Genomic DNA, 55,366 nt, shown 5'->3' on the forward strand with positions numbered 1-55,366 from the left:
TGGCTGGCCATGGCCTGTCGGCCCACGGCCAGCACCTTGAGGGTGTCCTCGTGCATGCGCAGCTGGGCATCGGCCACCTGCATGCCTTTCACCAGCTCCTTGAGCTCATTGGGCAGGCTGTTGAGGTCGTAGCGCTTGCCCTCGAAAGTGAGGACCGGCGGCTGCTGGGGGGTGGAGGTCAAGACGCGGAACGCTCAGGTGTCCTCAGGTTACGGACGGACCCGCACCGCGATCACCGCGACGCGTGGCTTCGGGGCTCCCCAGGGGGCGCTTGAACACGAACATCAGCAGCGGCCCCACCTGGGCCGCCTCGACCATCTCCCAGTGCTCCCGGCCCAGGGCATTGAGGAAGAACTGCAGCTGCTCGGCCGGGTGCCGGGGGGTGCTGTTGAGGGGGCTGTACTGCTGGGGGAACTCCCGCTCCAGGAACTCGGGGCTGAGGGCGCCGCCCAGCCGCTCGCTGTCGCTCTGGGGCGAGGGAGGCTCCGGCGGGTTGCCGCTCTCCACGTCGATGTGGATCACGCGGTATTCCCAGCCGAATGCCGAGCCGATGGGGCTGCCGGTCATGGTTCGAGGTGGATGAACTGGCGGCGGCACAGCTGCCGGTAGCGACCGTCCTGGGCCATCAGCTGATTGTGGCTGCCCTGCTGCACGATCCGGCCCGCCTCCAGCACCACGATGCGATCCGCCCTCTGCACGGTGGAGAGGCGGTGGGCGATCACCAGCACGCTGCGGCCGGCCATGGCGGTCTGCAGGCCGGCCTGCACGGCCTCCTCGGCCTCGGCGTCGAGGGCACTGGTGGCCTCATCGAGCAACAGCACGGCGGGATTGCCCAGCACGGCGCGGGCGATCGCCAGCCGCTGCAGCTGGCCACCGGACACGTTGCGGCCCCGCTCCTCCAGCCGGCTCTCATAGCCGTGGGGCAGCTGGCTGATGAAGCCATCGGCGTTGGCCAGGCGGGCCGCCTGGCGGATCGCCTCGGGCGTGGCCGGCCGCCCGAAAGCGATCGCCTCGGCCACCGTGCCCGAGAACACGCTGCTCTGCTGGGGCACCAGGGCCACGGCCTGGCGCAGCTCCCGGGCGCGCAGGTCGGCCAGGTCGTGGCCATCCAGCAGCACCCGCCCCCGCTGGCAGTTGTTGAAGCGCAGCAACAGCGAGAACAGGGTGCTCTTGCCGGCTCCGGAGGGGCCGACCAGGGCCACCACCTGGCCGGGCTTCACCTCCAGGCTCACCTGGCGCAGCACCGGCTCGCCGTCGCCGTAGGCGAACCACACCTGCTCGAGCTGGAGGGCGCCGCGCACCGGACCCAGGGGTCGTGCCTGGGGACGGTCGGGGGTTTCGACGGGCTCGTTCTCGATCGCCCGCAGCCGCTGCAGGGAGGCCTGGCCCTGCTGGAATTCGTTGAAATTGGTGGTGAGGTGGGCGATTGGATCGATCAGCATCAGCAGGGCGGCCACGTAGCTGCTGAAGCCCTGGCTGTCGAGCTGCCCCGACTGGATCCGCCAGGCGCCGATCCAGAGCACGGTGAGGATGCCGGCGGCCTCCAGAAATCCCACCACCGGATGCTGCAGGGCCAGCAGCCGCAGGGTGCGGTAGCGGGCCCGGCGGTGCAGGTCGATCTCCTGGTCAAAGCGCCGCTGCAGCCAGGGCTCTGCGGCGAAGGCCCGCACCAGCGGCAGCCCGGAGATGGCCTCGCCCAGCAGGCTGGCCAGCTCGCTCACCTGCTCCTGGCTGCGCTCGGCGGCCCCCATCACCCTCGCCCCGAAGCCGCTCACCAGCAGGGCCACCAGGGGGGCCAGCAGCAGGGTGGCCAGGGCCAGGGGCCAGTCGAGCCACACCATGTAACCCAGCACCGCCACCAGCTGCAGGGCACTGGGGGTGGTGTCCTGGATGGTCTTGTAGATCACCTCGCCCACCCGGTCGGCATCCTCGGTGAGGCGGTAGGTGAGGTCGCCGGCGGAGAGTTTTTCGAGGGCGTTGAAGTCGAGCTGCTGCAGCCGCGCGAACAGCTGCTGGCGCAGGGACTGGCTGACCCGCAGGGCCGGGTTGGCCAGCAGCGTGTCCTGGCCGTACTGGGCCGCCTTCTGCACCATGAACACCGCCAGGGCGGCCAGGATCGACTGCAGGGTGAGCCCCACGTCACCGGCGCCGATCGCCGGAATCAGCCGCCCCGCCAGCCAGGCCAGCACAGGCCAGCAGAGCACGAACACCAGGATGCAGGCGCCGCCGGCCAGCAGGCGGCGGCGGTGGGGTCTGAGCAGGGGCCACAGCCGGCGCACCGTGCCGGCCAGGCTGGGGGCAGAGGTCCGCTGCAGCTGGGGCAGGCTGTCCGGAGGCGGTGCGGGCATCAGGGCACGCTATCGCCTGTCCCTATGGCCAGATTCGCCGTGAAGCTCGACCAATTCCTCAAATACCAGGGGCTGGCGGCCACCGGCGGCGAGGCCAAGCTGCGCATCCAGCGCGGCGATGTGCGCGTCAACGGCCTGATCGAAACCCGCCGCGGCCGCCAGCTGGCCCTCGGCGATGCGGTGAGCCTGGACGGCCGTGAGCTGATCGTCACCCCCACGGCCAACAGCCGCTGACAGGCGGCCCATTAGCTTTTCAGCACGTCGCTGGGAGAGGACCTTTGGCCAAGGCTGTCATCGCAGGCAACTGGAAGATGCACATGACATGCGCCCAGGCGCGGGAGTTTGCCGCCGCCTTCCGGCCCCTCATCGCCGACCTGCCGGGCGACCGCCAGGTGGTGATCGCGCCGCCGTTCACGGCGATCCCTACCGTGAGCCGCCACCTGGAGGGCGCCGGCGTGGCGATCGCCGCCCAGAACGTGCACTGGGAGGAGCAGGGGGCCTACACCGGCATGGTGTCGGCGCCGATGCTGGTGGAGCACGCCGTGACCCACGCGATCGTGGGCCACAGCGAGCCGCGCAAGTACTTCAGCGAGTCCGACGAGCAGATCAACCTGCGGGCCCGCACGGCCCAGAAGCACGGGCTGGTGCCGATCCTGTGTGTGGGTGAGAGCCTCGACCAGCGCGAGACGGCGGAAACCGAACGGGTGATCCACCGTCAGATCGAGCAGGGTCTGGAGGCCGTCGATCCCACCCGGCTGATCGTGGCCTATGAGCCGATCTGGGCGATCGGCACCGGCAAGACCTGTCCCGCCGAGGAGGCCAACCGCATCTGTGGCCTGATCCGCGGCTGGGTGGGCAATCCCGAGGTCACGGTGCAGTACGGCGGCTCGGTGAACCCCGCCACCATCGACGATCTGATGGCCCAGAGCGACATCGATGGCGTGCTGGTGGGTGGCGCCTCGCTCGATCCCGAGAGCTTTGCGCGCATCGCCAACTTCCGGGTGTCGGCGGCGGTGTGAGCCATGGCCAGCCAGCCGCCGCGCTGGGGTGAGCGCACGCTGGTGATGGGGGTGCTCAACCTCACCCCGGACTCCTTCAGCGATGGCGGCCGCTACCTGGATCTGGAGCCGGCCCTGGCTCAGGCGGCCCGCATGGAGCGCGAGGGTGCCCACGTGCTCGATCTCGGCGGCCAGAGCACCCGGCCGGGGGCCAGCGAGGTGGGCGCAACCGAGGAAGCCGCCCGGGTGCTGCCTGTGCTGCGCGCCCTGGTGCAGGGTCGGCTGCCGGCGAAGCGGCCGCTGCTCTCGATCGACACCTTCCGCGCCGCGGTGGCGGAAGCCGCCCTGGAGGCCGGGGCCGACTGGATCAACGATGTGAGCGGCGGCCGACGCGATCCCGCCCTGCTGCAGGTGGTGGCCGCGGCGGGCTGCCCGCTGGTGCTGATGCACAGCCGTGGCGACAGCCGCAGCATGGATGGGCTGGCCGTCTACACCGACGTGGTGGCGGAGGTGCGCCAGGAGTTGCTGCGGGCCACCGACGCCGCTCTGGCGGCGGGGGTGCGGGCGGATCAGCTGATCTGGGATCCGGGCCTGGGCTTTGCCAAGACCACCGAGCACAACCTCTCCCTGCTGCGGGGGCTGGCGGCGCTGCGGCAGGAGGGCTTCCCCCTGCTGCTGGGCCCCTCCCGCAAGCGCTTCATCGGCGCGGTGCTGGAGGAGCCCCGGCCCCGGGCCAGGCTCTGGGGCACCGCGGCGGTCTGTGCCCAGGCGATCAGCGCCGGCGCCGATGTGCTGCGGGTCCACGACGTGGGGCCGATCGTGCAGACCGCCCGCATGGTGGATGCGATCGTGCGGTGCTGAGCGCTAGGGGGCGATCAGCAGGCCCCCATCGAGGGGCAGGGACACGCCCTGGATGAAATCAGCCGCGGCGCTGGCCAGGAACAGGGCCACCCGGGCCACTTCCTCGGGTTCTGCAAAGCGGTGCATCGGAATCCTGCTTTCCTTGGCTTGTCTGGCTGCCTGCATCGCAGGGCTGTCCCAGATCTCATGGCCCAGCTCGGTGAGGATCACGGTGGGACAAAGGGCATTCACCTGAACATTGGCCGGCCCCCATTCCACGGCCATGGTTCGGGTCAGCTGGTTGATGGCGGCCTTGGAGGCGGCATAGGCGCCTAATCCAGGGGTGCCAAGAAAGGCGCCCAACGACGAGATGTTCACCACCTTGCCGCGGCCTCTGCTGATCATCTGCGGCACGATCAGTTGCGAGAGGATCAGGGCGGAGCGCAGGTTCACCGCGAAAGTGTCCTGCCAATCGGCTTCGCTGATCTCCAGGATCGGAGCGGCCCTGGCGATGCCGGCATTGTTCACCAGCACATCCCATTGCGGAAAGAGCTCCAGGGCTGTTTCCCCGGCGCGCCTGGCGCCCTCCACCGAGCCGAGATCGGCTTCGATCAGGCAGCAGTGGCGCCCGTAGCTCTCGACAACGGCCTTGACCCTGTTCAGGCCATCGGTGTCCCTGCCGATCAGGCCGATGTCGGCACCGGCCTCGGCGAAGCTGCTGGCGATGGCTGCCCCCAGGCCCTTCGAGCCGCCGGAGACCAAAGCCCGTTGGCCATCCAGTCGAAAAGCGTTCATGGTGGCGAGATCTGATCGCAGGGCATCAGGGAGCCGTGACCCCCTCGATCCGGTCTTCGATCTCCTGGTAGATCTCCTGGAGCTGCTGGATGTTCTCGTCTGAGGTCTCCCAGTAGCCGCGGCCGTTCACTTCCAGCAGGGTGCCGACGATGCGGCGGAAGCTGTGGGGGTTGAGCTCCATCAGCCGCTGGCGCATCTCGGGGTCGTTGATGAAGGTGTCGTTGGCCTCTTCGTACACGAAGTTGTCCACGGCGCCGCTGGTGGCGCTCCAGCCCAGGGTGAAGTTGAGCCGTTTGGCCACCTCCCGCACGCCCTCGTAGCCGGAGTTGAGCATGCCCTCATACCACTTGGGGTTGAGCAGCTTGGTGCGCGAATCGAGCCGGATCGTTTCGCTCAGGGAGCGCACCTGGGCGTTGGCGGTGGTGGTGTCAGCGATGTAGCTGGTGGGGGCCTTGCCGTCGTCGCGCAGGCCGGCGATCAGCTTGGTGGGGTCGGAGTCGAAGTAGTGGCTCACATCGGTGAGCGAGATCTCGGCGGAATCCAGGTTCTGGAAGGTCACGTCGGCGGTTTTCATCGCCGACTCGAACACGCCGCGCTTCTGGTTCATCTCGCCGGGGTTGTCGGCGTTGAAGGCGAAGGTCTTGCGGGAGAGGTACATCTCCTGCAGTTCACCCTCCTCCTCCCAGGTGCTGTTCTCCACAGCCAGGTTCACATTCGAGCTGTAGCTGCCGCTGGCATTGGAGAACACCCGGGTGGCGGCATCGCGCAGGGAGATGCCCTCCTGCTCGGCCTGCTCCTGGGCGTGCTTGCGCACGAAGTTCATCGCCAGCGGTTCATCGGCCTCGGCGGCCATCTTCACGCCCTGATCGATCAGGCCCATCTGGTTGATGAACAGGTCACGGAACACGCCGCTGCAGTTCACCACCACGTCGATGCGGGGCCGGCCCAGCTCTTCCAGCGAGAGCAGCTCCAGCTTGTTGACACGGCCGAGCGAATCGGCCACCGGCCGCACGCCGATGAACCAGAGGATCTGGGCCAGCGACTCGCCGTAGGTCTTGATGTTGTCGGTGCCCCAGAGCACGCAGGCGATCGTTTCCGGCCAGGTGCCCTGCTCGGCCTTCTGGCGTTCGATCAGCCGGTCCACCACCACCTTGGCGGCGGCGATGGCGGCCTTGGTGGGGATCGCCTGGGGATCGAGGGCGTGGATGTTCTTGCCGCTGGGCAGCACGCCGGGGTTGCGGATCGGATCGCCGCCGGGGCCGGGCAGCACATATTCGCCATCGAGGGCCCGCAGCAGGCTCTGCATCTCGAAGTCGGCGCAGATCTGCTCCAGGCAGAACTGCAGGTAGCCGAACAGCCGGTCGAGTTCGGTCTGGTCCACCTGGGCGAAGCCGGCCGAGCAGCAGGCACCCAGCCAGGGGCTGGGCAGCTTGAAGCCGAAGCGCTCCAGCAGGTTGAAGAACCAGGCGAATTTGCGGCGCAGGGTTACGCGGCCGTCGCTGCCGGTGACGGCCTTGACCATCGCGCCCACGGCGGCGCGGCAGGTTTCGGTGATCACCCGGTTGAGTTCCACGTCGGCAAGCACGCCGTCGTCGTTGCCCTTGTAGATCTCGGCGATGCTGCGGCCGCGGCTCTCGGCCAGCAGGGCCGGCAGGGAGCGCAGGCCATCCTCCTCACGCTCCAGGGCGGCGATGTTCACCAGGGTGGCGATGGCCTCCTCGGCGGTGGGGGGCTTGCCGATGGTGTGCAGGCCGCAGGGCAGCAGGCGGCTCTCGATCTCCATCAGCTGGCGGTACACCTGGCCGATCACGGCGTCGCGCGCGGCCAGGTCGAGCTCGGCGGCATCGCCTTCGGGCAGGGCCACGTCCTTGTCGAGGTTGCACTGGCGGGCGGTTTCGACCGCCGCGTTCACGATCTGCACGCCGCGGCTGCTCTCGCGCAGCTGCTGGTAGGAGCCCACCAGCTCACCGAGCTCCTTGAGGCCCCGGTAGAGGCCGGCATTTTCGGCCGGCGGCGTGAGATAGCTGATCGTCTCGGCGTAGCCGCGCCGCTTGGCGATCGTGGCTTCCGACGGGTTGTTGGCGGCGTAGTAGTAGAGGTTGGGCAGGGCGCCGATCAGCGAATCGGGGTAGCAGGTGTCGCTCATGCCCATCTGCTTGCCGGGCATGAACTCCAGCGAGCCGTGGGTGCCGAAGTGCAGCACCGCATCGGCGCCCCACACCTTCTCCAGGTAGGTGTAGTAGGCGGCGAAGCCGTGGTGGGGGCTGGCGCTGCGGGAATAGAGCAGCCGCATCGGATCGCCCTCGTAGCCGAAGGTGGGCTGCACCCCCACGAACACATTGCCGAAGTGGCGGCCGTAGATCAGCAGGTTGGTGCCATCGGAGTTGAGATTGCCGGGGGGCTTGCCCCAGTTCTCTTCCAGCCGCTCGGAGTAGGGGGTGAGCCGCTCGTACTCCGCCACGCTCATGCGGTGGGCGATGGCCAGTTCGGGGGCGCCCTCCAGGGCTTCGGGGTCTTGCAGCACCGACTCCATCAGCTCTTTCGGCGTGCGGGGCAGGCTGCCGAGGTCGTAGCCCTGGGCCGCCATCTCCTCCATCACCCGGTGGATGGAGCCGAACACATCGAGGTAGGCGGCGGTGCCCACATTGCCCTTGTCGGGCGGGAAGCTGAACACCGTGATCGCCAGCTTCTTGGTGGCTCGTGGCTTGATCCGCAGGGAGGCCCAGCGGATCGAGCGCTCGGCGATCGCCTCCACCCGGTCTTGCAGGGTGTGGGCCTTGCCGGTGGCGTCATCGCGGCCGCTGAGCACGATCGGCTCGATGGCGCCATCGAGTTCGGGGATGGCGATCTGCAGGGCCACCTGCACCGGGTGCAGGCCCAGGTCGCTCTCCTCCCATTCCTGGGTGGTCTGGAACACCAGCGGCAGCGCCACCATGTAGGGGCGGTTGAGGCTCTTGAGCACCTCGATCGCCCTGGGGTGGTCCTGGCGGGCCGGACCCCCCACCAGGGCGAAGCCGGTGAGCGACACCACCCCATCCACCAGGGGACTGCCTGGCTTCAGCGGGTCGTAGAAGAAGGCGTTCACCGGCTTGGTGAAGTCGAGGCCGCCGCAGAACACCGGAATCGCGGTGGCGCCGCGGTATTCCAGTTCCTGGATCACGGCCACGTAGTGGGCCTCGTCGCCGGTGACGATGTGGCTGCGCTGCAGCACCAGGCCGATCACCGGGCCGTTGCGGGCCTTCTCGCTCAGATCGGTGCGGCTGGCGCTCCAGTTGAGGTATTCCTTGAGGTCCTCAAACATCGAGGGCGCCAGGGGGTGCCAGATGCCCAGGTCGGGGAACACCACCGGCTCGGCCACCGCCACCGCCGCCCGCTCACTGCCGCTGCCGCGGGGGAACACGTACTTGTCCGCCAGCATCAACAGGAAGTTGCGCAGATTGTCCGGCGTGCCGCCCAGCCAGTACTGGAAGCTGAGCATGAAGGAGCGGGCGTCCTGGGCCTTCTCCACCGGTAGGTACTTGAGAACCGTGGGCAGGGTGTTGAGCAGCTTGAGCATCGCGTCCTGGAAACCGGCGCCGCCGGCCTCCTTCCGCTTCTTCATGAAGCCGGCGATGGCGCTCTTGCTCTGGCCCAGCTGGGCCATCGAGAAGGTGCCCAGCTTGTTGAGCCGCATCACCTCCGGCATGGAGGGAAACACCACGGCCGCCTTGAGCCTGTCGCGGTGGGGGGCCACGGCCTCCACCACCTTCTGGGCCAGGTCCTCGATGAAGATCAGCGAGGCGATGAACACATCCGCCGCCGCCACATCGGCGCAGAAGTCGGCGTAGTTGGTGGGATCGCGCAGCTCCTCGATCAGATAGCCGCTCAGCTCGATCGCCAGGGGACCGTTCTGGTCGTTGAGCGCCGTGGCTGCCTGGGTGAGGGCGTTCTGGTACTGGGGCTCCAGCACCACGTAGACGGCCTTCATCACCGCACCGCAATGGGAGGCGGCAGGGCTGACCCGACGGTTGGCGGAGCGGACCTGCGTGAACATGCGGGCGTGAAGGAGATGGGCTGACTTTACGAACCCCCTCCCTGGGGCGGTGGCTGCCCCATAGGCTCTGCAGCAAGCGTTGATGAGAACGGTTTCGAGACCATGACCAGCACCGCCGCCAGTGCCCCCACCGCTGCGCCCAGCAGCAGCCCCCCGATCGCCGTGGTGGTGGCCGGCGCCCTCGGCCGCATGGGCGCCGAGGTGATCCGGGCGCTGCTGGCGGCGCCCGACTGCCGCCTGGTGGGGGCGATCGACACCACCGCCGGCAAGGAGGGCGCCGATGTGGGCCTGGAGCTGGGCCTGGGCGAGCTGGAGGTGGCCGTGACGGCCGACTTCGAGGGCTGCCTCTGCCAGGCCAGCCAGCTGGTGCGCCAGGACGGCCCCGGCCAGGGGGCGGTGCTGGTGGACTTCACCCATCCGAAGGTGGTGTACGAGCACACCCGCGGCGCCATCGCCTACGGGGTGCACCCGGTGATCGGCACCACGGGGCTGAGCCCCGAGCAGCTGAACGATCTGGCGGTGTTTGCGGGCAAGGCCTCGATCGGCGGCGCCGTGATTCCCAACTTCTCGGTGGGCATGGTGCTGCTGCAGCAGGCCGCCGCCGCCGCCGCCCGCTTCTACGACTACGCCGAGCTCACCGAACTGCACCACAACCGCAAGGCCGATGCCCCCAGCGGCACCTGCATCAAGACGGCCGAACTGATGGAGGAGCTGGGCAAGAGCTTCAATCCGCTGCAGGTGGAGGAGCACGAAAGCCTGGCCGGCTGCCGCGGTGGCCAGCGCGAGAGCGGCCTGCGCCTGCATGCGGTGCGCCTGCCCGGGCTGGTGGCCCACCAGCAGGTGATGTTCGGCGCGGCGGGCGAAACCTACACGCTCCGCCACGACACGATCGAGCGGGCCGCCTACATGCCGGGGGTGCTGCTGGCGGTGCGGCGGGTGCGGTCGCTGCCGGGCCTGGTGTATGGCCTGGAGCGCCTGCTGTGATGGGGGCCGGGTTCAGTCCCAGGAGGGGGGCGCGATGTTGATTCCGCTCAAGCCGGGGGAGCTGACGCGGCTGATTCCGGCGGTGGCCACCGGCCCCCAGTTCAATGCCTGCAGCGGTTCGCCCCGCAAGCTGCTGCAGCGCTTTTTCATCTCGGTGATCGGGGGCGTGATCAGCCTGCTGGTGAGCCAGACCCTGCTGTTCTCCAGCCAGGCCGGCCCGATCATGCTGGTGACGGGCTTCGTGTTCCTGCTCTACATGCTGTGGGGGCCGATCCTGGAGGCCGGCCGCCGCAACGCCATCCTGCGCAAATACCCCGCCGCAGCGATCTTCGAGGGCCAGGTGGGCGACCTCTACACCACCGAGGTGGTGGAGAACCGGCGCGAACAGGCCGACAAGGGCGGGCGGCTGGAGCTGGTGGAGAACCGCCGCACCTGGCTGACGCTGGAGCTCGAAGACGAGGAGGGCTACCTGGGCAAGCTGCGCTTTCCGATGGACAAGAAGCATCAGCTGATCCGGCGCGGCCAGGTGGTGCGGGTGCTGGTGCTGAGCGAGCGGCGTGACTTCTCCCGCATCGGCGCCATCACTGATGCCTGGCTGCCCCAGTTGAAGCTGTGGGTGGGCGAGTATCCCTTCCTGCTCAAGCCGGCCTTTGAGGAGCTGTGCCTGCGGCGCCTGAGGTAGGGGCGAGCCGGCCCGGACGGCCAGCCAGGAGCAACAGCTCGTCACACAGCGCAACAATGTGTTACATTTCATGCAGTGAACGAGGTTCCCGCATGACCCAAGCCAATCCCGCCATCATCCGCGGCGCCACCGTGACCACCGAAGACGGCGGCCGCCTCAACGCCTTTGCCAGTGAGCCCCGCATGGAAGTGGTGAGCCCCGAGAGCGGCTGGGGTTTCCACGAGCGCGCCGAGAAGCTGAACGGCCGCATGGCCATGCTGGGCTTCATTGCCCTGCTCGCCACCGAAATCGCCCTGGGCGGCGAGGCCTTCACCCGCGGCCTGCTGGGCATCGGCTGATCCCATCTGCTGGCGCTGCTCTGAGGGCGCCTTTCTGAGCGCGGCTCTCTGAGCATCCTTTCTCCCTGAGCCGCAGACTGACCTGCGGCTTTTTTGATGCCTGGCTACGCGATGGCGACCACCCCCTATCGGGCCCTGGTGCATGGGGCCGGGCCCACCGGCGCCCTCAGCGCCCTGGCCCTGGCCGAGGCGGGCTGGCAGGTGACCCTGACTGACCCGATGGACGGGCAGCAGCTCTGCAGCCGCCAGCGGGCCTACGCCTTCAGCCACGCCAGCCGGCGCCTGCTGGAGCAGCTCGATCTCTGGGCTGCCCTGCAGGAGGTGATGGTGCCGTTTCGGCGCCTGCTGCTCTGTGATCAGGAGGTGGGGGCGGCGGTGCCCTTCGGGCTGGGCGATCTGGCCCCGGCCCTGCGCCGTGGTGCCGGCGCCGCCGTGGGCTGGGTGGGCTTGCACCGGCCCCTGATGGAGCTGCTGCTGGCGCGGCTGCAGGCCCACCCGGCGGTGTCTCTGAAGCTGGGGGGTGGGGTGGAGCCCGCTGCCTGCCTGGAGGCCGAGGCGGGTCGCGAGGCCCCCGATCTGGTGGTGGCCGCCGATGGCCCCCACTCCCCCCACCGCGAGGCCCTGGGCATCGGCGTGTGGCAGCACACCTACCGCCAGAGCTGCCTCACGGCCCAGGTGGCCCTGCGCGGCAGCGCCGCCGACGAGGCCTGGGAGCTGTTCCGGCCCGAGGGGCCCTTTGCCGTGCTGCCCCTGGCGCCCGGCCAGGCCCAGATGGTGTGGAGCGCCGCCAGTGGCCGCTGCCGCCAGCTGGAGAGTCTGGCGGGCAATGCCTTTCTGGATGTGCTGGCCGCCAGCCTCCCGGAGGGCCTGCAGCCCGATGGGCTCCTGGATCAGCCCCGGGCCTTCCCGGTGGGCCTGCTGCTGGCCCGCCGGCTGAGCTCCGGCTCCACGTTGCTGGTGGGGGAGAGCGCCCACCGCTGCCATCCCGTGGGCGGCCAGGGGCTCAACCTCTGCTGGCGCGATGTGGCCGTGCTGCACCGCCTGGCCCGGCGCACGGCCGCCGGGCGGTTGCGGCCCGAACGGCTGCCGGGGGCCTATGGCCGCCGCCGCTGGCCCGACCTGCTGCTCACCCTGGCGGCCACCGATCTGCTGATGCGCCTGTTCTCCAACCGTGTCAGGCTGCTGCTGCCTTTTCGGCGCCTGGGCCTGGCCGCTCTGGCCTCCGTGGCTCCATTGCGCCGGCTCAGCCTGGGGGCCATGACCCACGGCCCCTGCCAGCCATGGTGATCTCTCTGCTGATGCAGCCCTGACCATGGTCATCAGCTCCAGCCCCCAGTCGCCGCCTCCCCAGGCCCTGCTGCGCTATCTGCGCAACCAGCTGGGGCTGAGCGAGAGCGCCCTGGCCCTGGGCATCAAGCAGGCCCAGCAGGAGCAGGCGCCGCTGCCGGCGGTGCTGTGGCGCTACGGCCTGATCAGCCTGGAGCAGCTCGAGCAGGTGTGGACCTGGCAGGACAGCAACCTCTAGGCCAGGCTCTGGTCTCAGTCGTAAATGATCAAGGAGGTGATCGACTGGGCCTCGGGCAGGCGGCTGCGGCCGGCAAGACCGGCCAGTTCGGCCACGAAGCTGAAGCCGCACAGCTCGCCCCCGGCACTGCTCACCAGTTCGGCGCAGGCGGCGGCGGTGCCGCCGGTGGCAAGCAGATCGTCCACCACCAGCACCCGGGGGCTGCCCTCAAGGGCATCGCTGCAGATTTCGAGCCGGTCGCTGCCGTATTCGAGGGCGTAGTCCACGCCGGTCACGGCGCCGGGCAGCTTGCCGGGCTTGCGCACCGGCACGAAACCCAGCTCCAGGCGGGTGGCCAGGGCCATGCCCACGATGAAGCCCCGCGATTCGATGCCCACGATCAGATCCGGCTGCAGCGCCGTGGCAGCCAGCTCCAGCTGGCGGATCACCTCCTGCCAGCCCTCGGGATCGCGCATCAGCGGCGTGAGATCGCGGAACAGGATGCCGGGCTTGGGGAAGTCGGGCACGTCGCGCACGAACCGGCGCAGATCAACGGCCATCGGCGTGACGAAGGGGGGCGGGAGCTGGCATCATCGCAGCCATGAGCGACCCTGCTGCAGCACCGCCAGCCCCGCCCCGGCCCGCTGAGCAGACCAGACTGCCCCGGCGGGGACTGGAGCGGCTCGACCTGCTGCTGCTGAGCGTGGAGGCCCTCGACCTCAACGGCGGCGAGGCGATGGTGTGGATGAGCGAGGAGATGGGCTTCACCGGCCTGTTCCCCAACCGGGTGGAGCTCTGGAAACGGCGCTGCTACAACCCCCTGCGCCGCACCACCCGCCGCGGCGAGCTCGATCCGGCCGAGACGGACGCCCTGATCCGCATCCTCTGCGCCCTGGCCGACCGCCTCTACCCCCTGCTGCGGGCCTTGCTGTCGGAGTCCGAATCGCCCCAGGTGCGCGAGCAGCGCTGGCAGCTGTTCCAGGGGCGCCTCTCGGCCCTGCTCAACGAACGCATGAATCCTCGCCGGGTGGGGGTGCAGCGGCTGCTCGATCCGCTGCTGGGGGCCCCCCAGCGCCATCAGCTGGTGCAGACCCTCGCCCTCGGCGGCGGCATCGGCGGCTTCGAGCGCCTGCGCGCCAGCCTGATGGACCCCGGCGGCTGACCCCACCCGCCATGACCCCACCCTGAGCCCGCGATGAAACAGACCCTGCGCTTCGAACAACTCAGCTGCCGCTTGCAGGTGGAGGGTCTGCCCGATGTGTCGGTGGGGCAGCGGGGCGAGGCGATCGGGATCATCACCGGCTGGAGCCTGCGCTGGGCCGGCCGGCCGGAGCTGGAGGGGCGCAAGGAGCACCTGCTGGCCCTGATGCAGGTGGTGTTGCCCTATGCCCGCCATTTGATCAGCGGTGTGCGCCGCCGCTTCGGCGGCCCGCCCCTGCCCGTGGAAATCGCCCCCGCTGAGGCTGACACCGCTGGGGCAAGCCACACCCTGCTGCTGCGCAGCAGCCAGCCCGACACCCCCCCTCTCACGATCGGCCTGGATGACGCCGAGCTGGCTGATCTGGTGCGGGTGCTGGACCAGCTGCGCCTCGACCCGCGCCTGCAGATGCCTCTGGATCTGCCCGTGCCCCAGCCCCTGAAGCCGCGGGAGGTGCAGGGGCGGTTGCCCCGCCGTCAGCGTCTGGCCGCACCGCTGGGCGGCGCCGTGGCCCTCGCCATGGCCGCGGGCGTCAGCCTGCTGCTGCCGGAACCCCGCCCCCAGCCCACCGCCTCCCCCCAGGCCCCTGCCGCCGCGGGAGCCCCCGCCGCTGGCTCCACGCCTGAGCCCAGTCCCGGGCCCTGAGCTTGACGCCAGCGCCTGGCTGGTCACACTGAGGCCAGGATTCAGGTTGCCTTGCTCCCCGTGCGTGCATTTGCAGCGTCTGCTGGGCAGCGGCTTTCGCTTCGTGTGGCGGCCTGCTCTCTTTCCCCGTTTCGTTCGCTTGTTCTGTCCGCCTGTTCTGCCCGCTGAATGACGACACTGAGCTGGTCTGAGTTGCGGATCCGGGTGGCGCGCCTGGGGGCGAGCCTGGATGTGGTGGTACGCAGCGACCCAGAAGTGTGTGGCCTCAGCGGTGAGTCGTTTCGCCTCACCCTGCACCACGGCGGCCAGGGCGACTGCACGGTGGGTGGTCTGCACCTGATCGACTGCCCCAACGAGCTGGTGCTGATGGAATTCGAGCGCTGGATGCGTGGCGCCGGCCACCCTCTTGAGGCATGACCTCCTCCCGCCGCCCCCTGCTGCAGCTCCCCCAGAAACCGGGTGGTCAGCGCAAGGTGTTTCGACGCAAGAACCGGCCGACGCGGCTGCGGCAGTTTGGCTCCGGGCTGCTGCTGGGCGCTCTGGGCTGTGGCTTGCTGGCGGGGCTGCTGCAGATCCCGGCGCGGGACGATGCGTTTCTGCTGCTCAGCGAGGCCACCGTCAACCTGATCAAGGGCGTGAGCACCTTCCTGCTGGGGTTTGTGCAGCTGCTCGCCGTGGTGCTGCTGGTGGTGGTGACCCTGGGGGCGCTGGTGCTGGTGGTGGGGGGAGTGGTGAGACTGGTGCGGGCCTGCCTGCCCCGCCGCCCCTCGAGCTGAGGGAGGGCCGGGGCTCAGCCGTGCAGGCGTGAGAACCAGAGGCCGGTGAGCTGCCAGCTCGACCACAGAAAGGCGGCCAGAAACAGCCAGTTGAGCCAGGCGGGACGCTGGGGGGGCTCCTGGGCCATGGGAGTGGCGGGCAAGGGATGCCCTCAGCCTGCCACCTGAACGGGTGTGTCGTTCCTTGTCTGTTTGGCTCTGAAGCTGGCCAGGTGCCTAGTCTCTGTGCCATGGGAAATCCGATCAGCCGGGACTTATTTCTCGAACGGGCCCGTTCGCGCTTTGGCGATCGCTATGACTACGGCGAAATCATCTATAAAAGCTATAAATCACCCATCAAGATTCGCTGCAAGATGCATCCGGTGAAGCAGATCTGCATCACCCCTGAAAAACATCTGCAAACCACCGGCGGCTGCAAGTACTGCCTGCGCGAGATGCGCATACAGATGCTGGAGCGGGAGCTCAACCGCCAGAGCGCCCAGCATCCGGCCCTGAAGCCCGGCGAGGGCCCTCGGCTGGAAGCCCGAACCGTCGGACTGGGCGGCCAGACGCCGTCGCAGACCTCACCCCCCACTTCCTGATGGTTGGCGGCCTGAAACCAGAGGGCTGGCATGTCGCCTCGCCTTGGCTAGGGAGGGATACAGCGTTGCGCCCCCGATGTCGCCCGTAGCCCGGCAGCTCAAGGCCCAGGCCCTGGAGGTGTTCCGCGACCCGGCCCAGGACACCGCCTCCGGGGTGGCGGCCCTGCTGCGCAGCTGGCTGCAGCGGGAGGGGCCGGCCACGGCAGCACGCCGCAGCGCCGAGCCCACGGAATTCAACGGCACCTTGATGCAGTGGTTCCACTGGTACAGCGAGGCGGATGGCGGCCACTGGCGCCGCCTCGCCGCCGAAGCACCGGCCCTGGCTGCCGCCGGCATCACGGCCCTGTGGCTGCCGCCCGCCACCAAGGGGGGCAGTGGGTACGACGTGGGCTACGGCACCTACGACCTGTTTGATCTGGGTGAATTCGACCAGAAGGGCACGGTGCGTACCAAGTACGGCACCAGAGCGGACTACGAGGCGGCCCTGCAGGCCTGCCGTGAGCACGGCATTCAGGTGTATGCCGATGTGGTGTTCAACCACAAGCTGTTTGCCGATGCGGAAGAGGAGTTCCAGGCCACCCCCTTCGATCCGCAGGACCGCACCCGCAAGCTCGGCGATGAACGCACCATCCGCGCCTGGACCCACTTCCGCTTCGATGGCCGCGGCGGGCGGTATTCAGAGATGCAGTGGCACTGGTATCACTTCGACGCTGTGGACTACAACGGCTTCGAGCGCGACTACCAGGCGGTGTGGCAGGTGAAGGGGGCGCTGCGGGAGCACAACGTGGCCCTCGAAAAGGGCAACTACGACTTCCTGATGGGCGCCGACCTGAACCTCAACCACCCCGAGGTGCGCGGCGAACTCAAGCACTGGGGCCGCTGGATGCTGGACAGCTTTGGGGTGGATGGCTTCCGCCTCGATGCGATCAAGCACATCGCCAGTGATTTCTTCGTGGACTGGGTCGACCACCTGGAGCAGCACGTGCAGCGCGATCTGTTCGTGGTGGGCGAGTACTGGACCTACGACCTGGCCAGCCTCCAGTGGTATCTGGCCAACACCGGCGGCGCCATGAGCCTCTTCGATGCGCCGTTGCATCTCAATTTCCACCAGGCCAGCCTCGGTGGCGGCCACTACGACATGCGCCGGCTGCTGGATGGCACCTTGATGAAGGAAGCGCCGCTGCTGGCGGTGACCCTGGTGGACAACCACGACACCCAGCCGCTGCAGGCCCTGGAATCCCCGGTGCAGGACTGGTTCAAGCCGCTGGCCTACGCCTTCATCCTGTTGCGCGATGAGGGCTATCCCTGCATCTTCCATGCCGATTACTACGGGGCCACCTACAGCGACAGCAAGAACGGCCAGAGCTACAGCGTGTCGATGGCCTCCCACCGCGGCCTGATCGATCGTTTCCTGCTGGCCCGCACCCAGTGCGCCTATGGCCCCCAGTACGACTACCTCGACCACTTCAACACGATCGGCTGGACCCGCCTCGGCAGCCCCGGCCATCCCCTGGCGCTGGCGGTGCTGATGAGCGATGGCCCCGCCGGATCGAAGTGGATGGAAGTGGGCAAACCCCACACCCGCTTCCGCGACCTCACCGGCCACCACCCCGCCGTGATCAGCACCAACGCCCACGGCTGGGCCGAGTGGCACTGCCAGGGAGGCTCGGTGTCGGTGTGGGTGGAGGAGAGTTGGTGGGAGCTGCAGCAGTAGTGGTAGAAACCCTCACGAGATGGGAGGTGCTGCATGAGCCGCACTCCTTTGCTCAATCTGGCGCGCTGAGGGCCTTCAACCAGTGGACATTTTGTAGCCAAGCGAACAAGTGGTTTGCGGACCCTTGAACCACACTTAAGCTTGGTGAAGCAATGCTCAAATCCTATGCTGAGCCAGGGATTTATAGAATTTAACGAAGATTCATGCGTGTGGCTTTTCAAGGAGGAGATCCGGCAGCTGTGGTTTACAGAACCATCCCACCACTAGTTTGACATACAACAAAGCAAGTGTATCCAATGGCAGAAACAGGCGAAGCATCGATCAAAGGCTTGGCTGGGGACAAGCCATATCAACAGCGTGCTAGAGCAGCATTGCCTATCCTGGTAAGGCAAGCCAAGGCAAGTCAGTCAATCGAGTATGGAGCGTTATCCAGAGAGCTGGGAATGACCAATCCGCGGAATCTGAATTATGTCCTCGGAGCGATTGGAAACTCAATGCTAGAGCTAAGCCAGGAATGGGGCATAAAGTGCCCTCCAATTCAGGCCCTGGTCGTCAACAAAGGGAGTGGTCTCCCTGGAGAGGGAATCTCGTGGTTTGCGCCAGATGCCTCAGAATTCAAGAAGGCCAGTGGGATTAATAAAGAGCTGATTGTCAATGGAATGCTCGCAGAGGTATTTATGTTTTCCAGGTGGAACGATGTGTTGGTCCGCTATGGATTGGAGCCTGTAACTGCAGCAGAACTTCTGCCTGTCAACCCAAGTCAGATCACTGCAATGCGTGACCAAGGGGAAGGAGAACAACATTTGGCCTTGAAGTTGGCAATCTCACTAAATCCATCCCTTGTTGGAGTGGAGTCATCTTTAGGCTTCGGTCAAACCGAAGTAGATCTCTACTCTGGTGATCGAGTTGATGTTCACTTTGCTTCCTTAAGCAATCGAATTGCTGTCGAGGTCAAGCCTGTAAACGCTCCTCAATATGATGTCGTCAGAGGACTCTTTCAATGTATAAAGTATTTGGCAGTCATTGAGGCCGAAGAGAAGGCAGAGCAGTCGATAAGGGATTGCAGAGTTATCTTGGCATTAGGGGGAGACATGCCAGTTGAGCTTCGGCCACTACAGGCCACCCTCGGCATTCAAGTAGTTGATCGCCTTGGTTTGGGTGAGCCCTAACATTACGATTCATCTGAGCCGCCACCCATGGAGTGCGTGTGAATTCTTCACTTTCTGCAGCCAAGTGATAGCAAGCACTATCCGTGTAAACAGCAGAGCCCAAAGGAAAGAATTGACTTTATGTTGAGATTGCCATAGGATATCGTGTCAAAAAGCCATTCGTGGAGGTCGTCACAATGCTAATTCGCTCTACTCGGCGAACATCGCCGATGCAGCAAGTTTCTGAGAATCTCTCGGCTGATGTCGTGATCGGCGCTGACTGTCAACTGCCTCAAGGCCTCACGCTTGCGCTCCCCACGGATGATCTGCAAGGTCTCAACCTCTACAAACTTAGTTCCCAAGCACTTTCAGACCGTGAGAAGCTAATTGGTAAGTCAATCAAATTAGCTGACTTGAGCCTCAGTAGTATGGACCAAGGGCTTGCTTTATCGCAGCTCAATCTCCCTAGTGGCACCAATACGGTATTCGCAACCACTGGATTCGTTCTCGCTGGGGCTGATGTTTATCATGCGCTAACCAAGGAAGATCCGGATGGGTTCGAAATTGCTATTGCATCAACAAAGGCGCTAGCCACAGCGGCCGATCTTATGGCGCCGTTCGTTCCTATCTTGCGTAACTATCAATCCCATATTAAATTCGTAACGGTACTCCTGAAGGCGGTAGGTACAGGTGCGGAGGTGTTTGAGTTGACCTATAAAAAACAAGAGCTTAACTTCTTGTACGAAAAGTAAAATGAATGGGGCTATCAACTCAGAGAGAGCGCATAACAATCGTAACCACCGTGGTTGCGATTTAGGTGTATTCTGAATCCACGTTTCAGGGAACCTCCCGGTAATGTGAAGTTAGTATGCAGCCCTAGACCACCATCTTCACTATCTCAAATCGAAACAAGCATGTACCTGATTACCAATCGCAAGCTCTCTAAGGCAAAAGGCTTGAAATCTTTTGGAGATGTGCCAAGTAGCAAAGGACCCAATGAGTTACGGCTAGTAAAAGTTGAACACGACGATACTGGATGGGACGCAGCCCCCGTTGATGATCAGCTTTCAACAGAGAGAGTAGAAGAGCTAAAATCCATATATGGTCTTGATATTGACTCCAAGGATCAGTGGCATGGAAGTCTTGAAGTGGCTTGCGAGCTATTTCATCGTGCCAATGAAGAAAAGCGGTCCATACTATTCTTTGTGCATGGCTACAATAATGACGTAGAAGACGTATTAAGTACAGCCCTCCAGATTGAAGAACTTTACAATGTAATTGTTGTGCCTTTTTCGTGGCCGGCCAATGGTGGTGGTGCCATTAGCGGAACAGCTGCATACCTAAGTGACAAGTCTGATGCCAGAGTCTCCGCTGGCGCTCTCAACAGAACAATTGATATTATTCAGAAACTACATCTCATGCTTACTCATTCTATTACAAGAAAATGCCAAGATCAGGCTTATCGTAGACACCCAGAAAATCCCACTGCGGCGGCAGCGCTTTTTTCACAACTCGTTGAAGCCAAGTGCTCTGTGACAATTAACCTACTTTGTCATAGCATGGGAAACTACGTACTGAAACATACGTTCTCAACAAGTGAAAACTCTGGCTCTGAGTTGGTATTTGATAATATCTGCCTGGTCGCAGCTGATGTGAATAATGCGAATCATTCTGACTGGGTAGGAGCGCTTGATGTTAGGAAGAGGATTTACGTCGTAATCAATGAGAACGATTACGCCCTGAAGGCATCCCGTATCAAGCCAGGAAAAGAACAGAAAGCTCGATTAGGTCACTATCTAAAGAAACTAAACAGCCCTAATGTATCCTATGTGAATCTGACCGATGCTGAGCATGTTGGCTCTAAACATTCGTATTTCACAGGCGATCCGCCTCGCAGCAACTCTAACCTTAAAACTATTTTTGAAGGAATGTTTAATGGCATGCCGGTAGAGCGTTCGCTTGTGTACCATTCCGATACGAATACATATAGTTTCTAGACTGGCAAAATAGCTGCAAGACTCAAATCTGTCTTGCATTATTTCCATGGCCGCAATAGGTTCCTCCGGCGTACGCACTAAAGGTTCACGCCGCTGAGGCTTATCGTTATGCAGCGTGGACACCGGCAGGGTTGCAATGGTGCTGCTGAGCTCTTATGCTGGGAAAGAGAACAGCAAGCAACTCTATTCTTTATCCTCCTCATGTATTGTACAAGTTGTGGTCGCAAGTATGCCGATTCCGACCAGTTCTGCGGGGGCTGTGGTCGCAATCGGACCGATGAGAATGTCGGCTTTCAGGGTGTGCCGTCAGTGAAACAAAAATGTGCGGAAGGCGTCCAGACTTCTGGGTACTGTTGGGAGAGGAGTTTTAATTACAAACGCATTATTGAAACCAAAGTTGTGCAAGATGCTTTTGGCTGTGCTCAACGCCGAGGAAGACAGGGCCTTGGGCTAAATGATTATCTGGATCTTCTGAATCCAGTTCTGCCAGGGCCTGGGAAAGCACTATTCAGTTTTTCGAGTAAGGTAGGCCTAGCTATTGTGGAAAAAACTAACTGGGCACATCATCACAAGATCTCCCGAAGTTTTGAAAATCTACCAGGCCAGGTAATTGCTGCATTGGCGTGTGCATTGGCTGGCCGGCAGTGTGATGTGCATGATATCCGGCAGGGCACTGATGAATTGACTATTCTTTCTCTCATCCCCGCAACTCTGTTGCGAGGTCAGTTTGCTCTTGAGGCTACGATATCCCTGCAAAATGAGATGACTGAGGTTGTCTTTGATCTCAAGGCTTTGCTTGGTGGTCTGGCTAGGAATAGATCGCAGTGCGCGGCGGATGAAATATTCGACGATTTGGCCACGTACTTACGGGAACTTGAAGCCCTCAATTCTTAAGGACTGACTCCACACTCTGCTCGATGCCCACTATCCATGGCTTAGAGAAATGTAGCCAGCTGATTTATGGCCAGTCGTCACCTGATAGGCATCAATAGGTGGGTGCCTACTGAGGTTAGTCTTTAGGCCAAGACTTAGGAACACCAGATGTCTGCATCTATGCATCGGCTCACTTCAGAGGAGCAGTTGGACATGGGCCGAGGGGCACCGGCCTATTGGCAACAAACTCCTAGAAGACCGGCCCTGTATTGGCGCCGCTCCTAGTTCCAGATCTACTGATTCCTTCGTCATTCCTGAATCCTGTTCAACGGAGAGGGCGGGATTCGAACCCGCGGAAGGTTTCCCTTCGCCGGTTTTCAAGACCGGAGCCATCAACCACTCGACCACCTCTCCCATCCCCGGCCCGTAGACCGGGAGCCACCATCTTCCCACGGGACCCCTGCCAGGCCCAGCCCGCGGGGGCTGCCTCAGGGCTTGGCCAGGGGCAGCAGGCACTTGTCCGAGTCGCAGCCGGCGGGGCCGGCCTCCTGCAGCTCGCCGCCGTCGTAGCGCTGCAGGGCCTCGAAGAAGTCTGCGGTGCGGCGACGGGCGGCCACCTCGCTGTTCAGACGCTGGTAGGTGGCCAGGTCGATCGGCTCGAACGGCAGCCTTGGGAAGGTGGCATTGGCATCGAAGCGGGCCAGCAGGGCGGCTGAGATGTAGCCCTGGCCGCCCTCGATCGCCCGGTGGATGGCCTCGGCCAGCGGTTCGATCTCGTTTTCGCGGAACTCCACCGTGGCGGAGGTGTTGTGGGCCGTGTAGTGCTGCTGCACCTGCATGTAGAAGTCGAACTGGGCCAGGGCCGAGAAGTTGTTGATCTCCACCGCATCGGCACCGGGGATGTTGGCCCAGCTCACTTCGGTGGGGATCTCCACCAGCCACTCCGTGCAGCGGGTGTCGAAGGGATCATCCAGCAGGCGGCCCTGCTCATCCTTATCGCTCTGGGAGGGCACGATGGCGTAGCCGTAGTCGAGGCAGGCCAGGGCCACCGGATCGTTCTTGCGGAAGGTGATACGGCGCAGGAAGCGCTGGGCCTTGGGCGGATGCCAGCCGGGGGAGGCGCCGGTGAGCAGGCTCTTGGTGCCGGCCGGTTGCACCGTGGTGCAGCGGTTGGGGCGGCGCAGGCCGTGGCGGTCGCAGTATTCCCACACCGCCTCATTCACGATCCGCTTCCAGCGGGCCAGGTAATCGGCCTCCTGGGCGCGGAAGGTGCGGCCCTCCTCGCTGTCGGGGCGGCCCGCTTCCCACCAGCGCAGCCAGGGGGTGCCGAAGGCATGCACGAAGAAGTCGAACAGCCCCGTGAAGCTCACCCCCACGATCGGATCCCAGGCGCGGCTCTGGCGGTAGCGCTCCACCTCGAAACGGTGGTTGAGCAGGCAGGCCACCGAGATGGCGCCGGCGCGGAAGGCGTCTTCCTGGGCCTGGAAATCGGTGGGGTGGATCTGGTTGAGATGGACCTCGGCCAGGTTGCAGTGGAAGTCGGCGCCGAGGATTTCGCCGCAGGGGTTGAGGCCGTAGCGGCCGAGGCGGTGCTCCAGCTCATCGGCTTCGATGCCGGGGTGGTGCTGTAGCAGCCAGGCGCCGGCCTGCTCGCGGCCCTGTTCGCAATAGAGGGCGATGAACTCCTGGCGCAGCTCAGGCGTGGGCAGCAGATCGGCATTGGAGCGGGCGATCGCCTCAGGGGCGAACTGGATCGCCCCCTCGCCGCTCTGGAACTGTTTGGTCACGGCCTCCAGCACCACAGCCCGGCTGGGCTTGGTGTGGAACACGCGGGTGTGGTTGGCCATGCGCAGCGAATCGCGCTCCGGATCGATGCGCCAGTTGCCCTCGCTGTCCTGCTGCCAGAGGTTGTCCTTGGCGGTGGAGGCGGCGATGTCGTCTGCGGCGAACTGGCGCATGCCGGCGCTGCGGCGGATGTTGCCGGCCACGATCGTCACGGCGGCCTCATCGATCAGCAGGCAGCACTCCACCGAGGTGAGCTGGCGGCCGTTGGCGCGGTTGAGGATCTGGGCCACGCGGCCGTAGAGGTCCTTCAGCTTCACCGGGTTGGCCATCCCCCCGAAGCCCTTGAGGGTTTCGCCCACGGGGCGCACATCGGAGAGGTCCACGCTCACCTGGATCTCGCCCGCGGCGCCGTGCTGGCAGAAGCGCTCGTCACTGCTGAGCTCCAGCAGCAGCTGGTAGCTGTCCACCCAGCCGCGGCGGGTGTCGCCCACCTTGATGTGAACCCTGTTCGCCTCAATCGTGTGGCTGGTGTGCTCCTGGCGCTGGCCCGCCGGGGTCGAGCCGATGTCGGTGACGCTGCCCAGCACCAGCCGGTTGCGCAGCACCGGCAGGCGGCTGATCAGGTGCGGCTCGATGATGGCGCCGGTGCCGCAGCCCATCATCGCCAGATCCATCATCAGAGCGAAGGCCTGCCAGTCCACCAGGTTGGTGGAGGTGCAGTTGTAGGAGCCGGAGAAGTTTTCGCTCTGCTCGATCCAGGGCGTGCCGCCGATCCACAGCCAGCGGCCCGAGGGCAGGGCCTTCTGGTGTTGCTGCATGCGCCGCAGCAGCTGCACTTCCGCCTCGGTGAGGTGGCCCAGGCGCCGCAGACCCTCCAGGTTGCGCTCGCCCACCTGCTGCCAGCTCTCGCGGCCCTCGGGCGTGCGGCGCGAATAGGTGCGGTAAAACACCGGGTTCGCCGCCGGCGCCGTGGCCGGGAAATCGCCGCCAGCCAGCGGGCCGGCCGGCGTCGCATCAGCGGCCGCATAACCCAGTTCGGCAGCCTGCCGGGCCGCATCCGACAGGGGTTGGGCGGAGAGGGTCACGGCAGGGCGATCCGGTGGTTGGCGTGCACCATAACGCCACCAGTGGTGGCTGCAAGACGCCGTTGCCACCACAACCAGCGTGGCCCCCGGGAGGGTGACCCCAGGTGCCGCTGCGGGGCAGGACCCAGGCCCTGCCTTGGCTCTGGCAGGCTGGGGCCATGACCAGCAGCCCCGTCGGCGTCGATCTCGAATCCCTGGCCGAGGCCGTGGAGCGGCGTCGCAACTTCGCGATCATTTCCCACCCCGACGCGGGCAAGACCACCCTCACCGAGAAATTGCTGCTCTATGGCGGTGCCATCCAGCAGGCCGGCGCCGTGAAGGCCAAGGGGGAGCAGCGCAAGGTGACCTCCGACTGGATGGAGATCGAAAAGCAGCGCGGCATCTCGATCACCTCCACGGTGCTGCAGTTCGACTACGCCGGCACCACGGTGAACCTGCTGGACACCCCCGGCCACCAGGACTTCTCAGAGGACACCTACCGCACCCTGGCCGCCGCCGACAACGCGGTGATGCTGGAAGACGCCGCCAAGGGGCTCGAGCCGCAGACGCGCAAGCTCTTTGAGGTGTGCCGGCTGCGGCGGGTGCCGATCTTCACCTTCATCAACAAGATGGACCGGCCGGGGCGTGAGCCCCTGGAGCTGATCGATGAGATCGAGAGCGAGCTGGGCCTCAGCTGCTGGCCGGTGAACTGGCCGATCGGCAGTGGCGACCGCTTCCGTGGCGTGATCGACCGCCGCAGCCGCGACGTGATCCTGTTCGAGCGGGCAGAGCGAGGCCGGCAGGCCACCGAGAAGCGGTTGCTGGCGGACAGTCCTGAGCTGGCGGATCTGGTGGAGGCCGACCTGCTGGCCACTGCCCTGGAGGAACTGGAGCTGCTCGATGGCGCCGGCGCCGAGCTGGATCTGGCCCTGGTGCAGGCTGGTGAGCTGAGCCCGGTGTTCTTCGGCTCGGCGATGACCAACTTCGGTGTGCGGCCCTTCCTGGATGCCTTCCTGGAGCTGGCCCAGAAGCCGGTGCCGCGCCAGAGCCGCGGCGTGGCGGTGGATCCGGTGGCGCCCGGGTTCAGCGGCTTCGTGTTCAAGCTGCAGGCCAACATGGACCCCCGCCACCGTGACCGGGTGGCCTTCGTGCGGGTGTGCAGCGGCCGCTTCGAGAAGGACATGACCGTGCAGCACGCCCGCACCGGCAGGGCGATCCGCCTGTCGCGGCCCCAGAAGCTGTTCGGCCAGGACCGCGAAGTGGTGGACGATGCCTTCCCCGGTGATGTGATCGGCCTCAACAACCCCGGCATGTTCGCCATCGGCGACACCCTCTACCTGGGCGCCAAGGTGGAATACGAGGGCATTCCCTGTTTCTCTCCGGAGATCTTTTCCTGGCTGCGCAACCCCAACCCCTCCGCCTTCAAGAGCTTCCGCAAGGGGGTGAATGAACTTCGCGAGGAGGGGGCCGTGCAGATCCTCTACGACACCGACCAGAGCAAACGTGACCCGATCCTGGCGGCGGTGGGTCAGCTGCAGCTGGAGGTGGTGCAGTATCGCCTCGAGCACGAATACGGCGTGCAGACCCGTCTGGAGCCCATGGGCTTCAGCGTGGCCCGCTGGGTGTGCGGCGGCTGGGACGCCCTCGAGGCCGTGGGCCGGATCTTCAACTGCAAGACCGTGCGCGATGCCTGGGATCGGCCGGTGCTGCTGTTCAAGAATGACTGGAATCTGCGCCAGCTCCAGGACGACCACCCCGACCTCGAACTGGCGGTGGTGGCGCCGGTGGTGAGCGGCGTCGAGCCGATCAGCCTCTGAGGCTGGCTGGCACGGTTGGCATGGTTGGCACGGTTGGCACGGTTGGCATGGAGACGCCTGGGGACGTCGGTTCCCACTCGATCTTGATCACATCCACCGGGCCACGCCCGGAGTTGTTGAGCTGCAGGGCGGCCCGCAGGGCCGCCTCGTGGGTGTGAAACAGGTAGGCCTCGCCGGGGTCCGCCACCGGCGCCACCTGCTGGTCCGTGCCCTGCACGGCCAGAAACAGGCCATCTTCCAGACGGCGGATGGCGTAGCGCTCGGGCTGGGTGCACGCCATCGGGTGGGCGGGATCAATTTCAGGAGCCCAGAAATGCAGCACGGTGAACCTCCTGGATCGGTGCAGGCCGATCAATCCTTGGTATCTTTTTTTACCTTAGCGGCCTGTTCCGGTTGCCACAGAACTGGGCCTGTAGGCCAGGGCTTCTTTACAGCTCTTCACACGATCCCAACGTTCAATGAATCTTGATCACCGGCCCGAAGGATCGGCTTAGCGTCGTGCCAGCGCCTGCCTCGGCATGCTGCCTACTCCCAGCCCGATCCTCGCCCTACGCTCCCCCGCCCATGGCACTGGTCAAAGCCCCCGCTCTGGGGATTGAACGCTTCGCAGGTTCCCGCAACAAGGAAAACTGGGCCCACGCCACAGAAGACGACCGCAACACGATTGTGCGTGCCGTGTATCAGCAGGTGCTGGGTAACCAGCACATCATGAAGAGCGAACGGCTCAATGGCCTCGAATCACTGTTCAGAAACGGTGATCTCAGCGTGCGTGAATTGGTGCGCCTGGTGGCCAAGAGCGGCCTCTACAAGGAGAAGTTCTTCGAGAACTGCAATCCCTACCGCTTCATTGAGCTGAACCACAAGCATCTGTTGGGCCGCGCCCCCAACACGGCTCAGGAGATGCTCGATCACTTCACCACCCTTCAGGAACAGGGCTACGACGCTGAAATTGATTCCTACATCGACAGCGACGAGTATCAGGGCCGCTTCGGACAGGATGTGGTGCCCTACATCCACGGCTGGGATTACTCCGTTGGTCAGCAGGGGCGCCAGTTCTCCTGGGTGTTCCAGCTGGCCCGGGGTGCGGCCGCCTCGGTGAAGGGCGACAGCAGCGGCGTGCAGTCGCGCCTCAACCGCGTGGTGCACCGCAACCGCCCCGTGCCGGTGAATCCGCCCAGCTCCGGCCCCTCCTACTTCCGCTCCTCCGTGGGCTCAGGCGCCTACGGCGGCGACGGCGAAGCGCCAATGGCCGTCTACAACACCGAGCGCACCGATCGCATCAGCGGTCTGCCGGTGATGGCCGGGGCCCGCGCCACCGATGGCAGCAGCGGCCGTCTGGTGACCCTGGTGGTGACCGGCGTGGCCAACAACGCCTACTCCCGCACCGCCGAAACGGTGATCCGGGTGCCCTACACCCGCATGAACCAGGCCCTGCAGCGGGTCAACCGGCTCGGTGGCCGGGTGGTGGAGGTCAGCGTGCGCTGAGCCCGGCGGGCTCCTGGGGCAGGATCAGTTCCAGCAGGGCGCCACCACTGCCGTGGTTGCGCGCCTGCACCCTGCCCCCGTGCGTGGCGGCGATCTGCTGCACGATCGCCAGCCCCAGGCCGCTGCCGGTGCGCTCCTGGCGCACCCGGGAGCTGTCACCCCGGTAGAAGCGCTCGAACATGTGGTTGAGATCGTCCTCGCTCAGCCCCGGCCCCCGGTCGCGGATGCTCAGCTGGCACCAGCCGCCCCGACTGCCGATCCCTGCCTCCACCTCAGCTCCGTGGGGGCTGTAGCGCAGGGCATTGTCCAGCAGGTTGAGCACGGCCCGGTGCAGGCGCGCCTGGTCGCCGCGGATCTGCAGGGTTTCCGCTGGCCCCTTCACCTGCAGGCTGAGGCTCACACCCCGCTGCTCGGCCACGGGCCGCAGGTTCTGCCACACCTGCTCCACCAGCCGCTCCAGATCCACCACCTCCAGGCTGAGGCCCTGGCCTGGCATGGCGTTTTCCAGGCGCGACAGCTCCAGCAGGTTCACCACCATGTCCTGCAGGCGCCGCAGTTCCCGCTGCAGCCGCTCCACCAGCCGGGCGTTGCCATCGGTCACCTGGGCGGCGAGGCTGTCCCCCACCAGCAGCAACGCAGTGAGCGGGGTTTTCAGCTCATGGGCCACATCGCTCACCCAGCGCTCCTGTTGATCGAGCTGGGCCTCCAGCGAGCGGCGGCTCTGCAGCTGCAGCGCCATCCAGCCCTCGCGGCCCGGCACCACGGCCAGGTCGTAGTCCACCGGCCCATAGCGCCACTCCAGGCGCTGGGCCCGCTGCTGGCGCCGCGCCAGAGCGATCGAGCTCAGCAGGGCGGGATCGTCGCAGAGCTGGGCCAGGGGTGTGCCCAGCAACCGGACCCCTGCTCCTCTGGCGGCTGCGCTCCCCGGCGCCGTGCTGCCCTCCATCTCCGCCAGCAGGATGCGCTCGGCCCTGGGGCTGATGTGGCAGATGCGGTCGTCGCCATCGAGCAGCACCCAGCCCATGGGCGAGTGGTCCATCCAGCTCAGCAGCTGGCGGCTGCTCGGCTCCGGCAGGGCCGCCGCCCCGCGGCGCCACCAGGGACTGCCGGAACCCCGCCAGCCGCCGCGACTGCTCTCAGCCAAAGCGATACCCGAAACCCCGCACCGTGATCAGGTGGGCGGGTGAGGAGGGCTCGTCCTCCAGCTTTTCGCGCAGCCAGCGAATGTGCACGTCCACGGTCTTGCTGTCGCCGAAGTAATCCACGCCCCACACCTGCTCCAGCAGCTTGTCGCGGCTCCAGACCCGGCGCGGATGCTGCATGAACAGCTCCAGCAGCCGGTATTCCTTGGGCGAGAGGTTCACGGGCAGGCCGTCGCGGGTCACGCGGCACTCCTCCTGGTAGAGCCTGAGGTTGGCATGCTCCAGCACCTTGGCCTGGTTGGCCTGGCTGGTGGTGCGCCGCAGCAGGGCCCGGCAGCGTGCCACCAGCTCGCGCATGCCGAAGGGCTTCACCAGGTAGTCGTCGGCGCCCACTTCCAGGCCCAGCACCCGGTCGGTCTCGCTGTCACGGGCACTCACCACCAGGATCGGCGTGAGGATGTCGGCTGCCCGCAGGGCCCGGCAGACATCGAGGCCGCCCAGGCCCGGCAGCATCAGATCGAGCACCACGAGGCCGTAGGCGTTCTCCTCGCTGCTGCGCTGCAGCAGGTTGAGGGCATCGCGGCCATTGCCGCAGGCCGTCACCGCAAAGCCCTCCAGCTGCAGGGCCTCCTGCAGGGTGTCGCGAATGGTTTCATCGTCTTCGACGACCAGCAGGCGGGCGCTCATGCCGCCATTCTGGCCGTCGCCCTCCAGATCCCAGAAACTGCTGATCGGCCGCAGGACCGATCCGGGGCGACTCATCGGCGCAGGGGTTGGTGGCTGATCACCAGGTGGCGTTCGAGATCGAGATCGAGCCAGCCCTCGGCCCGCAGCTGGCCCAGCAGCCGGGTGATCGTCACCCGGGTGGTGCTCAGGGCGCTGGCCAGGTCCTGGTGGGTGAGCCGCAGCGGCAGCCGCAGGCCGCGGTCACAGGGCTGGCCGTACTCCTCAGCCAGCAGCTCCAGAAAGCCCTTCACCCGGTCTTCGATGCGGCGCAGGCCGAGCAGGGCCAGCATCGCTTCGCTCTGGCGGTAGCGGGACGCCATGCCCTGCAGGATGCCGATCGCCAGATGGGGGGAGGCGTGGATGTCGTCGCAGCTGAGGCAGAGCAGGTCGCTGGCCACCAGGGTGGTGGCCTCGTAGGCGGGCTGGTTGCTGAGGGGATCGCCGAAGGGCTCGTTGGGCCCGGCCAGCCCCAGCAGCAGGGCATCGCCCTGGTAGGAGATGGCGCCGAGCTTCACCATGCCGCGCACCACCACCCAGAGGTTGCGCCGCAGCATGGGAATCGGGCTGCCAGCCGGCAGATGCACCAGGCTGCGTTTCTCATAACTGGCCTCCAGCAGCTCCCTGAAGCTGTCGCGGTGCTCAGCAGCTTGGGAAGGCGTGAACACCATGGGGCTGCAGCCGAAGGGTGCCCAAACCCTATGGACGGCAGACGGCCCTGCGGTCAAGGCGGGATGGTCGTCCGTTTAAGAGTTGGTTAGCACTTCTGGTCTGCGCTAACGGGCAGTTGGCGGGGGCTCAGTCGCAACAGGGGGCGGCGGGCCGCTGGCACTGGCCATTGAGCCGGCCCAGCCACTGCTGCAGGGCCGTGATCGCCTGCGGTTGCAGGCGGTAGTAGATCCAGCGGCCCTGCTCGCGCCCCTCCAGCAGGCCAGCCTCCTTGAGCACCCGCAGGTGAAAGGAGAGCTTCGACTGGGCCAGGCCCAGGTCCACGGTGAGATCACAGACGCAGCGCTCGCCGCCCGCGAGCGCCTCGATCACCTGCAGCCGCAGGGGATCGCCGAGGGCCTTGAGCAGCTGACGGGCCTGGGCGTTGTCGAGGCGCTCGGCAGGGCTGTCAGCGAAGCTCGAACCGGCGTCGACGGGCCGCGCAACAGGGGGGCTGGTCAGGGTCATCGGGTCATTCTCAGGGGTCGAGCTGGGGCCCGTGACAGACGATCAGAATTCCCTGGCCTGCTGCCGCTTCTGAGGGCCGCGAAGCTTCCTCAGCGGTACTCCGGTTTGCGGGTGTCATCGAAGCTGCGCCTCAGGGCTTCGGCAATCGGCAGGCCCACCGGCAGGTCACCGCCGAAAGAGGTGCCGAGAATGTGGCGGTAGAGCTTCGCTTCCACCAGTCGGTAGGTGTCCGGCGGCAGGGGGATGGACCCCGCCTCCTCCACAAAGCGGAGCCCATTGCCCACCGTGAACCCCACGAAGCTGCGGATCGCGTCGTTGGAGCGCATCTGCTGGTCGTTCACGTAGACGAACAGCGGCCTCGACAGCGGCCGGTAGCTGCCGTCCTGAACCGTCTGCAGCGAGGGGGCGACAGCCCTGCCACCGGCCGAGTCAATCGCGAGGGCCTTCAACCGCTCGGCATTGGCCCTGTAGTAGCTGAAGCCGAGGTAGCCCATGGCGTTGGGGTCATCGGCCACGCAGGCCACGATCACGTTGTCGTCCTCGCTGGTCTCCACGTCGGCGCGGCTGTTGGCCTTGTTGCCGTTGATCGCCTCGTTGAAGTAGTCGAAGGTGCCTGAATCCCGGCCTGGGCTGCAGAGGCGCAGGGGGCGTTCGGGCCAGTCGCTGTTCACCTGGTTCCAGGCCTTCACCGTGCCCTGGGCCGGCGCCGACCAGGTGCGGGACAGTTCCTCGGTGCTGATCGCTGGGGCCCAGTCGTTGCCGCCGTTCACCACCACGCTGATGGCATCGAAGGCCAGGGGCAGCTCGATGAAGGTGATCCCCTTGGCGGCACAGGCCTGGAGCTCCTCGCTGCTGATCGGGCGGGAGGCGTTGGCGATCGGGGCCTCCCCCGCGCAGAAGGCCCGCAGCCCGGCGCTGGTGCCTACTTCGCTCAGCTCCACCGTCACGTCACGGCCCCGCGCCGTGGCGCCGTAGCCGGCCACGGCCAGCTTCAGGATCGGAAACACGGTGCTGGAGCCGGTGATGCGAATCGGGCTGGCTTCTGGCGTTGGTGCCCGGCCGCAGCCGGCCAGCAGGGCGGCCAGGGCAGGGAGCAGGGTGGCGGCCAGGGGGAGGGAACCACGGGGGCAGGTGGCCATGGGAGCAGGGGAGAACCCGGACCGCTCCAGCTTGGTGAATCAACCAGACTTGCTGGTTAAGGAATGGTGCTGCTCAACAGAGCTGCGCATGCACCGCTGCGGCCGCCTCCTCGCCGCTGCGCACGGCCCCCTCGAAGAAGCCCGGCCAGCGTTCGGCCACCTCGGTGCCGGCCCAGAACACCCGCCCATGGGGCCGGCGCAGGGCGTCGCCGCAGCGGGTCCAGAGGCCGGGCGGCATCCAGCCGGCGTAGGCGCCGCCCACGTGGGGCTCCGCCGGCCAGTCCTTCTCGCAGTAGGACAAGGGCGCGAGGGCCTGGGGGCCCAGGTAGGCCGCCAGATCCGCCAGCACCGCCCGGCGCCGTTCCGCTTCGGGCAAGGGGGCCCAGCGGTGGTAGCGGTGGCCCGCCACGAAGGCGGCCAGCACCCCGCAGCCGCTCTCAGGGTCGGAACTGTCGGCGCAGAGCTCCACCGTGGGGCGATCACCGATGGCGATCCCCGCCAGCCCCTGCTCCCGCCACCAGGGGCTGGCATAGGCCAGAAGCACCTTGGCGCAGGCCCCCATCGCCATCTCGGCTTGGAGTTGCTGCCGGTCAGCTGGCAGCTCGGGGCTGAACTGCAGCCGGGCCGCCATGGCCGGCGGCATGGCCACGATCACGGCGCGGCAGGGGTAGCGGGCCCGGTCCGTGCGCACCACCACGGGGTGAGGCCCCTCCTGCTCCACGCCGCGCACCGGCTCGCCCAGCTGCAGCGCGCTCTCCCCCAGTTCGGCCGCCAGCAGGGCCGGCAGCTGGCCCGCTCCCCCATGCAGCAGCCACTGCTCGGGGTGCTCGCCCTGGGGGGCGGTGCGCTGACCCCAGAGCACGTGCAGCAGCGACACCTGCTCGGGCTCTGCCGGGCCGAGAAAGCCCACGGCCCGGCAGAAATAGGCGAAGTACCAGGCGGCAAACGGGGTGTGGGTGTGGGCGTCGATCCAGTCCTGGAAGCTGAGGCGATCCAGCGCCGCTGCGGCGGGATGGTGGTGCGGGTGCCCCTCGGGCAGCTGGGCCACCAGGGCCTGGAACTGCTCCAGGGCCGCCATCGCATCGGCCCAGTCGGCCTCGGGCACGGCGGGGGGCTGGCCCTCGGGGAAGCCCTGGAAGAAACCGCTGAAGCGGCAGCGCTGCTCTCCGAACACCAGCACGGTGTCGCCGCTGTGGGGCGACGCGAAGCGGCGGATGCGGTGGCGCTCCAGCAGCTCCAGAACGCGGGTCTGGGTGGGGCCGATCCACTGGCCGCCGAGGTCGATCCAGGGGTCGGATCCATCCGGGCGCGTCTCGGTACCGGCGAGCGGTAGCGGCTGCCTGCGCATGCGGCCGCCGGGCTGGTCGGCGGCCTCGATCAAGCGCACCGAGCAGGCGGCCTGTTGCAGGCAGCGGGCCGCCACCAGGCCCGACAGTCCGGCCCCCACCACCACCACATCCACGGGGTCCGCGAGGATCGGGCTCTGACGCCCTTGGCGTGCTGACACCATCTGCCCAGTCTCCCAGCTCAGCCCATGCGCTGCAGAAAACCCTGGATCACCAGGGAGTTGCTGATGTCGATGAAGAAGCCCGACACCAGGGGCACCACCAGAAAGGCCCGTTCCGCTGACCCGTAGAGCCCAGCCACGGCGGCCATGTTGGCCATGGCGGTGGGGGTGGCGCCAAGGGAGAAGCCTCCGAAGCCGGCGCACACCACCGCCGCCTCGTAGTCACGGCCCATGGCGGGAAACACGAGCAGGGCGGCAAACAGAACCGCCACGGCGAACTGCATCGCCAGGATCACCAGCAGGGGCCCGCCCAGGCCGGCCAGGGTCCAGAGCTGCAGGCTCATCAGCGACATGGCCAGGAAGATCCCCAGCGACACCTCCGACACCAGGGCGAGGGACGGCGACTGGGCGGGCCAGGGGATCGGCAGCAGCCGCGGCACGGTGTTGGTGATCAGGATCGCCGCGAACAGGCAGCACACGAACAGGGGCAACTTGATCTCCAGGGCGGCGAAGCCCTCCTCCAGAAGCTCGCCCAGAGCCAGGCTCACGTTCAGCCAGAACAGCGTGGCCAGCAGGCTGAAGCTGGTCACCGGGGCCGCCTGGCCCGCAGTGGGAGGCCGACCGCTGGAGGATGCTGCCGGGGAGGCCGCTGCGCCAGCCGGGGTGGAGAGCCGGTGGCGCCGGATCAGGAAGCGGGCGATCGGTCCGCCCATCAGGGAGGAGAGCACCAGGCCGAAGGTGGCGCAGGCCGCGCCGATTTCAAGGGCGTTGGCGATACCGTGCTGCTCGGCGAAGCGCGGTGCCCAGGCGATGGCGGTGCCATGGCCCCCCACCAGGGACGTGGAACCCGCCAGCAGACCGATCACCGGATCCAGGCCGAGCAGGGAGGCCACCGTGATGCCGGTGAGGTTCTGCGCCACCAGGAACAGCATGGTGAGCGCCACCAGGATGGCCAGCGGCCGGCCCCCGGCCAGCAGCACGCGCACATCGGCATTGAGGCCGATGCCGGCAAAGAAATAGAGCAGCAGAAAATCGCGGGTGGCCAGGTCGAAGCCCACCTCCAGGCCAGTGAGCCGCTGCAGCAGGGCCAGCAGCAGGCACACCAGCAGGCCGCTGCTCACCGGCTCGGGGATGCTGAACTCGCGCAGCAGGCGCACCCGGCGGGTGAGCAGCTTGCCCGCGGCCAGCACCATGATGGCCACATTGAACGTGGCGAAACCGGCGAGCTGCATGGGCGGGCGCTGGATCAGGGCGGCGGCAGCCTAGGGACCGGGCTCACTCCAGCCGTGCTGGCTCAGCCCTCTGGGCTGCGGTAAGGGAAGAGCCAGGCGCTGCGGTTGGCGATGGCCACAAGGGCCAGCATCACCGGCACCTCCACCAGCACCCCCACCACGGTGGCCAGGGCTGCGCCGGAGCGCACGCCGAACAGGCTGATGGCCACCGCCACCGCCAGCTCGAAGAAGTTGGATGCGCCGATCAGGGCCCCGGGGGCGGCCACGTCGTGCCGCTGCCGGCAGGCCCGCATCCCCAGAGCAGCGAGCAGGAAGATCAGCAGGGTCTGGAGGATCAAAGGGATCGCCACCAGCGCGATCAGGCCGGGGTTGGCTGCGATGGTGCCGGCCTGGAAGCCGAACAACAGTGCCACCGTGCCCAGAAGGCCAACGATCGCCCAGGGCTTGAGCCGTTGCTCCAGGTGCTCGATCGCCCGCTCGCTGTCCATGAAGTGCCGGGTGAGCCAGCCGGCCGCCAGCGGGATCACCACGAACAGCCCCACCGAGAGCTGCAGGGTGTCCCACGGCACCACCACCTGGCTCACGCCCAGAAGCAGGGCGGTGATCGGGGCGAAGGCCACCACCATGATCAGATCGTTCACCGCCACCTGCACCAGGGTGTACGTGGCGTTGCCGCGGCAGAGCTGGCTCCAGACGAACACCATCGCCGTGCAGGGGGCGACCCCCAGCAGGATCATGCCGGCGATCAGTTCATCACCCAGTTCGGGCGGGATCCAGGCGGCATAGAGGCCGCGGATGAACACCCAGGCCAGCAGCGCCATGGTGAAGGGCTTCACGAGCCAGTTGATCCCCACCGTCACCAGCAGCGGCTGCGGGTTGCGGCCCACGCTGCGCACGGCACCGAAGTCCACCGCCAGCATCATCGGGTAGATCATCAGCCAGATCAGGGCCGCGATCACCAGGTTGATCTGGGCCACCGCCAAGCCCCCCAGCAGCGTGAACAGTCCGGGGAACCATTGCCCCAGCACCATGCCGGCGGCGATGGCCAGGGCCACCCAGAGACTCAGCCAACGTTCGAAGCTGCCCATCGCCGTTGCAGCAGGGATGAGCGGCGCCGCCGCCCCAGGAGCGCAGCGCACCCCCCTTAACCTGCCCATAAGATCCATCAACTCCTGTTGATGTGAGGATACGGCAACCCGCTCGTTCACTGTGCGCATCGGCATCAACGGTTTCGGCCGCATCGGCCGGCTGGCGTTTCGCGCCCTGTGGGGCCGGCCCGGCATCGAGCTGGTGCACATCAACGAGCGGGCCGGCGATGCCCACGCCGCCGCGCACCTGCTGGAATTCGATTCGGTGCACGGCCGCTGGACCCACGCCGTCGGTTCCAGCCACGACGGCCTTCAGGTGGAATCGCAGGCGATCGGCTACTCGCAGGCGAGTGATCCGGCCGCCGTGCCCTGGCGGCAGGCCGGGGTGGAGCTGGTGCTGGAGTGCAGCGGCAAGATCAAAACGCCGGAAACGCTGGCGCCCTACATCGCCGCGCTGGGCGTGGAGCGGGTGATCGTGGCCTGCCCGGTGAAGGGGGCCGTGGCCGGGGAGGAGGTGCTGAACATCGTGTACGGCATCAACCACAGCCTCTACGACCCCGCCCGCCACCGGGTGATCACCGCCGCCTCCTGCACCACCAACTGCCTGGCGCCGGTGGTGAAGGTGGTGCACGAGAGCTTCGGCATCCGCCACGGCTCGATCACCACCCTGCACAACGTGACCAACACCCAGGTGGTGATCGACGGCTTCAAGAGCGACCTGCGCCGCTCCCGCTCCTGCCTGCAGAGCCTGATCCCCACCACCACCGGCTCGGCCCGGGCGATCGGCCTGATCTTCCCCGAGCTGCAGGGCAAGCTCAACGGCCACGCCGTGCGCGTGCCCCTGCTCAACGCCTCGCTCACCGATGCGGTGTTCGAGCTGGAGCGCAGCGTCACGCTGGAGGAGGTGAACGGCGCCTTCGAGGCGGCGGCCCAGGGCCCGCTCAAGGGAATCCTCGGCTACGAAACCAGGCCGCTGGTGTCGGTGGATTACCTCAACGACAGCCGCAGTTCGATCGTGGATGCCCTCTCCACCCTGGTGGTGAACGGCAGCCAGCTCAAGGTGTTCGCCTGGTACGACAACGAGTGGGGCTACAGCTGCCGCATGGCCGACCTGGCCTGCCACGTGGCCAGCCTGGAGGACAAGTGATGCGCTCCCTCTCCCCTCTGCAGCAGTACGGGATCATCACCGCCAACAACTGGGCGTTCACGGTGACCGATGGGGCGCTGCGCATGCTCGTGGTGTTCCACTTTCTGCAGCTGGGTTACACCACCCTGGAGATCGCCTTCCTGTTCATCTTCTATGAGTTCTTCGGGATTCTCACCAACCTCTACGGCGGCTGGCTGGGGGCCCGCTTCGGCCTGAAGCTCACCCTCTGGATCGGCACGCTGCTTCAGATCGGCGCCCTGCTGCTGCTGGTGCCGGTGGCTGACACCTGGCCCAAGGGGCTCTCGGTGGTCTGGGTGATGGTGGCCCAGGCGATCAGCGGCATCGCCAAGGATCTGGAGAAGATGAGCGCCAAGAGCGCCATCCGGGTGGTGGTGCCGGAAACCCCGGACGATCACGCCAGGGGCGAGCAGCAGCTGTTCCGCTGGGTGGCCATCCTCACCGGCGCCAAGAATGGCCTCAAGGGCCTGGGCTTCTTCGTGGGAGGCCTGCTGCTCTACGCGGTGGGGTTCAACAAGGCCGTGATCGTGATGGCGGCCTGGCTGGCCCTGGCTTTTCTGGTCACCCTGCTGCTGCCGCGGGACATCGGCAGGATGAAGACCAAGCCCGCCTTCAAGGCCCTGTTCTCCAAGAGCGAGGGCATCAACGTGCTCTCGCTGGCGCGCTTCTTTCTGTTCGGCGCCCGCGACGTGTGGTTCGTGGTGGCCCTGCCGGTGTTTCTGCAGACCACCCTGGGTTGGCGCTTCTGGGAAGTGGGCGGCTTCATGGGCCTGTGGGTGATCGGCTACGGCATCGTGCAGGGGTCGGTGCCGAGCCTGCGCCGCGCCTGGGGGCAGACCAGCCCGCCTGGCCCGAGTGCCGTGCAATTCTGGGCCGGCCTGCTCACCGTCATCCCCGCCCTGATGGCGATCACCCTCTGGCGCGAGGTAGGCAACCCGGCACTCACGGTGGTGGTGGGCCTGGCCGTATTCGGGGTGGTGTTCGCCATGAATTCCTCCATCCACAGCTACATGGTGCTGGCCTACACCGATGCTGAGTCGGTGAGCCTCAACGTGGGCTTCTATTACATGGCCAATGCGGCGGGACGCCTGCTGGGCACCCTGCTCTCAGGCTGGCTGTTCCTGCAGGGGGGCCTGCAGGCCTGCCTCTGGTGTTCCGCGCTGCTGGTGGGCCTTGCCGCTCTGGTGAGCCTGCGCCTGCCCTCGCCGAGGGCGCTGCAGACGGCGGCGTCCTGACGCCCCCGATGCTCAATACATGCTATTGAGAATCTCTTGCAAAGAAGCGCCTCGGCTCGCTAGCGTCATCGCCACAGGCCATTGGGGCCTGGTCGCCATGACTGCGTTGAACGCACCCCTCTTCTCCACCTCCGAATCCCTGTTCGGCAGCCTCTGCCGCGAGGCCCAGACCCTGCGGGGCCGCGCCATCCAGCTGGCCCAGGCCCTGGAGCGCTGCTGTGATCGCTCCCTGAGGGATCGCCTCGGCGCCGAATCGCTCCAGGTGCTGCGCCGGCGCCAGGAACTGTTGGAGGTGGCCAGGGCCTGGCAGCGTCAGGGCCGGGGCCACTCCCTCGCCCTGGAGCTGCTGGTGGAGCTCAGCAGCCGGCCGATCCCGGTGGCCTGAGCAGCGGCTCACTCACCACAGGCTCAGGCGGCAGGGGCCTTGGCGGCGTCCTCAGCCAGCTGAGCATCGAGGATCAGCAGGGGCGCTGGTTCGTTGCGGGCGAAACGCACCCGGCCCAGCAGGTGGGCCGCCTCATCTTCGGCATTGATCTGCTGTTGCACCATCGGATCGAGAACCACCGTGGTGCGCACATCGCCGGCCCGCTCGGCCATGGCGTAGAGCTGCTGCAGCGAGGTGGTCACGTCGCTCTCCATCTCGAAGATCGCCGTGAAGGCCTCTTCAGGGCAGGTCCAGATCTGCCGTGGGGCGGGGATCTCCTGCAGCAGCACGGTCTGGCCCCGGGCAATCAGATAGTTGGCCAGTTCGGTGGCATGGGCCTGCTCGGTGGCGGCCTCGGCGTGCAGGTAGGCGGCAAAGCCGCGCAGCTCCCGCTCGGCGAACCAGAGCGCCAGGGCGAAGTAGGCCGTGCTGGCCCGCCGCTCCATGCTGAGGTGCTCCAGCAGCCCCTCCAGCAGGGTGCTGTCCATGGGCTGGGCCATCGCCCTGCCGGCAGGACCGGTGGCGACAGAACGGGCCGAGAGGTCGGTGGACAGGGTCATGGAGGAGTGGGTCCGCCGTTGGCGTGCTTTCGATTTTCTTAATCTACAGAGCCTGGCTGCTGTCCGGGTGTTCAGGAGTGCGCCGAGGCCGGCGCCCGAAGCACTGCCATGAATCCGCCAGCAAAAAGCCCCCTGACGGGGGCTTGGACGTGAGGTGTGGGATGGGCAGGCCTGGACTGCTCTGACGCGAGCTCAGAACTTGAACGTGGTCTGAATCACGCCGCCCCAGGATTCTTCACCATTATTGGTGGCGACATCACTTCCGTAGAAGAGAGCTGGGGTGATCGAGATGTTGTCAGTCACCTGGAACTTGTAGAAGATTTCATACAGCCACGATTCAGAGTCGTTGTCATCGGTGAAGGGGGGCATGCCCACAGCAAAGCCGGCCGTGTTGCCTTTGATGAAGGCATCATCCCATTTCAGACCGGCCATCCACGACTGTGAATCAGGGAACCCTCCACTACCATCGTTGTACCCGTAACCGAGGCTGATCGAAGGAATCCAGCCCGTTTCCACCGGTGCCCAGTAGGCGTTGATGGCGACACTGTTGGTGTCTTCACCGTTCAGAACTGTTCCGGCGAAGTTGGCATCTCGCAGTCTGGATCCTTCGGAGCCGTAGCGGTAGGCCACGGCTGCACCCCAGTTAGGGCCCTTCACACCAAGCTGGGCCAGTGCATTGATCCCACTGTTCTCGCTGAAGGCACCGATCGTGGAGTCTGAAAAGCCATCTTGGGAGACATAATTAGCCCCAAATGTGAGGTAAGGGCGACCCTTCTCCACTTGTTGTTTCCAGTGGAAGCCAGCGCCAGCGCCGGTAGCCTTGTTGTAGGCTCCGGAAACCCCTCCGAGCTGGAAAAAATCGAGAATGCTTGATTTGTAGTCGCTGGGAATGAACGCGATCATCTCAGTGTTCCGTGCCAGCGGACCCACCGTGAGGGTGAACGAATCGCCAACCGGGAACTTGTAAAATAACCGGTCGATGCGAACGCTGTCATCACCCCCCGTCGCCTTGTCGAGGGTAAAGATCCCGCTGCGGAACGGAAGTGACTCGAAGTTGCCGGCCCGTAGTCGCGTGCGCAACAGGTCCTTGCCGGTGAAGCTGGTGTCGAAACTCAGTCGCGAGTCGTAGTTGAAAGTGGTCTTATTCGGGTCTGTTTCGCCGGCAAGTTCGAAATCAGGGGCGCCGCCCAGAATGAAGCTGGCTTCACCCTTGAGCTTGGTGGTGGTGGAGAACTGGGTGGCCTCCAGCTCACCCACCTTGGCCTCGAGGCCGTCCACGCGGCCCTTGAGCACGGCGAGTTCCTTCTCGAACTCGGCCATCAGGCGCTTGAGCTCGTCGGTCACCTCGGTGACGCGGTCGAGACAGGCGTTCAGAAGCGCAGCGGCTTCAAAACGGGTCATGGCCCGCTGGCCGCGGTAGGTGCCGTCGGGATAGCCGGCCACGCAGCCGTAGCGCTCGATCAGGTTCGAGAGGGCCTGGTAGGCCCAGTCGGTGGGCTGAACGTCGGAAAACTGGGAGATGCTGGTGACCTGCTCCTGGGAGGCGTAGCGGTTCACGCCGTCCATGTTGAGCTCGGAAGCCGTGGCGGCCACGGGGGCCAGCAGGCCCAGGGCCGCAGGGGCCACCAGCAGGTGCTGGAAGAATTTCATCGGGTCCTCACACCGATAGGGAAGTGACGCCAGACAGGCGTCCACGGGACCTTATCGATCGACGCAGGACTGCCCGGTGACCAATTCGGCGATCGAAGGTGATCTCTGCTACATGCGGAGGTGGCTTGATGGCCGCGGCCACGCCCTGCAGGTTGCGCAGGGTCCTGCCAGCCGGAGACGACGGCCTGCCGATCCCCGGGTGCCCATCGCCAAGACAAAAAGCCCCCCGGATCCCGGGGGGCGGACGCACGAGGGCGGTTGCGCAGGTGTGAGATGGGCCGAGCAGTCTGGGCTTAGAACTTGAAGGTGGTCTGAATTACGCCGCCCCAGGCGTCGTCGCCGTCGTTGGAGCGCACGTTGGTGCCATAGAACAGCGAAGGGGTGATTGAGATGTTGTCAGTCACCTGGAACTTGTAGAAGATTTCATACAACCAGGCTTCGTCGCTGTCATCGCCATCTTCGAACGGGGGCATACCCACCGCAAAGCCAGCGGAGTTGCCCTTGATGAAGGCGTCATCCCATTGCAGGCCAGCCATCCACGACTGGGAGTCGGGGAAGCCACCGCCACCAGCGTTGTAACCGTAGCCCAGGCTGATGGACGGAATCCAGCCCGAGTCAATTGGCTGCCAGTAGCCATTGACGGCCAGGCTGTTGGTGTATTCGCCAGATTCCACCGTGCCGCTGAAGTTGGGCACGCGGATCCGGGAGTTTTCCGAACCGTAGCGGTAGGCCACGGCGGCTCCCCAGTTTTTGCCCTTCACGCCCAGTTGGGTCAGAGCGTTGATGCCGCCTTCCTCGTTGAAGGCACCCACGGTGGAATCAGCGAAGCCATCGCTGGACACGTAGTTGGCGGAGAAGGTGGCGTAGGGGCGGCCCTTTTCAACCTTTTGCTTCCAGGTGAAGCCGGCGCCGGCGCCGGTGGCCTTGTTGTAGGTACCTGAGGCACCAGCCAGCTGAAAGTAGTCGAGGATGCTCGACTTGTAGGCACTTGGGATGAAGGCCACCATCTCGGTGTTGCGCACCAGGGCGCCCACCGTGAAGTTGAAGGAATCGCCGACGGGGAAGCGGTAGAAGAGACGGTCGATGATCACCGAGTCGTCGGTGCCCTCAGCCTTGTCGAGCTTGAAGATCTGCGAGCTGCTGCCGAAGGGAAGCGACTCGAAGTTGCCAGCCCGCAGGCGGGTGCGCAGCAGATCCTTGCCGGTGAAGCTGGTGTCGAAGCTCAGCCGCAGGTCGTAGTTGAAGGTGGTGTTGTTGGGGTCTGTTTCGCCGGCAAGTTCGAAATCAGGGGCGCCGCCCAGAATGAAGCTGGCTTCACCCTTGAGCTTGGTGGTGGTGGAGAACTGGGTGGCCTCCAGCTCACCCACCTTGGCCTCGAGGCCGTCCACGCGGCCCTTGAGCACGGCGAGTTCCTTCTCGAACTCGGCCATCAGGCGCTTGAGCTCGTCGGTCACCTCGGTGACGCGGTCGAGACAGGCGTTCAGAAGCGCAGCGGCTTCAAAACGGGTCATGGCCCGCTGGCCGCGGTAGGTGCCGTCGGGATAGCCGGCCACGCAGCCGTAGCGCTCGATCAGGTTCGAGAGGGCCTGGTAGGCCCAGTCGGTGGGCTGAACGTCGGAAAACTGGGAGATGCTGGTGACCTGCTCCTGGGAGGCGTAGCGGTTCACGCCGTCCATGTTGAGCTCGGAAGCCGTGGCGGCCACGGGGGCCAGCAGGCCCAGGGCCGCAGGGGCCACCAGCAGGTGCTGGAAGAATTTCATCGGGTCCTCACACCGATAGGGAAGTGACGCCAGACAGGCGTCAACAGGACCTTATCGATCGACTTCGCCCAGCCCCGGTGTTCCAGACGGCCCGCGCATGTGGTCTGCGCTACAGAGAACTGTTGGCCTGATCCTGAAGCAGGCCCAGCAACAACTGGCGCCGCTCCCCTGGCTCGAGCAAGCTTGGCCCGAGCACACGCCAGCTGCTCCAGCTGCTGGCATGCTGCTCTGCCAGCAGCCCATGCAGCCCCGGCATCTGGCTGGGCAAGTTCTGAGGGAGCTGCTGCTCGATCGCGTCGCGGAGCACGGCCAGGTCGTGGAGGTCGCCGAGCAGCTCCTGGGCCTGCTTGAGTCGCTCCACCCAGCGGCGGGCCGTGTCGCCGGATGCCGGCAGCAGATTTTCGAGCCTGTAGCGGGCACCCTTGATGCCCTTGCGCAGGTCGTGCAGCAGCTCCTGCTCCGCCGCACCGGTGCCATCGGTGAGCCACCAGGCTGGGTGCAGCAGCAGGGTCCCGAGCCAGGGCCACTGCCACTCGGGCAGCCAGTCGCTGAGTGGCTGCTCACCCAGGGGAGTGAAGCGGGGGTCCCGCAGCCAGCCCTGCAAGGCCTGCAGCAGCTTGAGGTAGCGACCGCTGTGGAGCTCCCTGCGGAGCTCGTGCTGAGCATCGCGGCGCTCCCGCTTCAGCTGTTTGAACATCGGTTTGAGCTGCCGCGTCTCCGCCTCGCTCAGATGGGGCAGCAGCCTGGTGTCCAGGCGCTCCCGAAGCACGTCGAGGTCCCGTGCCAGGCCGAGGCGCCGGCCGGAGCGGGTCAGCCGCTGGGCCGACACCCCCGCCGGCAGGACCAGCGCCGGCGCGAACTGGGTCAGGCAGGTGCGCAGACGCCGCATGGCCACACGCATCTGGTGCAGGGGCTCCGGATCCCTGTCGTCCAGCACCTGGGGATGGAGCTTCACCAGGCGCTTGCTGTGGGTGGCCAGCAGCGCATGCACGTGCTGGCCGGTGCTGGATGCGCCGTTGGCCATGGCTGCTGCCTCCCTGTTCAGGCCTCCCTGCCCACTCTGCTGGCAGCGGGGGCGTCAGGGGATGAAGAAGTCGTGCCGGGTTCCATCACCTCCACCAGGTGCCTGCAGATGCGCTGCAGATGCTGGCTCACCCGGCGCAGCCAGCGCATCGCCTCCAGCAGGGCCGTGCCCTCCTCCACGGGCAGCGAACCTGCAGCCACCTGCTCCATCACGGCCTGCCGGAACGGATCCAGCCGGTGGTGCAGGTCCCGGGCGCAGGCTTCCGCCAGCGGCAGGGCCTCCGACCACGCGGCCCGCTGCAGCAGGGGAATGAGCCCCTCCAGGCACTGGAGCAGCCGGTCGCGCTCCGGCCGCAGTGCTGAGGCGGTGGCCACGGCCTGCCGCCGCTGCCGCTCCTCAGTGCAGCGCTCGTGCAGGCGCTGCAGATGGTCGAGGCCATGCAGCAGATGCAGCAGCCGGCTGCGGGCCGGGTCGCGGGTGCTCGGCAGGTCGATCTGATCGACGAACAGCTCGATGCGGTCCAGATCGGCCGGCCTCAGGCCCGTGCCCTGGGCCAGATCCGCCGGGGCGGTGGCGGGATGGTCCAGGGCTTCATGCAGCCGGCTGAGCAGGGCCACCAGGGTCTGGCGCAGGGCCGTGGAGGCCTGATCGACCGCCACCATCGCTTCGTTCGGCGGGGTGTCGGCCAGCTCCTCCACGGGGCGGTCGGGGCTGGGGGGCACCAGCCGGCGGATCAGGGCGGCGAACGGCGTGGCGAAGGGCAGGATCAGCAGCACGCCGCCCACGTTGAAGCCGGTGTGGAAGGCCGTGAGAGCGAATTCGGCACCTGGGGCCAGCCCCGCCTCCGCTCCGAGCCTAAGAGCCCAGAGATACACAGGCAGGAGCGTGAAGGCCAGCACGGCCGTGAACAGGTTGAAGGTCACGTGGGCCAGGGCGGTGCGCCGCGCCCCCAGGCCCGCCCCGATCGCGGCGATCAGGGCGGTGACGGTGGTGCCCAGGTCCATGCCGATCACCAGGGCGCAGGCCTGGGGCAGGACGATCGCCCCCGCTCCGATGGCGGCCAGGGCGGTGGCCACGCCCGCCCCCGACGACTGCGTGATGACGGTGGTGAGCAGCCCGAGCAGCAGCAGTTTCAGGCGGCCGGATGGCAGGCCGGCGTCGAAACGGGCCGGATCCAGCAGCAACCCATGGCCGGCCATGGCCTCTTGGAGCCCGCCGATGCCGATGAACAGCAGCGCGAACCCCGCCAGCGCCAGGCCCGCCTGGGCCTGGCGGCCCCGACCGAGCAGCCGCAGACAGGCGCCCACCAGCACCAGCGGCAGCATGATCCGCTCCAGATCGAGCCTGATGCCCAGCAGGGCCACCAGCCAACCCAGACCGGTGCTGCCCACGTTGGCCCCGAGGATGATCCCCAGGGCGGCCTGGAAGCTCAGCAGCCCCGCACTCACGAATCCCACGGTCATCACCGTGGTGGCGCTGGACGACTGCACGATCGCGGTGGTGAGGGCGCCGCTGATGGCGCCGCTCCAGGCCGAGCGGGTGAAGCGCAGCAGCCCCTGGCGCAGCCGCTGCCCCGCCAGGCTGCGCAGCCCCTCGGTCATCAGGGCCATTCCCAGCAGGAACAGCCCGAGGCCTCCGGCGGCGTGAAGAAGCGTGGTGCCTGGGGGCATGGCGAAGGGAGTGGAGGCCGCTCAGCAGGCGGAAACGGCCGTGGGGAACCAGGGGATGGCGGTCCTGGACGCTAGGGCTTGCGGGCGGTTCAACAATGGACGGACCCTCGGCGGGAACCGACCGTGATGCCCGCCCCGATGCCCTCAGCGCTGGTCCTGGTGGTGAACGCCGGCAGCTCCAGCCTCAAGGCCTCGCTCGTGGATGCCGACGGCCAGCGGCCCTGGCAGCAGCAGCGTTCCCTCAACCCCGGCGAAACCGGTGGCGTGGAGGCGTTGCTGGAGGGGTGGCTGCTGCCGGCGATCACCCCCTGGCTGCCGGGGCTGGAGCGGATCGCCCACCGGGTGGTGCATGGCGGCGAACGGTTCACGGCCCCCACGGCGATCACGCCGGCCGTGATCGAGGCCCTGGAGGCACTGGTGCCCCTGGCCCCCCTGCACAACGCCGTGGCGCTGCGGGCCATCCGCTGGTTCAGCGCCTGGGGCCAGACCGAGGCCCCCGCGCTCGCCCAGTGGGCCTGCTTCGACACTGGCTTTCATGCCTCCCTGCCCGAGCAGGCCCGCACCTACGCCATCCCGGCCGACTGGCGAGCGGCGGGGCTGCGCCGCTTCGGTTTCCATGGCCTCAGCCACCAGCACGTGGCCGAGCAGGTGGCGGCGTGCCATCCCCAGGCACGCCGGCTGATCAGCTGCCACCTGGGCGCCGGCTGTTCCCTCTGCGCCGTGAGCCTCGATCCGGTGACGGGCCCCCGCAGCATGGCCACCACCATGGGGTTCACCCCGCTGGAGGGGCTCGTGATGGCCAGCCGCAGCGGCAGCGTGGATCCGGGTCTGCTGCTGCATCAGCTGCGCCAGGGGCTCAGTGCCGAGGCGATCGATGAGGCCCTGCAGCGCCAAAGCGGCCTGCTGGGACTCTCCGGGCTCAGCGGCGACATGCGTACCCTGCGGCAGGAAGCGGGCCGGGGGCACCCCGGCGCCAAGCTGGCGGTGGCCGTGTTCCGGCAGCGCCTGCTGGAGGGGATCGGCGCCATGGCCGCCTGCCTCCGGGGGGTGGACGTGATCGCCCTTACCGGGGGCATCGGCGAGCACGACCAGGCCCTGATGGCTGAGCTGCGCGACGCCCTGGCCTGGCTGGAGCCCACCACCCTGCTCACGGTGCCTGCAGACGAGGAGGGCCTGATGGCCCGCCTCTGCCGCGAGGCTGGCTAGGGCTTCGGCCTAGCGCTTCACCCCGGGGATGAAGCGGCGTTCGTGCTGCGCTCCGGTGAGCATCCGGTTCCAGTAGAGGGCGGGCAGGATCTTGCGCTTCACGAACCACATGCTCCAGCGCTCCTGGGTGGGATCCAGGGGGAAGGAGGGCACCGGCTGCTGCTCATAGTTGAATTCGGCCATGATCGCCTTGCCGTAGCCGGTGATCAGCGGGCAGCAGCTGTAGCCGTCGTAGGCGGCCTCCAGGGGCTGGCCGTCGAGGAAGGCCAGCAGGTTGGCCACCAGCACCGGGGCCTGGCCGCGCACGGCGGCGGCGGTCTTGGAGTTGGGGATGCCGCTCACATCCCCCAGGGAGAACACGTTGGCGAAGCGCAGGTGCTGCAGGCTGAACTTGTCCACCTCCACGAAACCGCTGGAGGCGGCCAGGGGGCTGCTGGCCACCACCTCCGGGGCCGCCATCGGCGGCGTCACATGCAGCAGGCCGTAGGGAATCACGGCCTCATGGCTCTTGTCGCCGTCCTTCACCTGGAACACCGCCTCGCGGCTCTGCGGGCGCACGGCGGTGAGCACATGGTTGTAGCGGGCGTCGATGCCGTGGCGCTTCACCACCTCCCGCAGCGGCGCGGCGTAGGTGGGCACGCCGAAGATGCCCGGCGTGGCGGTGGCATAGATCACCTGGGCCTGCAGACGCTTCTTCTTGAACACGTCATCGGCCAGATAGGCGATTTTCTGGGGAGCACCGGGGCACTTGATCGGCATCGGCGCGCAGGTGAACACCGCATTGCCGCTGGCGCCGTCGCTGCCACCCTTGAAGGCCTGAATCGCCTCCCAGGTGTAGGCGGTGTAGTGCTTGGAGTAGTTGCTGCAGACGCCGCCCTTGCCAAGGGCCTCGCTGAGCCCCTCGATCTTCTCCCAGCAGAGCCGCAGACCGGCGGCCACGATCAGCACGTCGTAGTGGATCGCCTCGCCGTCGGTGCTGGTCACCACCGCCCGCTCGGGATCAAAAGCGGCGGCTCCGGCGCGGATCCAGTGCACGCCTGAGGGGATCACATCGCCTTCGGCGCGACGGGTTTCCTCCAGAGTGAACACACCACCCCCCACCAGGGTCCAGCCCGGCTGGTAGTAGTGCTCGCTGGAGGGCTCAAGGATGGCCACATCGAGCCCGGGGCGGGCCCGCTTCAGCTGGGCCGCGGCGGTGATCCCGGCGGCACCGCCGCCGACGATCAGAATCTGGTGGTGGGCCATGGGGCAGCGCAGCGCGCTGAGCCGCGCCGTGGAGGTCTGTTCCTATTGAGTCATGCCGAGGGTGCCCCAACCGAAGCGCTCCCCTGACTGATGGGAAACTTCGACGCCCCTGCCAGCATCCCCTGACCGACCCAGAGCAGCTCAGGCGGCCAGCTCCTCCACATCCCGCTTGAGCAGGGCATAGAGGTAGTCGGGAGCTTTGTAGCGGTTGGGCAGGCTTTTCTGCAGCAGGGTCAAGCGCTCCCAGCACACCGTGCGCTGAATTGTGTCGAGGGATTTGCCGTTTTTGATCAAGAGCCTGAGGGCCTTGCAATAGGTGGGATAGCCCGCCTCCAGTTCGCCGATCGTGAGCCTGGCCTCAACGCCCATGCCAACCCCTGTGCGAAGGAAGTCCTTCATTTACAAAGCAAATCTTAAGAAGGCTTGGTGGCTAAATCCAGCCCCAGGGCCAGACCCACAGATTTCTTTGGAATCGAGCGGTGGCCATGGTCCTCATCCCGCTGGCAGGGTGGAACGCGGGCCCCTGGAGGCCCACCCCGCCGCGATCGCGATGCCCACCGAGCTCAGCCTGCGCCAACCCGACGACTGGCATGTGCACCTCCGCGATGGCCCCATGCTTGAGGCGGTGTTGCCGGCCACGGCGCGGCAGTTCGCCCGGGCGATCGTGATGCCCAACCTCACGCCGCCCATCACCAGCGTGGCCGCGGCCCGGGCCTATGGCGAGCGCATCCGCCAGGCCCTGCCGCCGGGGTCGACGTTTGAACCTCTGCTCACGGCCTATCTGACGGACCACACCGATCCCGCTGAGCTGGAGCGCGGCTTCCGCGAGGGCGTGTGGGTGGCCTGCAAGCTCTATCCGGCCCGGGCCACCACCAATGCCGATGCCGGCGTGAGTGACATCGAGGCCCTCACCCCCGTGCTCGACACCCTGGAGCGGATCGGCATGCCCCTGCTCCTGCACGGCGAGGTGACCGACCCCAGCATCGACATCTTCGATCGGGAGGCCGTGTTCATCGAGCGGCACCTGGCGCCGATGCTGCAGCGCCACCCGGGCCTGAAGGCGGTGCTGGAGCACATCACCACCAGCGATGCGGTGGCGTTCGTGCGCTCTGGTTCGGGCCAGCTGGCGGCCACGATCACCCCCCACCATCTGCACATCAACCGCAACGCCATGTTCCAGGGGGGCCTGCGGCCCGACTTCTACTGCCTGCCGGTGGCCAAGCGGGAACTGCATCGCCTGGCCCTGCGGGGGGCGGCCACCTCCGGCGATCCGCGCTTCTTCCTGGGCACCGATTCGGCGCCCCACACGCGCGGCGCCAAGGAATCGGCCTGCGGCTGCGCCGGCATCTTCAACGCCCCGTTTGCGATCGAGAGCTACGCGGCGGTGTTCGAGCAGGAGCGGGCCCTTGATCGGCTGGAGGCCTTCGCCAGTGAGTTCGGCCCCCGCTTCTATGGGCTGCCCCTCAACAGCGGCCGCATCACCCTGGTGCGGGAGCCCAAGCAGGTGCCCAGGCGCCTGCAGCTCCACGACAGGGCCGGCCAGCCGGTGGAGCTGGTGCCTTTCCACAGCGGCGAGACCCTGCCCTGGCAGCTCAGCTGAGAGCCCCTCCAGGTCACTGCCCCTCCAGGTCACTGCGGTTGGGGGCTGGGAGGCTGGCTCGGGGCCGGGGGCTGGGCCCCGGGGGGCTTCGGGGCGATGGCGCTGCACACCCGCGGCAGGGTGAATCCCTGCAGCAGCAGGTTCAGCACCACCACCACAAACACGATGCCCTGGGCATTGCGGGCCAGTGGCAGGGCCAGGGCCGCATCGACGCCGGCCAGCTGGGGAATGGCCGCCACCAGTTGATAGGAGAGGGCCAGGGGCACGGCGCCGCGCAGCCCGCACCAGGCCACCAGCACCCCCTCCCGGCGGCTGAACGGCGAGAGCGGCTGAAAGGCCAGCACTCCCAGCGGCCTGGCCACCAGCATCAGGGCCGCAGCGGTGACCAGCCCCATCGGAATGGCGGCCACCAGATCAGGTGGTGACACCAGCAGCCCGAACAGCAGAAACACCGTGATCTCGGTCATGGTGTTGAACGGGAGCAACACCTCCTGGATCGATTCATGGTTCACTTCGGGCCGCCGGTAGGTCATGTTCGTCATGAACACGCCTGTGACATAGACGGCGATGAAGCCCGAGCCGCCGAGCAGGTCGGTGAGGCCGTAATCGGCGAAGGCGATCGACATCGCCACCACCAGCAGCTGGGCCCGCTCGGTGACCAGCACATCGATCACGAACTTGGCCACGTAGCCGAACAGCACACCCAGGATCAGCCCGGAGCCGATCTGCTGCACGAAGACCCGCAGGCTGTCGAGCACCGCCGTGGTCACCATTGATTCGGCCGCCGCCAGACCTGGGGGCTGTCCGGCGGCACTGCCGGCCGCCTGGCTGAACAGCTCGATCAGCAGCCCGTACACCAGCAGGGCCGCCGGATCGTTCACGGCCGATTCGAACTCCAGCAGGTGCTGCAGCCGCAGGGGCACCGGCGGTTTCACCTGGGCCAGCACGCTCAGGGTCGCCCCGGCGTCGGTGGAGCCCAGGCAGGCGGCCAGCAGAAAGGCGGCACCGAGGGGGATGCCGTTGCCGAAGCCCAGGGACAGGCCGCTGGCGGTGGAGGAGGAGAGCCACCAGATCATTCCCCCCAGCACGCAGGAGGTGACCATCACCCCCCCCAGGGCCAGCAGCAGCCCGTATTCGATGAAGCCCCGGATCGCCTTCAGATCGGTTTTCAGGCCGGCGTAGAAGAGCAGCAGGGCCAGGGCGAACACCTGCAGGTTCTCCGCTTCCACATGGGTCACATCCAGCAGGTTCACATTCACCACCAGCCCGAGCAGCAGCACCCCCAGAACACCGGGAATGCCCAGGCGGATCGAGAAGCGGCTCACCGCCAGGGTGCCAAGAAACAGCACCCCCACGAACAGCAGGCGCCCCTGGATCGGCACGTCGTTGAGGCCGGCGAGCGTTCCGGCGAGGGTGTGAAACGTCACCGGCTCTGGCTGGCGCAATCGGACAGGGCGACCGTAGGCGGCGCGGCTGACCGGCGCCGTAGCTGAGCGGCATCAGGCTGACCAGCATCAATAAGAGCTATGTCAGCGGTGGCACCAGCCATGATCGACTGACTTAGCAACAGGCCTTAGCCAGCCTCAGCGCGATGGGGTTCTTCATTCGCCTCACCGACGCCATCGCCGCGCGCCAGTCCCTCCTGGTCACCGGTCTGGACCCCAACCCCGAGATGCTGCAGAGCTGGGTGGGTCGCCGCGGCATGTCGGCCCGCTCCTTCCTCAGCCAGGCCCGCCACTGGATCAAGGCGGTGGTGGAGGCCACCGCGCCCCACGTGTGCGCCTACAAGCCGAGCCTCGGCTTCTACCAGGCCCTGGGCCCGGTGGGGCTGGAGCTGTTGCTGGAGGTGCGCGATCTGGTGCCGCGGGAGCTGCCGCTGATCATCGACAGCAAGCACGGCGATCTCAATTCCTCCTCGGTTCTGGCCCAGTACCTGTTCAAGGAGCTGGCCGCCGATGCCGTGACCCTTTCGCCCCTGGCCGGCCAGGACATCGCCGCCCCCTTCCTCCTCTACCCGGACAAGGCGGTGGTGATCACCTGCCACAGCTCCAACCAGGCGGCCCGGCTGATCCAGCACTACCCCAGCGAGGAGCAACCCCTCTACCTGCGCATCGTGCGCGAGTGCATGCTCTGGGCGACGCCGGAGCAGCTGCTCTTGGAGATCGGCACCAGCGATCCGGCCGTGCTGGCGCGGGTGCGGCAGGAGGCGCCGGGGCGGTTCCTGATCCTGCGCAGCCTCTGGGGCGTGGAGGAAAACCTGGAAACCATGCTGGCGGCGGGCCTCTCCGCGGCAGGCGATGGGCTGCTGCTGCCCCTGCCCCAGAACCTGCTGGTGGAAGACGACATCGCCGAGCGCGCCGAGGCCCTCAAGCTGCAGATCAACGCCACCCGCAACCAGTGGCTGGAGCAGCGCGCCCAGGCGGTGCAGGACCGCTGCGACCTCTGGCTGCCGGCGGCGCCACCACCACGGACCGCCGCCCCCGGCAACGGCACCCTGCTGGCCTCCCCGCCGGGCCCGGATCCGAATGCCACCGCCGATCTCGATGCCCTGATCGTCGAGCTGTTCGACATCGGCTGCCTGCTGTTCGGCGACTACGTGCAGGCCTCGGGGGCGGTGTTCAACTACTACATCGACCTGCGCCAGATCATCTCCGACCCCAACCTCTTCCACCGGGTGCTGCATGCCTATGCGATCCGCATGGAAGAACTGGTCTTCGATCGCATCGCCGGCATTCCCTACGGCTCCCTGCCCACGGCCACAGGGCTCTCGCTGCTGCTGCACAAGCCCCTGATCTATCCGCGCAAGGAGGTGAAGGCCCACGGCGCCAGGCGGCTGATCGAGGGCGACTTCGAGGAGGGGGATCTGGTGGTGGTGGTGGACGACATCCTGATCACCGGCAACAGCGTGCTGGCGGGCATCGCCAAGCTGGAGAGTTCCGGGCTGCAGGTGCAGGATGTGGTGGTGTTCATCGACCACGGCGGCGACCACGACCGCCGGGCCAAGCAGCGCCTGGCTGCGGCCGGGTACGACTGCCATGCCGTGCTGGGCATCGACACGATCACGGCGGTGCTGCATCGTTCGGGACGGCTCACCGACACCCAGGCCAGCCTGCTGCTGCCGGAAGCCGGGGTGGGAACGGTCGGCCCGTAGGCTGAATGTGCGTCCCTGCTACACCCGGACGCCCCCTCCGCCATGAGCAGCAGCACAGGCCTCACGATCGGGGAGCTCGAGGCCAACTACTCGCTGTACTGCAAAGCCCTGCGCCGGCTGTTGCAGGAGGGTCGCAGCCGCACCGCCATTGAGCGCACGGTGTGCTGGAGCCGCCTGGCCCAGCTGCACCTCTGCCTGCCCAGCCGCTACAAGGCACCGGACTACCTCTGCGTCGTGCTCAAGCGCGATCTCGCCTAGAACTGCCCGAGCCCTGGCGGCCCCGCTGCGGGCCACCACCTCCCTAGAGCCAGCCAGAAGCCTGCGTGAAGTCGATCTCGGATCCCTTTCTCCGCCGGCCGGTGCTGACCCTGGTGATCAGCCTGCTGGTGCTGCTGGGTGGCCTGGTGAGCCTGCCTGGGCTCCAGATTGAGAACCTGCCGGCCATCGCCCCCGGGCGGGTGTCGGTGAGCACGAGCTATCCCGGCGCCAGCCCCGAGGTGGTGGAGCAGGGGGTGACCACCCTGCTGGAGAAGCAGCTCAACGGCCTGGAGCGCCTCGATCAGATCCGCTCCACCAGCTCGGCCGGCAGCAGCAGCATCACCCTCAGCTTCGAGGGCGGCGACCCCGAGATCAACCAGATCAACGCCCAGAACGAGGCGGCGGTGGTGAACCCGCGGCTGCCGCCCCAGGTGGCCCGCTTCGGGGTGCAGGTGCGGCGCAGCTCCGACGACCTGCTGATGGTGCTGAGCTTCAGCGCTGAGCCGGGCACCTACGACCAGATCTTCCTCAGCGGCTGGGTGGAGCAGGTGGTGATCGATCGCCTGCAGCGGGTGTCCGGCGTAGGCGAGGCGCGGCTGTTCGGGGGCAGTCCGCTCGCCTTCCGGCTCTGGCTGGATCCGGCCCGGCTGAACCAGCTGGGGCTCACGATCACCGACGTGCGCGATGCCCTCGAGGAGCAGAACGTGCTGGCGGCCCTGGGCCAGGCCGGCGAGGCGCCGTCTCCCGATGACCAGATGCTCACCCTGCCGCTGCGCATGGAGGGCCGCCTGCGCAGCGTGCAGGAGTTTGAAAACCTGGTGGTGGCCCCCACGGCCGAGGGCGGCGTGACCCTGCTGCGCGATGTGGGCCGCGTCACCCTGGGCAGTGAGGACTACGGCGCCATCGCCACCAACCTGCAGGGCCGCCCCACCGTGGCCATGGGCATCTTCCAGCGCGATGGCAGCAATGCCCTGGAGGTGAGCGCCGGCATCACCGCGGCCCTCGATGAGATCAGCGAAAGCCTGCCGCCAGGTCTCGACTTCCAGGTGATCATCGACGAGGCCGAAACCGTTCAGCAGAACATCGACCGCACCCTGGCCAGCCTGCGTGACGCCGTGCTGCTGGTGTTCCTGGCCTTGCTGCTGGGCCTGGGTAACAGCCGCCTGGCCCTGATCTCCGCCCTGGCCGTGCCCGTGGCCCTGGTGGGGGCCCTCACCGTGCTGCGGCTCACGGACAGCTCGATCAACACCCTCACCCTGTTCGGCATGGTGCTGGCCACCGGCCTGGTGGTGGACGACGCCATCGTGGTGAGCGAGGACATCGGCCGCCGCATGGAGCGCGGTCAGCCGCCCCAGCAGGCGGCCCGCGAGGCGATGGCGGAGCTGGGCGGCGCCGTGGTGGCCACCTCCCTGGTGCTGATCGCCGTGTTCCTGCCGGTGCTCACCCTGGGGGGCAGCACGGGCCGGCTGTTCGCGCCGATCGGCCTCACGATCGGTGCCACGATCGTTTTCTCCACCTTCAATGCCCTCACCTTCACGCCGGTGGCGGCCAGCCGGCTGCTCAAGGCCGGCGGCCAGGAGGCCCGCTGGCTGCTGCGCTTGATCGACCCGCCGCGGCGGGCACTCGAATCCCTGGAGGGGCCCTACGACCGCTGGCTCACCCGGGCCCTGGGCTGGCGCCGCCGCATCGTGGCCCTGCTGCTGGTGGGCCTGGTGGTGACGGCCTTCGCCTATCAGCAGCGCCCCAAGGCCTTCATTCCCCAGGAGGACGGCAGCCAGTTGCGCGGCATCGTGGTGCTCCCTGATGGCATGGCCCTGCAGCGCACCCAGGCGGTGATGGAGGAGGTGCGCCAGGTGGTGGCGAGCAATCCCCAGATCGTCACCGGAAACTTCTACGCCGGCCGCTCCTTCGGCGACAGCAGCCCCAACAAGGGCATCTTTTTCCTGCGTCTCAAGCCGGTGGAGGAACGCCCGGGACGGGAGCTCACCCCTGCGGCCCTGGCGGGCCGGCTGAACGGGGAGCTCGCCGGTCGCATCGACAACGCCCAGGTGGTGGTGATCGAGGCCCCCACGGTGCGGGGCTTCGGCAGCGAGGGCGGCATCGAACTCGACCTGCTGGACACCAGCGGCGGGCGGCTGAGCCTCAGTGCCTTCCAGGAGGCGGCCCAGGCCTTCATCGACGCCGCCCAGGCCAGTGGCGACTTCGATCGCGTCGACACCCGCTTCCGGGCCGATGCCCCCCTGGTGCGGCTGGAGCCCGACCGCCTGCAGCTGGCCTCCCTCGGCGTGGAGCTCGAGGAGGTGGTGGAGGTGCTCGGCGCCAGCTTCGGCAGCGAGTACGTCAACGACAGCTTCGAGGGCGACCGCGTCCGCCGGGTGATCGTGCAGCTGGAGGGCTCCGACCGGCGCAATGTGCAGGACGTGCTTGCTCTGCAGGTGCGGGGCCGCGACGACACCCTGGTGCCCCTGGCCCAGGTGGTGCGGGTGGAGCGCAGCACCGGTCCCACGGTGATCAACCACACCCGGCTGGTGCGCTCGATCGCCATCCGGGCCCAGGCCCGGGCTGGGGTGAGCACCGGCCAGGCGATGGACCGGCTGCTGCAGGTGCGCCGCGAGCTGGGCAGCACCGCCACCGACCTGGAATGGGCTGGCCTGGCCCGGGAGGAGGCCCGTGCCGGCGGCTCCAATGAGCAGGTGTTCCTGCTGGCGGTGCTGGTGATGCTGCTGGTGCTGGCCGGGCTCTACGAGAACTTCATCGATCCGATGATCATCCTGGTGACGGTGCCCCTGGGGCTGCTGGGGGGCAT

The 55,366-nt window shown here is 66.8% G+C and carries 52 protein-coding genes and 1 tRNA gene (2 of these 53 running past the window's edge); 28 read left to right on the plus strand and 25 right to left on the minus strand.

Annotation, left to right across the window (positions count from 1 at the left end; genetic code table 11):
* The 3 genes in view from ACWJIO_RS07825 to ACWJIO_RS07835 are tightly spaced (at most 22 nt apart) and all read right to left on the minus strand, a layout consistent with a single transcriptional unit that may run on beyond the window.
* Window positions 1-182 carry the 5' portion of a DUF6447 family protein gene (locus tag ACWJIO_RS07825; protein WP_480312588.1) on the minus strand. It extends 40 nt beyond the left edge of the window, so only the first 182 of its 222 coding nucleotides appear in the window; the start codon lies at window positions 180-182; the stop codon falls past the left edge of the window.
* Window positions 183-204: 22 nt separating this feature from the next.
* On the minus strand, window positions 205-567 hold the full coding sequence (locus tag ACWJIO_RS07830) for a hypothetical protein (RefSeq protein ID WP_480312590.1): 363 nt from the start codon (window positions 565-567) through the stop codon (window positions 205-207).
* Window positions 564-2,348, minus strand: coding sequence for an ABC transporter ATP-binding protein (locus ACWJIO_RS07835; RefSeq protein ID WP_480312592.1), 1,785 nt, complete (start codon window positions 2,346-2,348; stop codon window positions 564-566). The genes ACWJIO_RS07830 and ACWJIO_RS07835 overlap by 4 nt, the downstream gene beginning before the upstream one ends.
* Before the next feature lie 24 nt (window positions 2,349-2,372).
* On the opposite strand from ACWJIO_RS07835, the gene ACWJIO_RS07840 reads away from it, so the two are divergent.
* From ACWJIO_RS07840 to folP, 3 genes are read left to right on the plus strand one after another with little or no spacing between them, the layout of a single operon-like run.
* Window positions 2,373-2,582, plus strand: coding sequence for an RNA-binding S4 domain-containing protein (locus ACWJIO_RS07840; RefSeq protein ID WP_480312593.1), 210 nt, complete (start codon window positions 2,373-2,375; stop codon window positions 2,580-2,582).
* A 44-nt stretch (window positions 2,583-2,626) separates the two neighbouring features.
* Window positions 2,627-3,367: a triose-phosphate isomerase gene (gene tpiA, locus ACWJIO_RS07845; protein WP_480312595.1), complete on the plus strand. Its 741-nt coding sequence runs from the start codon at window positions 2,627-2,629 to the stop codon at window positions 3,365-3,367.
* Between the two features lie 3 nt (window positions 3,368-3,370).
* Window positions 3,371-4,207: a dihydropteroate synthase gene (gene folP / locus ACWJIO_RS07850; RefSeq protein ID WP_480312597.1), complete on the plus strand. Its 837-nt coding sequence runs from the start codon at window positions 3,371-3,373 to the stop codon at window positions 4,205-4,207.
* Between the two features lie 3 nt (window positions 4,208-4,210).
* On the opposite strand, the gene ACWJIO_RS07855 is transcribed toward folP, so the two are convergent.
* Both ACWJIO_RS07855 and ACWJIO_RS07860 read right to left on the minus strand, forming a co-directional pair.
* Complete coding sequence (locus tag ACWJIO_RS07855) at window positions 4,211-4,981, minus strand: SDR family NAD(P)-dependent oxidoreductase (RefSeq protein ID WP_480312598.1); 771 nt, start codon at window positions 4,979-4,981, stop codon at window positions 4,211-4,213.
* A gap of 25 nt (window positions 4,982-5,006) precedes the next feature.
* Window positions 5,007-9,014 carry a magnesium chelatase subunit H gene (locus tag ACWJIO_RS07860; protein ID WP_480312600.1) on the minus strand — a complete coding sequence of 1,336 codons (4,008 nt, stop codon included), beginning with the start codon at window positions 9,012-9,014 and terminating at the stop codon, window positions 5,007-5,009.
* Between the two features lie 102 nt (window positions 9,015-9,116).
* On the opposite strand from ACWJIO_RS07860, the gene dapB reads away from it, so the two are divergent.
* The 5 genes from dapB to ACWJIO_RS07885 all read left to right on the plus strand — a co-directional run bounded on the left by dapB (window position 9,117) and on the right by ACWJIO_RS07885 (window position 12,543).
* On the plus strand, window positions 9,117-9,998 hold the full coding sequence (dapB, locus tag ACWJIO_RS07865) for a 4-hydroxy-tetrahydrodipicolinate reductase (RefSeq protein WP_480312602.1): 882 nt from the start codon (window positions 9,117-9,119) through the stop codon (window positions 9,996-9,998).
* Between the two features lie 34 nt (window positions 9,999-10,032).
* Window positions 10,033-10,680 carry a hypothetical protein gene (locus tag ACWJIO_RS07870; RefSeq protein WP_480312604.1) on the plus strand — a complete coding sequence of 216 codons (648 nt, stop codon included), beginning with the start codon at window positions 10,033-10,035 and terminating at the stop codon, window positions 10,678-10,680.
* Between the two features lie 92 nt (window positions 10,681-10,772).
* Window positions 10,773-11,018 (plus strand): high light inducible protein, encoded by a 246-nt coding sequence (locus ACWJIO_RS07875; protein WP_480312605.1) that lies wholly within the window; start codon window positions 10,773-10,775, stop codon window positions 11,016-11,018.
* A 111-nt stretch (window positions 11,019-11,129) separates the two neighbouring features.
* Window positions 11,130-12,305 carry an FAD-dependent monooxygenase gene (locus ACWJIO_RS07880; RefSeq protein WP_480312607.1) on the plus strand — a complete coding sequence of 392 codons (1,176 nt, stop codon included), beginning with the start codon at window positions 11,130-11,132 and terminating at the stop codon, window positions 12,303-12,305.
* Window positions 12,306-12,330: 25 nt separating this feature from the next.
* Window positions 12,331-12,543, plus strand: a complete 213-nt coding sequence (locus ACWJIO_RS07885; protein WP_480312609.1) for a DUF2949 domain-containing protein — start codon at window positions 12,331-12,333, stop codon at window positions 12,541-12,543.
* Between the two features lie 14 nt (window positions 12,544-12,557).
* Here ACWJIO_RS07885 and ACWJIO_RS07890 read toward each other — a convergent pair whose 3' ends face one another.
* Window positions 12,558-13,082, minus strand: a complete 525-nt coding sequence (locus ACWJIO_RS07890) for an adenine phosphoribosyltransferase (protein ID WP_480312611.1) — start codon at window positions 13,080-13,082, stop codon at window positions 12,558-12,560.
* A 41-nt stretch (window positions 13,083-13,123) separates the two neighbouring features.
* On the opposite strand from ACWJIO_RS07890, the gene ACWJIO_RS07895 reads away from it, so the two are divergent.
* The 10 genes from ACWJIO_RS07895 (at window position 13,124) to ACWJIO_RS07940 (ending at window position 21,475) form a co-directional block, all read left to right on the plus strand.
* Window positions 13,124-13,684: a DUF3038 domain-containing protein gene (locus tag ACWJIO_RS07895; RefSeq protein WP_480312613.1), complete on the plus strand. Its 561-nt coding sequence runs from the start codon at window positions 13,124-13,126 to the stop codon at window positions 13,682-13,684.
* Window positions 13,685-13,717: 33 nt separating this feature from the next.
* Window positions 13,718-14,365, plus strand: coding sequence for a DUF4335 domain-containing protein (locus ACWJIO_RS07900; RefSeq protein ID WP_480312615.1), 648 nt, complete (start codon window positions 13,718-13,720; stop codon window positions 14,363-14,365).
* A 168-nt stretch (window positions 14,366-14,533) separates the two neighbouring features.
* A complete protein-coding gene (locus ACWJIO_RS07905; protein WP_480312617.1) occupies window positions 14,534-14,782 on the plus strand; it encodes a hypothetical protein in 249 nt (82 codons plus the stop codon).
* Window positions 14,779-15,141 carry a hypothetical protein gene (locus ACWJIO_RS07910; RefSeq protein ID WP_480312618.1) on the plus strand — a complete coding sequence of 121 codons (363 nt, stop codon included), beginning with the start codon at window positions 14,779-14,781 and terminating at the stop codon, window positions 15,139-15,141. Before ACWJIO_RS07905 ends, ACWJIO_RS07910 begins: the two co-directional genes overlap by 4 nt.
* 230 nt (window positions 15,142-15,371) lie before the next feature.
* Window positions 15,372-15,722, plus strand: coding sequence for a hypothetical protein (locus ACWJIO_RS07915; RefSeq protein WP_480312620.1), 351 nt, complete (start codon window positions 15,372-15,374; stop codon window positions 15,720-15,722).
* 76 nt (window positions 15,723-15,798) lie between these two features.
* Window positions 15,799-17,436, plus strand: a complete 1,638-nt coding sequence (locus ACWJIO_RS07920; RefSeq protein ID WP_480312622.1) for an alpha-amylase — start codon at window positions 15,799-15,801, stop codon at window positions 17,434-17,436.
* Between the two features lie 287 nt (window positions 17,437-17,723).
* The gene (locus ACWJIO_RS07925) at window positions 17,724-18,605 is read left to right on the plus strand and encodes a hypothetical protein (protein ID WP_480312624.1); all 882 of its coding nucleotides are present in this window, start codon (window positions 17,724-17,726) and stop codon (window positions 18,603-18,605) included.
* Between the two features lie 209 nt (window positions 18,606-18,814).
* Window positions 18,815-19,336 carry a hypothetical protein gene (locus ACWJIO_RS07930; protein ID WP_480312625.1) on the plus strand — a complete coding sequence of 174 codons (522 nt, stop codon included), beginning with the start codon at window positions 18,815-18,817 and terminating at the stop codon, window positions 19,334-19,336.
* Between the two features lie 162 nt (window positions 19,337-19,498).
* Window positions 19,499-20,581 (plus strand): alpha/beta hydrolase, encoded by a 1,083-nt coding sequence (locus ACWJIO_RS07935; protein ID WP_480312627.1) that lies wholly within the window; start codon window positions 19,499-19,501, stop codon window positions 20,579-20,581.
* A gap of 108 nt (window positions 20,582-20,689) precedes the next feature.
* Window positions 20,690-21,475: a zinc ribbon domain-containing protein gene (locus ACWJIO_RS07940; protein ID WP_480312628.1), complete on the plus strand. Its 786-nt coding sequence runs from the start codon at window positions 20,690-20,692 to the stop codon at window positions 21,473-21,475.
* 308 nt (window positions 21,476-21,783) lie between these two features.
* Here the strand turns inward: ACWJIO_RS07940 and ACWJIO_RS07945 are convergent.
* Window positions 21,784-21,868: transfer RNA gene (locus ACWJIO_RS07945), tRNA-Ser, on the minus strand.
* A gap of 74 nt (window positions 21,869-21,942) precedes the next feature.
* Window positions 21,943-24,273 (minus strand): ribonucleoside-triphosphate reductase, adenosylcobalamin-dependent, encoded by a 2,331-nt coding sequence (gene nrdJ, locus ACWJIO_RS07950; protein ID WP_480312803.1) that lies wholly within the window; start codon window positions 24,271-24,273, stop codon window positions 21,943-21,945.
* A 209-nt stretch (window positions 24,274-24,482) separates the two neighbouring features.
* Here nrdJ and ACWJIO_RS07955 point away from each other — a divergent pair, with 209 nt between their 5' ends.
* A complete protein-coding gene (locus ACWJIO_RS07955; protein WP_480312629.1) occupies window positions 24,483-26,120 on the plus strand; it encodes a peptide chain release factor 3 in 1,638 nt (545 codons plus the stop codon).
* On the opposite strand, the gene ACWJIO_RS07960 is transcribed toward ACWJIO_RS07955, so the two are convergent.
* Complete coding sequence (locus tag ACWJIO_RS07960; RefSeq protein WP_480312631.1) at window positions 26,110-26,400, minus strand: hypothetical protein; 291 nt, start codon at window positions 26,398-26,400, stop codon at window positions 26,110-26,112. The genes ACWJIO_RS07955 and ACWJIO_RS07960 overlap by 11 nt on opposite strands.
* A 284-nt stretch (window positions 26,401-26,684) precedes the next feature.
* Between ACWJIO_RS07960 and ACWJIO_RS07965 the strand changes: the two genes are divergently transcribed.
* Window positions 26,685-27,605: a phycobilisome rod-core linker polypeptide gene (locus ACWJIO_RS07965; RefSeq protein WP_480312633.1), complete on the plus strand. Its 921-nt coding sequence runs from the start codon at window positions 26,685-26,687 to the stop codon at window positions 27,603-27,605.
* On the opposite strand, the gene ACWJIO_RS07970 is transcribed toward ACWJIO_RS07965, so the two are convergent.
* The 8 genes from ACWJIO_RS07970 to arsB form a co-directional block, all read right to left on the minus strand.
* The gene (locus tag ACWJIO_RS07970) at window positions 27,592-28,749 is read right to left on the minus strand and encodes a sensor histidine kinase (RefSeq protein WP_480312634.1); all 1,158 of its coding nucleotides are present in this window, start codon (window positions 28,747-28,749) and stop codon (window positions 27,592-27,594) included. The two genes, ACWJIO_RS07965 and ACWJIO_RS07970, sit on opposite strands and share 14 nt — an antisense overlap.
* Window positions 28,742-29,434 carry a response regulator transcription factor gene (locus ACWJIO_RS07975; RefSeq protein WP_480312805.1) on the minus strand — a complete coding sequence of 231 codons (693 nt, stop codon included), beginning with the start codon at window positions 29,432-29,434 and terminating at the stop codon, window positions 28,742-28,744. The genes ACWJIO_RS07970 and ACWJIO_RS07975 overlap by 8 nt, the downstream gene beginning before the upstream one ends.
* A gap of 71 nt (window positions 29,435-29,505) precedes the next feature.
* Window positions 29,506-30,141, minus strand: a complete 636-nt coding sequence (gene ptrA, locus ACWJIO_RS07980) for a Crp/Fnr family transcriptional regulator PtrA (protein ID WP_480312636.1) — start codon at window positions 30,139-30,141, stop codon at window positions 29,506-29,508.
* 127 nt (window positions 30,142-30,268) lie between these two features.
* Complete coding sequence (locus tag ACWJIO_RS07985; protein WP_480312638.1) at window positions 30,269-30,646, minus strand: ArsR/SmtB family transcription factor; 378 nt, start codon at window positions 30,644-30,646, stop codon at window positions 30,269-30,271.
* Window positions 30,647-30,735: 89 nt separating this feature from the next.
* Complete coding sequence (locus ACWJIO_RS07990) at window positions 30,736-31,785, minus strand: PstS family phosphate ABC transporter substrate-binding protein (protein WP_480312640.1); 1,050 nt, start codon at window positions 31,783-31,785, stop codon at window positions 30,736-30,738.
* Window positions 31,786-31,858: 73 nt separating this feature from the next.
* Entirely contained in the window at window positions 31,859-33,295 is a 1,437-nt protein-coding gene (locus tag ACWJIO_RS07995) for a flavin monoamine oxidase family protein (protein ID WP_480312643.1), read from the minus strand.
* Window positions 33,296-33,312: 17 nt separating this feature from the next.
* Window positions 33,313-34,524 carry a sodium/glutamate symporter gene (gene gltS / locus ACWJIO_RS08000; protein WP_480312645.1) on the minus strand — a complete coding sequence of 404 codons (1,212 nt, stop codon included), beginning with the start codon at window positions 34,522-34,524 and terminating at the stop codon, window positions 33,313-33,315.
* 62 nt (window positions 34,525-34,586) lie between these two features.
* A complete protein-coding gene (gene arsB / locus ACWJIO_RS08005; RefSeq protein WP_480312647.1) occupies window positions 34,587-35,612 on the minus strand; it encodes an ACR3 family arsenite efflux transporter in 1,026 nt (341 codons plus the stop codon).
* 121 nt (window positions 35,613-35,733) lie between these two features.
* Between arsB and ACWJIO_RS08010 the strand changes: the two genes are divergently transcribed.
* The 3 genes from ACWJIO_RS08010 to ACWJIO_RS08020 all read left to right on the plus strand — a co-directional run bounded on the left by ACWJIO_RS08010 (window position 35,734) and on the right by ACWJIO_RS08020 (window position 38,397).
* Complete coding sequence (locus tag ACWJIO_RS08010) at window positions 35,734-36,759, plus strand: ArsJ-associated glyceraldehyde-3-phosphate dehydrogenase (RefSeq protein WP_480312649.1); 1,026 nt, start codon at window positions 35,734-35,736, stop codon at window positions 36,757-36,759.
* The gene (gene arsJ, locus ACWJIO_RS08015) at window positions 36,759-38,012 is read left to right on the plus strand and encodes an organoarsenical effux MFS transporter ArsJ (RefSeq protein ID WP_480312651.1); all 1,254 of its coding nucleotides are present in this window, start codon (window positions 36,759-36,761) and stop codon (window positions 38,010-38,012) included. Before ACWJIO_RS08010 ends, arsJ begins: the two co-directional genes overlap by 1 nt.
* Window positions 38,013-38,109: 97 nt before the next feature.
* The gene (locus tag ACWJIO_RS08020) at window positions 38,110-38,397 is read left to right on the plus strand and encodes a hypothetical protein (protein WP_193814031.1); all 288 of its coding nucleotides are present in this window, start codon (window positions 38,110-38,112) and stop codon (window positions 38,395-38,397) included.
* 23 nt (window positions 38,398-38,420) lie between these two features.
* Here the strand turns inward: ACWJIO_RS08020 and ACWJIO_RS08025 are convergent, their stop codons facing one another.
* The 5 genes from ACWJIO_RS08025 to ACWJIO_RS08045 form a co-directional block, all read right to left on the minus strand.
* Window positions 38,421-38,996, minus strand: coding sequence for a ferritin (locus ACWJIO_RS08025; protein WP_480312654.1), 576 nt, complete (start codon window positions 38,994-38,996; stop codon window positions 38,421-38,423).
* 192 nt (window positions 38,997-39,188) lie between these two features.
* On the minus strand, window positions 39,189-40,646 hold the full coding sequence (locus ACWJIO_RS08030) for an iron uptake porin (RefSeq protein WP_480312655.1): 1,458 nt from the start codon (window positions 40,644-40,646) through the stop codon (window positions 39,189-39,191).
* 293 nt (window positions 40,647-40,939) lie between these two features.
* Window positions 40,940-42,406, minus strand: a complete 1,467-nt coding sequence (locus ACWJIO_RS08035) for an iron uptake porin (protein WP_480312657.1) — start codon at window positions 42,404-42,406, stop codon at window positions 40,940-40,942.
* A gap of 109 nt (window positions 42,407-42,515) precedes the next feature.
* Entirely contained in the window at window positions 42,516-43,430 is a 915-nt protein-coding gene (locus tag ACWJIO_RS08040) for a CHAD domain-containing protein (RefSeq protein WP_480312659.1), read from the minus strand.
* Window positions 43,431-43,447: 17 nt separating this feature from the next.
* The gene (locus tag ACWJIO_RS08045; RefSeq protein WP_480312661.1) at window positions 43,448-45,100 is read right to left on the minus strand and encodes a Na/Pi cotransporter family protein; all 1,653 of its coding nucleotides are present in this window, start codon (window positions 45,098-45,100) and stop codon (window positions 43,448-43,450) included.
* Between the two features lie 138 nt (window positions 45,101-45,238).
* On the opposite strand from ACWJIO_RS08045, the gene ACWJIO_RS08050 reads away from it, so the two are divergent.
* Window positions 45,239-46,306, plus strand: coding sequence for an acetate/propionate family kinase (locus ACWJIO_RS08050; RefSeq protein WP_186696784.1), 1,068 nt, complete (start codon window positions 45,239-45,241; stop codon window positions 46,304-46,306).
* A gap of 9 nt (window positions 46,307-46,315) precedes the next feature.
* Here the strand turns inward: ACWJIO_RS08050 and ACWJIO_RS08055 are convergent, their stop codons facing one another.
* Window positions 46,316-47,551 carry an NAD(P)/FAD-dependent oxidoreductase gene (locus tag ACWJIO_RS08055; protein WP_480312662.1) on the minus strand — a complete coding sequence of 412 codons (1,236 nt, stop codon included), beginning with the start codon at window positions 47,549-47,551 and terminating at the stop codon, window positions 46,316-46,318.
* A gap of 141 nt (window positions 47,552-47,692) precedes the next feature.
* Window positions 47,693-47,920 carry a DUF3136 domain-containing protein gene (locus ACWJIO_RS08060; RefSeq protein ID WP_480312663.1) on the minus strand — a complete coding sequence of 76 codons (228 nt, stop codon included), beginning with the start codon at window positions 47,918-47,920 and terminating at the stop codon, window positions 47,693-47,695.
* 181 nt (window positions 47,921-48,101) lie between these two features.
* Here ACWJIO_RS08060 and pyrC point away from each other — a divergent pair, with 181 nt between their 5' ends.
* A complete protein-coding gene (pyrC, locus tag ACWJIO_RS08065; protein ID WP_480312806.1) occupies window positions 48,102-49,151 on the plus strand; it encodes a dihydroorotase in 1,050 nt (349 codons plus the stop codon).
* A 29-nt stretch (window positions 49,152-49,180) separates the two neighbouring features.
* Here pyrC and ACWJIO_RS08070 read toward each other — a convergent pair whose 3' ends face one another.
* Window positions 49,181-50,578, minus strand: coding sequence for a cation:proton antiporter domain-containing protein (locus tag ACWJIO_RS08070; RefSeq protein ID WP_480312665.1), 1,398 nt, complete (start codon window positions 50,576-50,578; stop codon window positions 49,181-49,183).
* A 164-nt stretch (window positions 50,579-50,742) separates the two neighbouring features.
* Here ACWJIO_RS08070 and ACWJIO_RS08075 point away from each other — a divergent pair, with 164 nt between their 5' ends.
* From ACWJIO_RS08075 to ACWJIO_RS08085, 3 genes are all read left to right on the plus strand, one after another.
* Window positions 50,743-52,302, plus strand: a complete 1,560-nt coding sequence (locus tag ACWJIO_RS08075; protein ID WP_480312667.1) for a bifunctional orotidine-5'-phosphate decarboxylase/orotate phosphoribosyltransferase — start codon at window positions 50,743-50,745, stop codon at window positions 52,300-52,302.
* A gap of 42 nt (window positions 52,303-52,344) precedes the next feature.
* The gene (locus ACWJIO_RS08080; protein WP_186696778.1) at window positions 52,345-52,560 is read left to right on the plus strand and encodes a DUF3136 domain-containing protein; all 216 of its coding nucleotides are present in this window, start codon (window positions 52,345-52,347) and stop codon (window positions 52,558-52,560) included.
* 65 nt (window positions 52,561-52,625) lie between these two features.
* Window positions 52,626-55,366, plus strand: the 5' portion of a protein-coding gene (locus ACWJIO_RS08085) for an efflux RND transporter permease subunit (protein WP_480312670.1). Its footprint extends 406 nt past the window's final position; only the first 2,741 of its 3,147 coding nucleotides appear in the window; it begins with the start codon at window positions 52,626-52,628; its stop codon lies off the right edge, out of view.

The sequence above is a fragment of the Paraciimarium castrense LEGE 11436 genome (assembly GCF_056633055.1).

Bases quoted from the DNA above. Each gene is read 5' to 3' on its own strand.
- ACWJIO_RS07830 (WP_480312590.1), bottom strand. From the start codon at position 567: ATGACCGGCAGCCCCATCGGCTCGGCATTCGGCTGGGAATACCGCGTG.
- ACWJIO_RS07835 (WP_480312592.1), bottom strand. From the start codon at position 2,348: ATGCCCGCACCGCCTCCGGACAGCCTGCCCCAGCTGCAGCGGACCTCT.
- ACWJIO_RS07840 (WP_480312593.1), top strand. From the start codon at position 2,373: ATGGCCAGATTCGCCGTGAAGCTCGACCAATTCCTCAAATACCAGGGG.
- folP (WP_480312597.1), top strand. From the start codon at position 3,371: ATGGCCAGCCAGCCGCCGCGCTGGGGTGAGCGCACGCTGGTGATGGGG.
- ACWJIO_RS07855 (WP_480312598.1), bottom strand. From the start codon at position 4,981: ATGAACGCTTTTCGACTGGATGGCCAACGGGCTTTGGTCTCCGGCGGC.
- ACWJIO_RS07860 (WP_480312600.1), bottom strand. From the start codon at position 9,014: ATGTTCACGCAGGTCCGCTCCGCCAACCGTCGGGTCAGCCCTGCCGCC.
- dapB (WP_480312602.1), top strand. From the start codon at position 9,117: ATGACCAGCACCGCCGCCAGTGCCCCCACCGCTGCGCCCAGCAGCAGC.
- ACWJIO_RS07870 (WP_480312604.1), top strand. From the start codon at position 10,033: ATGTTGATTCCGCTCAAGCCGGGGGAGCTGACGCGGCTGATTCCGGCG.
- ACWJIO_RS07875 (WP_480312605.1), top strand. From the start codon at position 10,773: ATGACCCAAGCCAATCCCGCCATCATCCGCGGCGCCACCGTGACCACC.
- ACWJIO_RS07880 (WP_480312607.1), top strand. From the start codon at position 11,130: ATGGCGACCACCCCCTATCGGGCCCTGGTGCATGGGGCCGGGCCCACC.
- ACWJIO_RS07885 (WP_480312609.1), top strand. From the start codon at position 12,331: ATGGTCATCAGCTCCAGCCCCCAGTCGCCGCCTCCCCAGGCCCTGCTG.
- ACWJIO_RS07890 (WP_480312611.1), bottom strand. From the start codon at position 13,082: ATGGCCGTTGATCTGCGCCGGTTCGTGCGCGACGTGCCCGACTTCCCC.
- ACWJIO_RS07895 (WP_480312613.1), top strand. From the start codon at position 13,124: ATGAGCGACCCTGCTGCAGCACCGCCAGCCCCGCCCCGGCCCGCTGAG.
- ACWJIO_RS07900 (WP_480312615.1), top strand. From the start codon at position 13,718: ATGAAACAGACCCTGCGCTTCGAACAACTCAGCTGCCGCTTGCAGGTG.
- ACWJIO_RS07905 (WP_480312617.1), top strand. From the start codon at position 14,534: ATGACGACACTGAGCTGGTCTGAGTTGCGGATCCGGGTGGCGCGCCTG.
- ACWJIO_RS07910 (WP_480312618.1), top strand. From the start codon at position 14,779: ATGACCTCCTCCCGCCGCCCCCTGCTGCAGCTCCCCCAGAAACCGGGT.
- ACWJIO_RS07915 (WP_480312620.1), top strand. From the start codon at position 15,372: ATGGGAAATCCGATCAGCCGGGACTTATTTCTCGAACGGGCCCGTTCG.
- ACWJIO_RS07920 (WP_480312622.1), top strand. From the start codon at position 15,799: ATGTCGCCCGTAGCCCGGCAGCTCAAGGCCCAGGCCCTGGAGGTGTTC.
- ACWJIO_RS07930 (WP_480312625.1), top strand. From the start codon at position 18,815: ATGCAGCAAGTTTCTGAGAATCTCTCGGCTGATGTCGTGATCGGCGCT.
- ACWJIO_RS07935 (WP_480312627.1), top strand. From the start codon at position 19,499: ATGTACCTGATTACCAATCGCAAGCTCTCTAAGGCAAAAGGCTTGAAA.
- ACWJIO_RS07940 (WP_480312628.1), top strand. From the start codon at position 20,690: ATGCAGCGTGGACACCGGCAGGGTTGCAATGGTGCTGCTGAGCTCTTA.
- ACWJIO_RS07955 (WP_480312629.1), top strand. From the start codon at position 24,483: ATGACCAGCAGCCCCGTCGGCGTCGATCTCGAATCCCTGGCCGAGGCC.
- ACWJIO_RS07960 (WP_480312631.1), bottom strand. From the start codon at position 26,400: ATGGCGTGCACCCAGCCCGAGCGCTACGCCATCCGCCGTCTGGAAGAT.
- ACWJIO_RS07965 (WP_480312633.1), top strand. From the start codon at position 26,685: ATGGCACTGGTCAAAGCCCCCGCTCTGGGGATTGAACGCTTCGCAGGT.
- ACWJIO_RS07975 (WP_480312805.1), bottom strand. From the start codon at position 29,434: ATGAGCGCCCGCCTGCTGGTCGTCGAAGACGATGAAACCATTCGCGAC.
- ptrA (WP_480312636.1), bottom strand. From the start codon at position 30,141: ATGGTGTTCACGCCTTCCCAAGCTGCTGAGCACCGCGACAGCTTCAGG.
- ACWJIO_RS07985 (WP_480312638.1), bottom strand. From the start codon at position 30,646: ATGACCCTGACCAGCCCCCCTGTTGCGCGGCCCGTCGACGCCGGTTCG.
- ACWJIO_RS07990 (WP_480312640.1), bottom strand. From the start codon at position 31,785: ATGGCCACCTGCCCCCGTGGTTCCCTCCCCCTGGCCGCCACCCTGCTC.
- ACWJIO_RS07995 (WP_480312643.1), bottom strand. From the start codon at position 33,295: ATGGTGTCAGCACGCCAAGGGCGTCAGAGCCCGATCCTCGCGGACCCC.
- gltS (WP_480312645.1), bottom strand. From the start codon at position 34,524: ATGCAGCTCGCCGGTTTCGCCACGTTCAATGTGGCCATCATGGTGCTG.
- arsB (WP_480312647.1), bottom strand. From the start codon at position 35,612: ATGGGCAGCTTCGAACGTTGGCTGAGTCTCTGGGTGGCCCTGGCCATC.
- arsJ (WP_480312651.1), top strand. From the start codon at position 36,759: ATGCGCTCCCTCTCCCCTCTGCAGCAGTACGGGATCATCACCGCCAAC.
- ACWJIO_RS08020 (WP_193814031.1), top strand. From the start codon at position 38,110: ATGACTGCGTTGAACGCACCCCTCTTCTCCACCTCCGAATCCCTGTTC.
- ACWJIO_RS08025 (WP_480312654.1), bottom strand. From the start codon at position 38,996: ATGACCCTGTCCACCGACCTCTCGGCCCGTTCTGTCGCCACCGGTCCT.
- ACWJIO_RS08030 (WP_480312655.1), bottom strand. From the start codon at position 40,646: ATGAAATTCTTCCAGCACCTGCTGGTGGCCCCTGCGGCCCTGGGCCTG.
- ACWJIO_RS08035 (WP_480312657.1), bottom strand. From the start codon at position 42,406: ATGAAATTCTTCCAGCACCTGCTGGTGGCCCCTGCGGCCCTGGGCCTG.
- ACWJIO_RS08040 (WP_480312659.1), bottom strand. From the start codon at position 43,430: ATGGCCAACGGCGCATCCAGCACCGGCCAGCACGTGCATGCGCTGCTG.
- ACWJIO_RS08045 (WP_480312661.1), bottom strand. From the start codon at position 45,100: ATGCCCCCAGGCACCACGCTTCTTCACGCCGCCGGAGGCCTCGGGCTG.
- ACWJIO_RS08050 (WP_186696784.1), top strand. From the start codon at position 45,239: ATGCCCTCAGCGCTGGTCCTGGTGGTGAACGCCGGCAGCTCCAGCCTC.
- ACWJIO_RS08055 (WP_480312662.1), bottom strand. From the start codon at position 47,551: ATGGCCCACCACCAGATTCTGATCGTCGGCGGCGGTGCCGCCGGGATC.
- ACWJIO_RS08060 (WP_480312663.1), bottom strand. From the start codon at position 47,920: ATGGGCGTTGAGGCCAGGCTCACGATCGGCGAACTGGAGGCGGGCTAT.
- pyrC (WP_480312806.1), top strand. From the start codon at position 48,102: ATGCCCACCGAGCTCAGCCTGCGCCAACCCGACGACTGGCATGTGCAC.
- ACWJIO_RS08075 (WP_480312667.1), top strand. From the start codon at position 50,743: ATGGGGTTCTTCATTCGCCTCACCGACGCCATCGCCGCGCGCCAGTCC.
- ACWJIO_RS08080 (WP_186696778.1), top strand. From the start codon at position 52,345: ATGAGCAGCAGCACAGGCCTCACGATCGGGGAGCTCGAGGCCAACTAC.